Source organism: Synechococcus sp. MW101C3 (genome assembly GCF_002252635.1).
In the GTDB taxonomy this organism is placed as follows: Bacteria; Cyanobacteriota; Cyanobacteriia; order PCC-6307; family Cyanobiaceae; genus MW101C3.
Genome location: NZ_NQKX01000012.1, coordinates 1 through 48,987, shown reverse-complemented (window position 1 = coordinate 48,987; position 48,987 = coordinate 1). Strand labels below are relative to the sequence as shown.

Here is a 48,987-nt window from a genome sequence, read left to right as displayed (position 1 = left end):
TTCTTCTGAATGAAGGTCTGCGTGCCTGGATGGCACCGGCTGACCAGCCGCATGAAAACTTCGTCTTCCCTGAAGAGGTTCTGCCCCGTGGTAACGCTCTCTAGTCCTTCTCTTACGGCCGTCGGCGGCAAAGACCTGGACTCCACCGGTTATGCCTGGTGGGCCGGCAATGCACGCCTGATCAACCTGTCCGGTCGTCTGCTCGGGGCCCACGTGGCCCACGCTGGCCTGATGGTGTTCTGGGCCGGCGCAATGATGCTGTTTGAGGTGAGCCACTTCACCTTCGACAAACCGATGTACGAACAGGGTCTGATCCTGTTCCCGCACGTGGCCACCCTTGGCTATGGCGTCGGTCCCGGCGGTGAGGTCACCAGCCTCTACCCCTTCTTCGTTGTCGGTGTTCTGCACCTGATCAGCTCGGCCGTTCTCGGCCTGGGCGGTCTGTACCACGCCCTGCGCGGCCCTGAGATCCTGGAGAACTACTCCTCGTTTTTCTCCCAGGACTGGCGGGATAAGAACCAGATGACCAACATCATTGGCTACCACCTCATCCTGTTGGGTGTGGGGTGTCTGCTGCTGGTGTTCAAGGCGATGTTCTTCGGCGGTGTCTATGACACCTGGGCCCCCGGCGGCGGCGATGTGCGCATCATCACCAACCCCACCCTCAGCCCTGGTGTGATCTTCGGTTATCTGTTCCGCGCCCCCTTCGGTGGCGAGGGTTGGATCATCGGGGTGAACTCGATGGAAGACATCATCGGCGGCCACATCTGGCTCGGCCTCATCTGCATCTTCGGTGGCATCTGGCACGTCATCACCAAGCCGTTCGGCTGGGTGCGTCGCGCCTTCATCTGGAACGGTGAGGCCTACCTGAGCTACAGCCTTGGCGCCTTGAGCTTCATGAGCTTCATCGCCTCGGCCTTTATCTGGTTCAACAACACCGCTTACCCCTCTGAGTTCTACGGCCCCACCAACGCCGAGTCCTCGCAGGCCCAGAGCTTCACCTTCCTGGTGCGTGACCAACGCCTGGGTGCCAACATCGGTTCAGCCATGGGTCCTACCGGCCTTGGCAAATACTTGATGCGCTCCCCAACCGGCGAGATCATCTTCGGTGGAGAAACCATGCGCTTCTGGGACTTCCGCGGCCCTTGGCTGGAGCCCCTGCGTGGTCCCAACGGGCTCAGCCTCGACAAGCTCCAGAACGACATTCAGCCCTGGCAAGTGCGCCGGGCCGCTGAATACATGACCCATGCTCCGAATGCGTCCCTCAACTCCGTGGGCGGCATCATCACCGAACCCAACTCGGTGAACTTCGTGAACGTGCGTCAGTGGCTGTCTGCCACCCAGTTCGTGCTCGCCTTCTTCTTCCTGGTGGGTCACCTCTGGCATGCAGGCCGAGCCCGCGCCGCGGCGGCTGGCTTCGAGAAAGGCATCGACCGCAAGGCCGAGCCCACCCTGGCCATGCCCGACCTCGACTGAGCTCCACGGCTTGTCCGAGCACCACTGGTTGCTCTCTCCGCCCCCGGCTTCCACGGGGGCTTTTTCATGGGCTGCCTGACCAGAAAGACTTGGTGATGCTTTCCGGCCAGGCGGACACATTCGAGAGATGCCGGCTTATCCAGCTCTTCGTAGCTTTGGGGACCACCGGGAGTTTCCCTTGTCCATCCGCCTAGCCGCCGGCCGCATGGTTGCCGCAGCAGCCCTTCCCCTTGCGCTTCTGCCGTTCGTAGCTGTTCAGCCTGCAGCCGCCAAGAATGCCTCCATCGACTACCCCCGCCAGGGCGTGGTCTGCGACCGGGCCACAAAGATGTGCTTCGACAGCACCGGGGTGTCTGTGACCCTCACCAGGGAGTATTTCGGCCGCAGCGCCGAACGGGAGCTGATTCGCAAGCTGTCGGGCAGCAACCGCCCCACCCAGTTCCAGTTGAGCAACGGCGATGTCTGCGATGTGCGGCGGCAGACCTGCTGGGACGACGGCTGGGATGGCAAGAACATCAGCAGGGCTCTGAGCAAGCAGCTGTTTGGCAACAACGGCGCATGGCGCAACCCGGGATCAGGCAACACCAGCAACAGCTGGAACAACAACAGCGGCTGGAACAACAGCGGTGGCGGTGGCTGGAACAACAGCAGTGGCAACAACGGCAGCTGGAACAACGGCAATAACTGGAACAACAACAACTGGCAGCAAAGCCAGGGCAACACCGCCTGCGAGCTGCGTCAGGGAAACCGCCGCCTCTTCAACGGCAGCTGCGTCCTCAATCGGCGTGAATCGTCGAACGGCATGGCCTACAACGTGGAGCTTGGGGATGGGCGCCGCTACAGCTTCTTCAACCGGCAGGGCAACCTGGTGCTCCGAGACGCCACTGGTGTCTGGCCGGTGCAGGTGAGCAACCGCAACGGCAACGTGAGCTTCCGCTGGGCCGACCTGCGGCTGGAAGCCCAGGACAGCCGTTGGAACAACCAGGGGCAGCAAGGTGGTTTTGAGGACGTCAACCCCACAGGGGTATTCCTTCAGAACCTGTTCAACAACCTGTTCCGCTGACCCGCGGGGCTGTTTCATCCTTCAACCAGCGGCGCAATAGCGGCAGGCTGAGGCCGATCACATTGCTGACGCAGCCCTCGATCGTCTCCACCAGCAGGCCGCCGCGGCCTTCAAGAGCAAACCCACCCGCGCAACCGAGCGGCTCACCGCTGGCCACATAGGCCTCGATCTCAGCGGCCTCAAGCTGAGCAAAGCGCACGCGGGTGGTGACAGCCGCCAGGCGGGGGGCTCCGCTGCCCAGCAGGCAATGGCCCGTGTGCAGCTCGCCCCAGCCTCCGGACATGCGCTGCCAGCGCTCGATCGCCTGCAGGGCATCCCTGGGTTTGCCCTGGATCTCGCCCTCAAACACGAACAACGAATCGCAGCCCAGCACGAGCTCCGGGCAGGGGTCGGCCGGGGCGCTGTCGGCCAGGACGGTGGCCACGGCCTCAGCCTTGGCCCTGGCCAGGCAGACGGCCAGCTCGCAGGGATCCGTCGCCTTGATCGTGGCTTCATCGAAGCCACTCGCCAAGACGCGATGGGGGATCTGGGCCCGATCCAGTAGCAGGCGGCGGGCCGGAGAGGCGGAAGCAAGCACCAACGGAACGGTGGACACGGCGGCAGCGCAGGACAACAGGAGGGCGAACCAGGGGTACGGCGCCGGCCTTCGGCTGGAACCTCCGCAGGCTGGAGCAGGGATTGGAGAGAATCAACGCATGGACCCCATCCTGGACAACCCTCGCTCCCTGTCCCGCGCCGCCAGCGCCATGCGCTGCCTGCCATTTCGCCTCGGTCTGTACCGCTTGCTGGAGCAGGAGGCGATCAGCAGCGTGGCGCTGTGGGCCCGCACCGACGCGGAAACGCTCTGCAGCACCAGGCTGACACCCGACGACACTGAAACCCTGTTCATCTGGCTGATCCGGCTCGGCGTGCTGCGCCGCGAAGTGGATGGTCAGGGCCTCACCGAACGGGTAAGGCTCACGCCCATGGGTCGTCAGTTGCTGGCGGGCTGGAGCCAGGAGATTCCGCGCGCCGGCTGGAAGGAACAGCTGCGCCATGCGATCAGCCGCTACCGGCCGCGCCTGTGACAGCACCGGCTGCGGGTTCCGGCCCTGTGCCGCCGGCGCTGATGGTGCTGGGCACCAGCAGCGGCGCCGGCAAATCCCTCATGACGGCGGCGCTCTGCCGGGTGCTGCGGCGTCGCGGCGAAACACCGGTGCCCTTCAAGGGGCAGAACATGAGCCTCAACGCCTGGGTGGATGAGGACGGCGGCGAAATGGCCTACAGCCAGGCGCTGCAGGCCTGGGCCGCGGGCCTGGAGCCGCGGGTGGCGATGAATCCGGTGCTGCTCAAGCCGCAGGGCGACAGCACAAGCGAGGTGATCCACATGGGCCGCGCGGTGGGCACGGCCCGCGCCGAGCACTACTACCGCGACTGGTTCCGCCCCGGTTGGCAGGCGATTCGCCAGGGGCTGGAAGACCTGCGCTTCAGCCATCCCGGCGGGCGGTTGGTGCTGGAGGGGGCCGGCAGCCCGGTGGAGGTGAACCTGCAGGCGCGGGATCTCACCAATCTGCGCCTGGCGCAGTTCCTGCGCGCCCGCTGCCTGCTGGTGGCCGACATCGAGCGCGGCGGTGTGTTCGCCCAGATCGTCGGCACCCTGGCCCTGCTCAGACCGGTGGAGCGCCCGCTGATCCGGGGGATCCTGATCAATCGCTTCCGCGGGCGGCGGCAGCTGTTCGACGCGGGGCGCCAGTGGCTGGAACAGGAAACGGGGATTCCGGTGCTGGGCGTGATGCCCTGGCTCGATGAACTCTTCCCACCGGAAGATTCGCTCGATCTGCTGGAACGGCGGGCCCGCAAACCCGAGGCGGAGCTGGAGATCGCCGTGGTGCGGCTGCCGTCGATCAGCAACTTCTCCGACTTCGATCCGCTGGAGGCCGAGCCGAGTGTGCGCCTGCGCTGGGTGCGGCCGGGGGATCCACTCGGTCAGCCCGCTGCAGTGATCCTGCCCGGCAGCAAGCAGACCCTGCGGGATCTGGCCGTGCTCAAGGAGAGCCCACTGGCCGACGCGCTGCTGCGCTTCGTGGCTGGCGGCGGCCACCTGTTCGGGCTCTGCGGCGGCCTGCAGATGCTGGGAGAACGACTGGAGGATCCGCACAGGCTGGAGGGAAGCGCCAGCGCGGATGGCGAGGAGGGGCTCAGGGGGCTGGGGCTGCTGCCGCTGGCCACCTACTTCATGGCAGGGAAAACCCTGCGACAGCGTCGCGAGTTCGCCTGTTGGCCCGCAGCGGGCACACCGCTGGAAGGCTTCGAGCTGCATCAGGGCCGTACCCACTGCCTCGATCCGGCCAACTGTGAGCCGCTGGCGGCTGGTGAATCAGGTGCCGGGTTGGGCTGGTGGTCGGGCAGGGTCGCCGGCTCCTACCTGCACGGTCTGTTCGAGAACGGCCGCTGGCGGCGGCAATGGCTCAATCAGCTGCGCGAGGCGCGCGGCTTCTCCGCCCTGCCGCTGGATGTGCCGCACCACGGCCTGCAGCGCGAAGACTTGCTCGATCGCCTGGCGGAGGCTTTCGAAGCGGAGGTGAACCTGGCCCCGCTGCTGGTCTAGGGAAACTCTGGCCAACAGGGATTTGACGGGCAGCCGTGCCCAGAGATCCCCGGTAGTGGCCCCTCTCTGCGATGAGGGCGTGGTCGATACTCGTTGAAGCGGCTTGTCTCCTTCTGGTGGTCTGGAGATATCCCTGTGAGCGGCTCCTTTGGACGCCCGAATTCCCTTGTTCATGGTGTCGCGAGCAACTGGCGCCGTGCCAGGAACGGGTTCGTCAGTGCAGCCAGCACATTGATCTTGCAGCTGTTCTTGGTCATTCCCCGCAGCCAGGTCTTCTGAAAGCCAAACGGCTGCATCAGGTGAATCCGCAACACATCGCCAGCAGATATGGCGGGCGGCTTCCTTTCCTGCCGCTCTTGGGGTAGCGGGGCTCAACCAGATGGATCAGCGCCTGCCAGGGCACGACCGGCTCCATGTCGGCCAGAAACGTCTCGCGTTAGGCGCGCTTCTTTGCCGTGATCTGCTCGCAGTCTCCGAATCCAAGCGGCTTGCCGCCCGTGAACCCAGTGCTTACCTGCAATCACAGGGTCATCCTCCTGTGAATGGGGGCGGACTTTTCCGAGTCTCCTTAGGCGTAGGCGTTGATGCACAACAATGGACAGCGCTAACGATGAGCAAACAACGGCATTGACGAACGGGAATGACATTGGGTGATCTGCAGCGGAGCGCTGGATAGAACACACAGTTGTCCATAGCCGATCGCAGATCTACACAGCCATCAATGCCGATTGGCTCTAAATTCAAAGCCTCATCACAGTGCAGACATGACAGCCAAACCCAAGCAGGATTTCTTCCTGTTTCTAGTTGGCGGTGGCTTTTTCGCCGCCGGCATCTTTCTGTTCACCAATCAGGTGATGGTGGGATCGGCGTTGCGGTTCTCCGGCAGCGGTTTCGGAGGTCGCACCTTCGGCGGGGGATTCGGTGGCGGCTTCAGTGGGGTGGTGGCCCAGGGGGTGGGTGAGGGCTTCGGTCTGCTGGTGTTGCTGCTGGGCATCGGCGTCTGTCTGCTGTTCTCCGGCACCTACCGCCGGGCCGGCTGGTTTCTGGTCTGGGCGTCTTCAGCGGCCGTGGGGGTGGGGGTGCTGCACAGCCTGTTCATCAGCTTCCGCCCCACCACGCTCTGGAGCCTGGCCACGATGGTGGTGATGATCGCCGCCGGCGGTGGTCTGATGTTCCGCTCCCTCTCCAGCTATGCCGGCGAGGGGAGCAGCCGCAGCACCCACGCCGATGGGCTCGGTGCTTCTGGTGATTCCAGCTCCAGCGCCGACGACCTTGCCGCCGCCGAACGGGAACTGGAACGTCTGCGCCGGGAGCTGGAGCGTGCTGGCAAGCGCTGAATGCCAGCACGGCTATGGGTCAACCACCCCGACAGAAATCCTGCTGCCAAACCGCATCCACTGGAGGCCGGATCAACTGGTGGCACGATCAACTCGAAGCAGAGGTGTAGAAGCGCAGGGCATAGCGCCAGATGGCGCGGCTGATCATGAGGCAGGCGGCGGCCACCGCCACGCTGGCGACCATCCAGCTGCCGGACGCCCGCCCCAGCACCGCCTCGGCCGGCACCGTGGTGAGGAAGGCCACGGGCAGCACGAAGGTGAAGAAGGCCCTCAGGCCTGCCGGGTACACGCTCACCGGATAGCGGCCGGCCACGAGGGTGCTGCGCAGCACTTCGGTGGCGTTCCAGACCTTCACGAACCAGATGCTGGTGGCGGCGATCACGAACCAGAGGCTGTAGAGGATGGCGGCGCTGGCCAGCAGCAGCACCGCAGCGGCGGCGACCGTGTCCGGCCCCAGCACCGCACCGGCGCGCAGGGCGGCCACCAGGATCAGGCCGGCACCCATCACCATGCCCGGCAGCCCCCAGGGGGAGAAGGTGCGCAGGGATAACCAGAACTGGCTGTCGATCGGCTTGAGCAGCACGAAGTCAAGGGTGCCGTTCTGCACGTGGGTGACGATCGTGGACAGGTTGGGCTGGAACAGGGTGCTGGTGAGGCCTTCCAGCAGGGTGTAGAAGCCCAGCACCACCAGCGCCGCGTTCCAGCTCCAGCCGCCCAGGTTCTGGCCTGGCCCGTAGAGCAGCGAGAGCACGAACAGGCTGCCGGCCAGGTTGCCCACTTCGGCGAGCAGCTCCAACACGAAGTTGGCGGGGTATTCCATTTCCGCCGCCAGCGAGGCGCTCCAGAACTGGGCCAGGGTGCGCAGGTAGCGGTGCATCAGGCCCCCATGGCCGAATACCGCCGGATGCCGACGCGCCAGAGCAGTAGAAACAGCAGCAGGAACAGGCCGCTCCAGAGCGCCAGGCCCAGGAAGCCCGCCGCCAGGTTGACCTCCGCTCCCATCAGCACGCGGGCGGGAAAGGCGATCGTGTAGGGGAACGGGGTGGCCAGCGCGAAGGCGCGCACGCCCGGCGGAAAGGTTTCCAGCGGCGCCACCAGGCCCGAGAGGAACAGATAGGGAATCAGCAGCAGCCGCTCCAGCGCCAGCGCCCGCTCGCTCCAGAAGCAGGCCATGGCGATCACCCCCTGCAGCAGAAAGCGCAAGATGAACGCTGACACGGTGGCCAGCACCCCCCAGAACACGTCAGCGGGATGGGGCCACCACAACAGGCTCGGCTGCAGCAGGAACAGCAGCGCCAGCAGGGCCGCCACGAACGGCACACGGGTGACCTGCTCGGCCACGTGGGCGGCCAGGTAGCGCCAGAACGGATGCAGCGGTTGGAGCAGGTAGGGCGAGAGCCGTCCTTGCAGGTTGTCTTCCTCGAAGACATGAATCACCCACACCACCGTGAACTGGCGCACGACGAAGGCCGCCAGGAAATAGCGGGTGAGCATCGCCGGCGTGAAGCCTGCCGCCGCGCCGGCTCCGGATCCGCTCCAGACGCCGAGCATGATCAGCGGCAGCACCCCGGAAAGCGCCCACAAGGCGATTTCGGCGCGGTATTCGAGCATGTAGGCGTACTGGGTGCTGAGCAGCACCCGCGCCAGCGGCAGCACTGGCCTGGCGCGGGGTTCAGGCGGCACTGTCATCCACCGTCCCCCGCTCGAACAGCCCACCGATGATCTGCTCGATCGGCGGGTCGCTCACTTCCAGATCCACCACGGCGAACCGCTCCAGCAGCTGGGCCACGCTGCCGGTGAGCTGGGCCGCCGGCACCCGCAGGCAGACCTGATTCCCCTGCAGGGATTCCACGGTTCCATGGGCGGCGAAGGCGGAGGCGGGCTGGGGCACGTTCAGCTCCAGCCGCACCAGCCGGTAGGGCGCCAGCTGCTCGCTCAACCCCTCCAGGCGGCCGTCATAGAAGAGCCGGCCCTGATGAATCAGCAACACCCGCTCGCACAGAGCGGTGATGTCGCCCATGTAGTGGCTGGTGAGCAGCACGGTGGCGCCGGTGCGCCGGTTGTAGTCGGCGAGGAAATCCCGCACCCGAGCCTGGGCGTTCACATCGAGCCCGAGCGTGGGTTCATCGAGGAACAGCACGGCGGGACGGTGCAGCAGGGCCGCCAGCAGCTCGGCCTTCATGCGCTGGCCCAGTGACAGCTTGCGCACCGGGCGGGTCAGCTCCTCCCCCAGTTCGAGCATGTCGGCCAGTTCGGCGATGCGGCGGCGCGCTTCGGGCGGGGTGAGGCCGTAGACCGCTGCGTTGACCCGAAACGAGTCCAGCGGCGGCAGATCCCAGATCAGCTGCTGCTTCTGGCCCATCACCAGGGTGATCTGGTGCAGGAAGGCGGCCTGGCGCCGTTTCGGCTCGTGCCCCGCCACCCGCACCGTGCCGGCGGTGGGATGGATCAGGCCGGTGAGCATCTTCAAGGTGGTGGTCTTGCCGGCACCGTTCGGCCCCAGAAACCCGACCATCTCCCCGGGCGCGATCGCGAACGACACCCCGCTCACGGCGGGCACATCACGATGGCGGCGGCGCACGAAGTGGCGCAGGGTGCCGGCCATGCCGGGTTGCTTGTCGGCCACCCGGTAGGTCTTGCTGAGCTGCTGGACCTCGATGATCACCGGCAGGCTCCGATCACTGGCCGACTCCAGCGGCTGGCTGAGGGGCCGCGTGCCGCTGGGATCGGCACTGCAGAACAGATGGCCGCCAGCGTGGGAGTGGCAGGCGTTGACGCCACGGAGGTGAGAGCGGCAGCGGAGGTTTCACTGCAGGGTCAGGCGTCTTCGGGCAGCAGCACCGTGGTGTGCAGGCTGTCCTTGCCCAGATCACTGGTGATCACCCACACCTGCAGCCCACGGCCGAGGTTGAACACGCTGCGCAGCCCCCCCTGCTGGCGATAAGCGGCCAGGGTGTTGTCGCGGGCATCGCGGGCGTCCACATCGCCCCAGTCACCGCGGCGGTGGCGAGCCACCAGGCGCTGCAGGGTTTCGGCATCCACCCATTCGCGCACGACGGGGTCGACATCGACAGGACCGATGGCGAGACGGGCGGACAAGGGCGGATCCACAGGAGGGCGAAGGCTGTTCAGCGTAAGGGGGCTGGAGGGGCTACCAAGGGGGGAGTGCGGCAGATTGGGGCTGGGATGTGGCCTGGCGGACTGGCAGGATCCTTGCTTGCAGCTGGACTGTCGGCAACAGGAGAGGGCCACCAAGAGGTGGTGGACAGAGCATCGGGAGGCCAGCGGGGCACTCGGCTGAAGATGAAGGCATCTTTCGTTTGTTTACGGGATCAGAAGTTGGCCGTCTTTTTTTGTTCTGCTCTTAAAGTTGTGCGAGCCAACAGGTGCTGATTCAGGGATTCTGACACCAAAGATTCCGACCCAGAGCTTCTGCCTGAAGAAGTCTGAGCCAGGAGTTCTGATTGAAGAATTCTCATCAATGGCGTCGGGTCCAGGGATTCGGATCTGTTGCTTTCTCCCTTCGCTGACCGTTTCACCATGGCACTGCTTCAGGCGCCCTCGCTGGGAATCGAGAGGTTCGAGAACGACAGGAACAAACAGAGTTGGTCACAGGCCTCCGACGACGACAACACCACGATCATCCGGGCGGTGTATCAGCAGGTGCTTGGTCATCAGTATGTGATGGCCAATGAGCGGCTCACCGGGGCCGAATCCCTGTTTCGCAATGGTTTCCTGAGTGTTCGCGAGCTGGTGCGCACCGTGGCGAAGAGCGGGCTGTACCGCGAGCGCTTCTTCGAGAACTGCAACCCCTACCGCTTCATCGAGCTGAACCACAAGCACCTGCTCGGCCGCGCGCCGCAGAACCGCGCCGAGATGCTTCACCACTTCACAATCCTGCAGGAGGAGGGCTTCGATGCCGAAATCGACTCCTACATCGATGGCGATGAATACCAGCAACGCTTCGGGCAGGACACGGTTCCCTACCTGCACGGCTGGGATTATTCGGCAGGGCATGAAGGCCGGCAGTTCTCCTGGCTGATGCAGCTGGCCCGTGGCGCTGCGGCCTCAGTGAAGGGCGATCCCTCCGGCACCCAGTTCCGCCTCGGCAAGGCACTGCACCAGGACCGGGCCGTGCCTGTGCGCGGCTCCATGGGCCGGGTGGTGATCGTGTCCACCGAAGGACCTTTCAAGGCACAGGTGAGCTCCGCCACCAACCTGTTCAACGACGACGACTGGGGCAGCGCGCGCCGGGCACCGTCGCAGGAGCACCGGGCGGAAGCACTGCGGGTGTCAGCCGGGGACCGCTCCACCAGCGGCAGCGGTGCCCGGGTGGTGACCATCTCCGCCACCGGCATCGCCGACAACGGTTATGTGCGCACCAGCGCCTACGTGCTGCGGGTGCCCTACTCCCGCATGAACGAAGCCCTGCGACGGGTGCAGCGCCTCGGTGGCCGCGTCACCGATGTGACTGTGAGCTGAGGCCCCAGCCCCGGGCCGCTGCCGGGAGCGGGTGGGGCTGCGGCCCTGCCCGCTCCCGGCAGCTCATGGGGCACCCCGGCCAGGCATCGCCGGCGCAGCCGCCGGTGTTGGAGCTGGCACGGCTGCCGGTGATGGGGCTTCAGGTGATGCCGGTTCCGGAGACTCCTTCGAAGCACCGGCGGGCCGGCGGGGCTGGGGGCTGCCCACCCCGAGCGATTCCAGCAACTGGTTGATACGACGGGTCAGCAGACGCACTTCCTCAAGCGTGTCCACGAGCGGTGGGTGGGCTTCACGCATCAAGCCCAGGGCTTCCTCGGTGGCCTGGCGGGCCGCGCTGCCAGTGGTGTCAATGCGCCGGGCGGTGCTCTCGTACACCTGCAGGGTCTGGCGAGTGGTGGCAGCGGTACGGCCTGTCTCCAGCTCCAGCCGCCGGCTCAGGCGCTGGAGGTCGAGCAACGTGCTGCGGAAGCTGCCCACGGCCCCGGGCACATCACGCTCCGCCATCCGCGCCGTGCCTTCGAGGGCGCGATTGAGCTTGATCCGGGTGGTGCCGATCTCCTCCAGCAGCTGGGCCAGATCGGCCGACGGACGGAAAGGAATCAGCAGGTCGCGCCGCGGCGTTTCTTCTCCAGGGGAGAGGACGTCGGGGGTGAGGGCGATCTGGCTGGCACCGATCAAGCCCTCCTGGTAACGCTCGGCGTGGCTGCCAGGGCCGATCAACCGCCGGTAGCGGTCGGCGATGCGCAGGTCGACGGCCACCGTGCCATCGCCAGCCAGCGTGACCCGTTCCACCCGCCCCACCCGGTAGCCCGCCACCGTGACATTCACCCCCGGCCAGATGCCGCTGGCATCGGTGGTGCGGAAGCGCACCCCGAAGCTGCTGGTGAGCCAGCTCTGCTGCTGGACGGCGGCTCCCACCATCCACACGCCCAGCACCACCGCCCCCACGGGCACGGCCCAGCTCAGCGCTGTGGCCAGCCCCTCCAGCGGTCCATCGAACCGCCGGCGGGGTGGGGCGGTATCGCTCGCCGGCGGTTCGGCTGGCGGCTGAGCCTGTGGCTGCAGTGGCACCTGTGGCGGCAATGGGGTCTGGGGTGGCTCCTGTGATGCCGGCTGGGGGGTGGATGAACTCATGGCAAGCCCAGGGCCGCGGGGGGGAGGACGGTCAGCCAGAGGGCTTCCAGCGCCACCACGCCGAGCGCGCAGCACACGATCGCCAGACTGATCAGGTTGGGCAGGCGCTCCGGATGGCGGCGGCTCTGCTTGCCGATGGCATGGGCCAGGCAGGCGGAAGCGGCCGCGAACACGGCCGTGCGAACCATGGCGGACCCCAGTCGCTCCGGCGTGAGCGTGCCCAGGAAGAGCGGCAACTGTTCGCTCAGATCCGGCCGGGGAGAGAGCAACACACTGGCCAGCACCACCGCCAGCAGGAAGTAGGGCAGCAGCAGCAGAGAACCCAGCATCGCCGTGGCCACCCTGGCCCCGAGCAGGTGGCGGCCCACGGAGGGCTGGATCCGGCCGGCGAGCTGCACCCGCTGCGGCACGCAGCACCCGATCCAGATCAGGTTGACCACCAGCGGCGCCACGATCTGCACATTGGCCAGCGTGGTGGTTTCGAGCGCGAAGGGCGTGCTGAGGCGCAGCGGCTCCAGCAGCCACTGCGTCACGAAGGCGCCGATGGCGCCGCCCAGCACCACCGCCAGCGGCGCCGCCCCCACCACATCCCGCCGTAATTGCTGCAGCATCCAGGGGCGCAAGCGTCTGGGAGCCTAGGCACAGCTGGCGGATCGGCTCAGCCTCGCCCATGCTTTCGACACCGCCTCCCGGTTGATCTCATGCCCCCCTCGCTCAACCGCCGCCAGTTCCTGGCCCTGGGCGGCCTGGGGCTGGCTGGTCTGGCCTGCGGCGCCCTGCGCGGCGTGGCTGCGGAAACAGCCAGCCGCCTGCCGGCCGGGCTGAGCCTGCCGCCCCGCGGTGATCTGCGCGTGGTGCTGATCGGCGATCTGAACGCCAGCTACGGCTCCACCACCTACATCGAGCAGGTGCACCGGGGGGTGGCCCTGATCCCGGCGCTGCAGGCCGATCTGGTGCTCTGCGCCGGCGACATGGTGGCGGGCCAGAAGGCCAGCTTGAGCAGCGCGCAGCTGCAGGCGATGTGGGCCGGCTTCGATCGCTCCGTGCTGGTGCCGTTGCGCCGCGCCGGCCTGCCGTTTGCGCCGGCGATGGGCAACCACGATGCCTCCAGCCTGCGCCAGGGGGACGGCTACCTGTTCGCCCGCGATCGGGCCGAGGCAGAACGGTTCTGGACGCGTCAGAAACAGGCGCTCGGTCTGACGTTCGTGGACGGCAGTGGCTTTCCGTTCTTCTATTCGTTCCGTCAGCAGGATCTGTTCGTGCTGGTGTGGGACGCCTCTTCGGCGGTGGTGCCGGCGGAACAGGTGCGCTGGGCCGACCGCAGCCTCGGTTCCGCGGCGGCCCGTGCGGCGCGGCGGCGGCTGGTGGTGGGGCACCTGCCCCTGCAGGCGGTGGCCCAGGGGCGCGACAGCGCCGGCAACGTGCTGCGTGATGCCACCAGCCTGCGTCAACTGATGGAACGCCACGACGTGGAGGCCTACATCAGCGGCCATCACCACGCCTTCTTCCCCGGCCGGTTGGGGGAGCTGGATGTGATCGCCCTGGGGGCGCTGGGCAGCGGTCCACGCCGCCTGCTGCAGAGCAGCGCCGCTCCCTTTCAGACGCTCACCGTGCTCGATCTGCCGCGCCGCGGCGGCCGGCCGCTGAGCACCACGATCAACCTGCGCACGCTGCGGACGGTGGCGCCACAGACGCTGCCGCGTCAGCTGGTGGACCGCCAGGGGCGGGTGCTGCCTCGAGCAAGTTGATGCGGTAGAGCACGTCTTCGAGCGCATCGGCGGCGCTGATCGCGGCGTAGCGCTGGGGGGTGTCGGGTCCGCAGCAGCAGGGCAACGGCTGCAACACCGTGCTGGGGCGGGCATGGCAGAACTGCACCACGCTCAGGCGGCCTGCGGCAGCCACTGCTGGGGCTTCGGCGGCAGCGGCCGGCGGGGCGGGGGCGATCACCCGGTGCCAGCCAGCCGGGGTGTGGCCGTTGCTGAGCCGCTCCAGCATCAGGCCGCTGTTGATGATCACGCGGCCATCCGGCGGCAGGGCCTCGACCCACTCCCCCTCCACCAGCACCTGCAGCCCCGGGGCAGTGGCGCGCGGCAGGGCCGTGATCAGGTTGATGTCGGCGTGGGGGGCGGCCCAGAGGTGGGGGCCTGAAGGCGCTTCGGCCATCGGTGGGTAGCGGATGGCGCGGGTGAGGGTGGGGGCGTCTTCGACGACGGCATCGAAGAAACCTTCAGCGGCACCCAGACCCACAGCGATCACCCGCAGGAAGCGGCGTTGCAGCTCGGCGATTGCCGCATGGAACTCCTGCAGCACCACGCTCAGCCCGGGCACCACCGCTTCGGGCAGCAACGGCTCCGGATAATGCAGCGGGAAGCGGCGCCGCAACGGGTGCGCCAGCGGCAGCGGCGCCGCCCAGTTGAGCATCTCCTTCCAATCGGCATGGCTGTGGCCGGCGGCTGTTTCCACCAGCAGGCCCGTGTAGCCCGTCTGGCCGCTTGAACCGCTGGCCACGAAGCGTTGCTTGACCGCCGGCTCGAGCGCGAAGAAGCGGCCCAGCAGGCCGTAGGCGGCATCGAGCAGATCGGCGGAGAGATCGGCGCGGGCATAGACAAAGCCGGTGGCCAGGCTGCACCGCACTCCCTCCACCACCGCGGCTCGGGCGGCACGGCTGCCCTGTTCAAAGGCCAGCAGATCGACGTCGAGGATGGCGCTGCTCATCACACCGATTGTGATGGCCCTGGTGGTGTCATGCCGCCGCCGCTTCCTGGCCGGCGTCCGGTCCGCCGGCGAGCGGAGCACTGCCTGGTCCGCTCGCCAGTGCCAGGCCCTGGGCGCGGGCCAGCCCCACATCGACGCCGATGTGCTGATCGGGGCGGCCGGTGATCAGCAGCGCGCGCCGCTGGCGCGTGGCGATCTGCCACAGCCAGCGGCTCAACAGGGTGATGCGGTTTTCGGTGTCGGGGATGAAGGCCAGGTGGGCCAGCCCCCACAGCAGCCAGCCCGGAAAGCCCGTGACCCGCACGCCGCGCAGGTCCGCCACTGCATACATCGGCCCGATCACGGCCATGCTGCCCAGATCCATCCAGCGGAACGGGGCGCTGGCCTGGCCCGCCAGCTGGTTGAGGATGTCCTTCGCCACCCAGGCGCCCATCTGCACCGCCGGACCGGCCATGCCAGGCAGGGGGGCGCCGTCGCTGGTGTGGCTGTAATGGCAGAGATCACCGATCACCCGCACCTCCGGGTGGCCGGGCAGGCTGAAATCAGGCTCCACCTGCACCCGCCCGCCCCGGTCCACACTGCAGCCGCTCTTCTCGGCCAGCAGGGCACCGAGGCGGGAGGCGCGTACACCAGCGGTCCAGCAGATCGTGGCCGCCTCCAGCGGTTCGTTGCCCTCTTCTCCTTTGAGCCGCACCTTGCCCGGCTCGATCGCCGCCACCATCGTGTTCAGCCGCAGCTCCACGCCCTGGCGGCGCAGATAGCCGGCTGCCGCGGCTGACAGGCTCGGATGCATCACCGGCAGCACCCGGTCGACCGCATCCACCAGCAGCACGCGGCAGGCCTCGGGTCGCAACTGCTTGAAATCGCGACGGATGGCGGAATGCATCAGCTCGATCAAGGAGCCGGCCAGCTCACAGCCGGCCGGGCCGGCCCCCACCACCACGGCGGTCTGCAGGAAGCGGCGGCGCTGGGGATCGGGGGTCTGCTCCGCCTCCTCCAGGGCCATCAGCAGGCGCCGGCGGATCTCCTGGGCGTGCTCAAGGATCTTCATCGGCGGCGCCAGCGGCCGCCACTCCTCATGGCCGAAGTAGGCGGAACCTGAGCCGCAGGCCAGCACCAACTGGTCGTAGGCGTAGTGATGGCCGTTGAACAGCAGCGTGCGGGCGTCGAGGTCCACATCGGTGACCTCCCCCAGCAGCACCTGCACATTGGGCGCCTGGCCCACCATCTGGCGCAGCGGTGACGCCACATCCGCCGCCGACACCAGGCCCGAAGCCACCTGATACAGCAGCGGCTGGAACAGGTTGAAATTGCGCTTGTCGATCAGGGTGACCCGCACCGGCCGGTTGGCCAGCGCCTGGCACACCCTCAGACCGGCAAAGCCACCACCCACCACCACCACATGGGGGACCCCTGCGAGTCGGGCGGCAGGGGGATCGAGTTCGAGGAAGAAGCGTTCCGGCGCCATGGATCCGGCCGCTCCGAAGAGATGTCAAGTTTCTTGTAGCGGGGCTGCAGGCCCATGGCTGTGCCCGTTGCTGCATCGGACCCCTGCCGGTGGCGGCGGCGGGACAGCGGGGAGAAGTTGCGGCAGGGTGGAGGCATGATCCGCACACTGCTCAACATCCTCTGGTTCGTGCTGGGGGGCTTCCTGATGGGGGTCGGCTGGTGGCTGGCCGGCCTGGTGGCGGCGATCACGATCGTGGGGCTGCCCTGGGCGCGCGCCTGCTTCGTGATCGGCAACTTCTCCTTCTGGCCGTTCGGCCAGGAGGCCGTGAGCCGCCGCGAGCTCACCGGTCGCACGGATTTCGGCACCGGCCCGCTGGGCCTGGTGGGCAACATCGTGTGGTTCGTGCTGGCGGGCTGGTGGCTGGCCCTCGGCCACCTCAGCTCGGCCCTGGCCTGCTTCGTGACGATCATCGGCATTCCCTTCGGCATCCAGCACATCAAGCTGGCCTTGATCGCCCTGGCGCCGATCGGCATGCAGGTGGTGCCCAGCGGCTCCAGGCATTGAGGGAGCTGCGATCAGGCCGGCCAGGCGGATTGCGGCTGTGGCCGCGGCGCTGGCGTCCGAGTTGACTGCGCAGGCCATCTGAGACGTATCAGCGCAGGGCGTCCAGTTCGCCGCGCAGGTGCAGGTCGGCGAGGGCGTCGTAGCCGCCGATGCAGGCCCCATCGATGAACACGAGCGGCAGGGTGTTGATGCCGGTGTGCTCCAGCAGGGCCTGGCGCTGGTCGTCGCTGGTGACGGTGTGGACCCGGTGGGCGATGCCGAGCGTGCGCAGCATGCGCTGGGCGCGGGCGGAATAGGGGCAGCCGGGCAGAACGGCGATCTCCACCCGGGAGTCGCCCTGTAGGTGGGGATCTGATGCAGGCGGCGCGGCGGGCGCGGCGGCTGGGGGCGCCTCCGCTGCGTATGGGGCTGGCGCAGGGGCAGCCATGGCCGCTTGCGCCGGGGCGGCCGCTCGGGACATGGCCTCGGCCATGGCGGCGGCATGGGCGGCGGCGGCTGGCTCCGGCGCCGGCTCCGGCGCGCCGGCCAGGAAGCCCACCAGCAGATCAGCGCCTTTGAGCACCACGGTGCCGTGCTCCAGGTGGCCGCCCCACACCTGGCAATCGGAATCGGACAGGCTCAGGTGCAGGTGCACTCCCTGGGGCGAGAGCGTGCCCTGCAGGGTGATGATCTCCAGATCGCCTTCCAGCACCGACGGTTGCGAGCGGCCCGGGCACTGAAAGGCCACACGCGAGAGGTTGCCCACCACCCCCAGCACGAAGCCGGCGGCGTTCTGCTCCACGGCCAGCTGCTCGAGGCTGGCGCGCAGATCGCTGCCGGGTTCGAGGTGCAGCGGCAACGGATGCATGGGCAAAGACGACGGCTCAGGGGGTCAGGTTACGGGTGAGCCCGACAGCTCAGCTGCCAGGCAGCACCTGGCGGTAGCCGTTGGCGCTCACCACCCGCAGCGGCGTGTCGAACAGGGCGCTGAGCGGGGCATCCTGCAGCAGCGTGGCGGCTGGGCCATCGCCCACCACCGTCCCCTGGCGAAGCAGCACGCAGCGGCTGATCTCCGGAATGATCGCGTCGATCTGGTGGGTGACGAGCAGCAGGGTGGTGCCGGCCCGGGCCAGGCCACGCAGGATCTCCAGCAACTGGTGGCGGGCCTGGAGATCGAGGCCGTTGGTGGGCTCATCGAGCACCAGCACCTCCGGTTCATGCACCAGCGCGCGGGCCAGCAGCAGCCGGCGGCGCTGGCCATCGGAGAGCTGGGCGTAGGGACGCTCCTCCAGATCTGCCAGCCCCAGCTGCTCCATCAGCGTGCGCACGCGCTCGCGCTGGGCGGCGTTGGCCACCTGGCTGCGGCCGATGCCGACCGAACCGAAGAAACCGGAGAGCACCACATCAGCGGCAGGCACCCGGCCCACGTAGCCGGCCTGCAGGTCTTGCGACACCAGGCCGATGCGACGACGCAGCTGCCACAGGTTCACCGTTTCGCTGCCGAACAGCCGCAGCCGCGAGCCCGGCTTCACCACCGGATAGAGCTCACGGCTGAGCAACTTGATCAGGGAGCTCTTGCCGGAGCCGTTGGGCCCCATCACCACGGCATGCTCGCCGCGATGGAACCGCACGCTGAGGTTCTCGAACACCTTGCGCGGACCAAGCCAGGCCTCCACCGCCTGGACCTCGAAGTAAGGGTTGGGGGAGGCAGAACTGGCCATCGCTGCAAGGTAAGGCCAGGCAGAGGGGGCTTGGGCTGGGCCTGAACGCACTGTTTCGACTGGGGGCGAAGTGGCCATCAGGTGTGGAAGTCATGAACACCTTGTGATGGCTGCGCGGCCTTGCGCTCCGGCAGCCTCCAGAGTGGTGAGTGATGCATCACCCCACGCCTCACACCATTGCCGCCCTGATCTGGGCAGGAATGCTGGCCGTCAAGGCTGTGGGCATGGCGCGCCGCTGGCAGCGGCACAGGGCACAGGCGCTCAGCCGCGCATTTGGGCGGGAGTTGCGGCGGCGGGAGCTGGTGGCAGCAGCAGATCGGAGCCAGAACTCCCACGGCTGAGTGGCAAGGGGCGGCCAGTGGCGCTCAGCCGTGCTGGGCTGAGCCCGCTGCAGGCAGCTGCAGGGATTGCTGAGGGCCCCCTGGCGCTCCGAGCGTGCCCGATCACCTGGCCGATCAGACGGCGGCCGACCGGAATGTCGTGAGGCCCACAATGGTTGGAACGAGGGATCGGATGGTGGCTTCAGCAGTAGCCGCAGCACTTTCTGATGAATGCTGCACCGCATTGCGCGCGGTCCAGGCGATCACCTTTGATGTGCAGGGCACCTGCGTTGATTTCTACCGCCCGCTGCTTCGCCTGGGAGACAGCATCAACCAGGCGAAGTCACTCTCGATCGACTGGGCAGTGATGTCGTCGGGATGGCGCGCGCTCTACCGAGAGGTGCTCGATGCCGTGATCTGCGGGCATCGGCCCTGGCTTCCAGTCGTGGAGATCTACCGCGAAACACTCGATGTGCTGTTGGAGGATCGCGGCCTTGCCAGCCACTTTTCCGCTACGGAGCGCGATCAGCTCAATGGGATCTGGTCGAGATTGGAACCCTGGCCCGACACGGTTGAAGGATTACGCCGCCTTCGTCAGAGCTACGTCACCTCCACGTTGTCGAATGCGGGCATGGCCACGATGGTGTCGATCGTGAAGCGGGCAGGGCTTCCTTTCGATGCCGTGCTGACAGCCGAACTGGTGCAGGCCTACAAGCCCGCTGCCGCTGTTTATCAGCTGGCGGTGGATTCTCTCGGCTACAGGCCCTGTCAGATCCTCATGGTGGCTTGCCACAAATACGACCTCAAAGCAGCACGTGCCTTCGGCATGCGCACAGCCTTCATTGCCCGCCCGCTTGAATTCGGTCCCGGTGTTGACACCGACCTGACCCCCGAGAGCTGGATCGATGTGCCTGTCAGCAGCCTGACCGAGCTCGCAGACGTGCTGGAGATCGTGAACGCTGCCGGTGTTGAGGCCGCCTCCACTTGAGAACGGATCAGTCGTGAGGAGGTGGCTGAATCCGCCGCCGATTCGAGCTGCAATCCCTGCCTCAGGAGGCGGAAGCCGCCCACACGGATGGGGGGAAACCAGCATGGGTGTGGGCTGAGCCGGCCCGCCACGCACCTCTGTTGAGCCGGCCCCACGCACCGCCGCTCCGCCGGCTCCGCGCTCAGCCCAGCCCCGCTCAGCCCAGCTGCGCCAGCACTGCCGCCGCCGCTTCCTCGCCGCTGCGCACGGCTCCGTCGAAGAAGCCGGGCCAACGCTCGGCCACTTCGGTGCCGGCCCAGTACACCGCCCCGTGGGGCCGGCGCATGGCATCGCCGCAACGGCTCCAGAGCCCCGGTGGCATCCAGGCGGCGTAGGCACCGCCCACAAAGGGCACGGCAGGCCAGTCTTTTTCCACATAGGCCACAGGTTCGAGCGCCTGTGGGCCGAGATAGGTGGCCAGATCGCCCAGCACCGCCTGCCTTCGCGCCTCGGCATCCAGCGGTGCCCAGCGCGCATAGCGGTGACCCACCACGAAGGCCGCCAGCACGCCGGTGCCGCTTTCCGGGTCGGAGCTGTCGGCGCAGAGCTCCACCCAGGGGCGATCACCGATCGCGATGCCCGACAGCCCCTGCTGGCGCCACCACGGCGTGCGGTACACCACCAGCACCTTGGCGCAGGCGCCCATCTCCATGCGCTGCTGCAGCTCCAGCCGATCAGCGGGCAGCTCCGGGCTGAAGCGCAGCTGGGCGGCCTGGGCCGGTGGCATCGCCACGATCGCCGCACGGCAGGGATACACCGCCTTGTCGGTGTGGACCACGACGGGGTGGGCGGCCGTGGGGCCGCTGCCTGCCGGATCGGCTTGATCCGGGACTCCGCTCGCCGCCTGCAGAGGACCGCCTGGCTCCAGCTGGCTCACGGCCCGCACCGGTTCCCCCAGCCGCACGACGCCTTCCCCTAAGTCCGCCGCCAGCAGCGCTGGCAGCTGGCCGGCGCCGCCATGCAGCAGCTCTTCCTCCGGGTGCTCGCCCTGGGCGGCGGTGCGCTGGCCCCAGAGCACGTGCAGCAGCGACACCTGCTCCGGTTCCGCCGGACCAAGGAAGCCCACGGCCCGGCAGAAGTAGGCGAAATACCAGGCGGCGAAGGGGGTATGGGTATTGGCGTCGATCCACTCCTGGAAGCTGAGCTGATCGAGCTCGGCGGCGGCCGGATGGTGGTGCGGGTGGCCTTCGGGAAGCTCCTCCACCAGCGCCTGGAAGCGCTCCAGTGCCGCCATGGCGTCGTCCCAGTCGGCGCTGGGCACGGCTGGCGGCTGGCCTTCCGGGAACCCCTGGAAGAAGCCGGCGAAGGTGCAGCGCGTGCTGCCGAACACCAGCACCGTCTCACCGTCGTGGGGGGACTCGAAGCGGCGGATGCCGTGGCGCTCCAGCAGCGCGAGGAAGCGGGTCTGGGTGGGCCCGACCCACTGGCCGCCCAGATCGACCCAGGGGCTGGAGGCCGGCGCCGCCACTGCGGAACCCGGGCCGGAGAGGTCCACCCGTTGGCCGGTCATGCGGCCACCCAGTTCCGCTGCGGCCTCGATCAGATGAACGGAGCGGCCGGCCGCCTGCAATTCCCGAGCCGCCACCAGCCCCGACAGGCCACCGCCCACCACCACCACATCGACGGGATCGAACATGTTCAGGCTCATCTGTTCAACATCGCAACGGGGCGCAGGGGACGCCGGTGCGGCGGGTACCACCAGCGCTCTTGTAGCCGATAGTCTCCAGAGCCTGCGGTGCCGCTCGACGCGCCCATGGCCACCTTCCTCGTCACCGGTGCCAACCGCGGCATCGGCACCGAATACTGCCGCCAGCTGAAGGCCCGCGGTGACACGGTGATCGCCGCCTGCCGCACAACTTCGGCCGAGCTCGCGGCCCTGGGTGTGCGGATCGAGCAGGACGTGGACATCACCTCCGAGGCCGCCGTGGCCGGCTTGCTGCAACGGCTCGACGGGCTGGCGATCGATGGACTGATCCACAACGCCGGCATCCTGGAGCGCACGAGCCTGGAGGATCTCGATCCGATCAGCCTGCGCCGTCAGTTCGAGGTGAATGCGGTGGCACCGCTGCGTCTCACCCGCGCCCTGCTGGCCCAGCTGCCCACCGGCGCCAAGGTGATCCTGATGACCAGCCGCATGGGCTCGATCGCCGACAACAGCTCCGGCGGTTCCTACGGCTACCGGATGTCGAAGGTGGCGCTCTGCATGGCGGGCAAGTCGCTGGCGATTGACCTGGCGCCACGCGGCATCGCGGTGGCCATCCTTCATCCCGGCCTGGTGCGCACGCGCATGACGGGCTTCACGGCGCAGGGCATCAGCGTCGAGCAGTCGGTGCAGGGGCTGCTGGCCCGCATCGATGCGCTCAACCTCGCCACCTCCGGCAGCTTCTGGCACGCCAACGGCGAGCTGCTGCCCTGGTGAGCGGCTGTGGCGTAAGCGGCTTTGGGGTGAGCTGCTGGCGCTGCCGGCCTGTGGGACAGTGAAGGGCCCTTCGATCCAGTGCGTGCCGAACGACAGCGGCTCTTCCAAATCGGTGCTGGCCAGCCTGCTGGTGGTGCTCGCGGTGATCGGTGGCCTGGCCCTGCTGGGGTGGTTCGCGGTGGTGCTGCTGGATCTCAAGCACCTGAACACCTCGGGCTTCACCCTGCCCTGAGGCGGAGCCAGATCGCCGCAGGGACCACTTGCCCCGAGCGAGCGCTGGCGGATCCGCTCAGAACTTGCGCAGCTCTCTCCGCACCTTGAGCGGGTCGCCCGACTGCTGCACGTTGGTGAGCAGCAGCGGCAGGGTGAACAGCACCACGGCAATGGCGATCGCCACCCCCGGGGAGATCGTGGACGCGCGGACCGGCGGAACCTCGATGGACTGGGTCGGGCTGTGGCGATGCCGCCGCCGCAATGGCCTGGTGGACCTTCCCATCGCTGGAACCTGCCGGCCTGCTGGGGATTCAGTGTGACGGGGTGCCGCAAGGCGCCGGTGGACGGCGAGACGCTGGTGCCAGATTCAAGGGCTGCCTCGTTTGGCTGAGCAGGTGGCCGACCCTGAGGCCCTCTGATCGCGGTCTGCCCATGGTGGTCTCCATCACCCTGCAGGGATGAAAGGATGCCCGGCACACTGCTGAGCGCCTGTCATGGATCTTCCAGCCCTGTTGCTCTCCACCGGGGGGCATCAGATCGAAGCGGCCGAAACGCTCATCCAGGCGGGTCGCTTCATCGTGATCCTCTTCGCCGCCCGCGCCCTGGCCGAGCTGATGGTGCGGTTCGGCCTGCCGGCCATCCTCGGTGAGCTGGTGGCCGGGGTGCTGATCGGCGTGTCGGGGTTGCATCTGATCCTGGCGCCGGAGCTGGCCAGTGCGCTCAACGGCACCGCCCAGGGCGCGATCGCCTCGCTGGCCCACGTGGAGCCGGTCCAGGTGCAGGAGATCTACGACCACAGCTTCAGCAACCTGCAGTCGGTGGGCAAGATCGGCCTGTTCGCCCTGCTGTTCCTCACCGGCCTCGAAAGCGAGCTGGAGGAGCTGATGGCCGTGGGGGTGCAAGCCATCACCGTGGCGCTCACCGGGGTGGTGCTGCCTTTTGTTCTTGGCACCTTCGGGCTGCATGCCCTGTTCGGTGTGCCCCTGCTGCCGGCGATCTTTGCCGGCGCCGCCATGACCGCCACCAGCATCGGCATCACCGCCAGCGTGCTGGGCGAGCTCAAGTTTCTGCGCACCCGCGACGGCCAGACCGTGATCGGCGCGGCTGTGCTCGATGACATCCTCGGCATCGTGATCCTGGCGGTGGTGGTGGCGCTGGCCGGCGGCGAAGGCTTCGCCCTGGCGCCGGTGCTGAAGCTGGTGGCAGCAGCTGCGGTGTTCGTGGCGGTGGCCCTGCTGCTGAGCCGCACCGCCGCGCCCGCCTTCGACTGGCTGCTCGACCGCCTGCGCGCCCCGGGTGAAGTGGTGGTGGCGGCCTTCCTGGTGCTTTCGCTGGCCTGCTTCGCGGCCCAGGCCTTCGGGCTGGAGGCCGCCCTCGGCGCCTTCGCCGGCGGGCTGATCCTGAGTTCCTCCCGCCACCAGCATGCGATCGAGGTGGCGGTGAAGCCCCTAGTGGCGCTGTTCGCCACCGTGTTCTTCGTGCTGATCGGCAGCGGCCTCGATCTGGCCGTGCTCAACCCCTTCGATGCGGCCAACCATGAGGGGCTGGTGATGGCCGGCTTCCTGCTGGTGGCGGCGGTGGTGAGCAAGGTGGCGGCGGGCTGGAGCTACCTCAGCAAGGAGCCCACCAACCGGCTGGCGGTGGGGCTGGGCATGATGCCGCGCGGCGAAGTGGGCCTGATCTTCCTCGGCCTCGGCACCCAGACCGGAGTGCTGGGTCCGTCGCTGGAGGCGGCGATCCTGCTGATGGTGATGGGCACCACCTTCCTGGCGCCGGTGCTGCTGCGCCTGGTGCTGGCCACTCCCCCAGAGGCCGTGGAGCTCACCCCCTGAGGCCGGGGCCTGGCTGCACGCCTATGGCGGATGGGCGCGGCAGCGGGCGTGGGCGCGCACCAGGCTGGCCGTGAGCGGTTCGCTCTTGAGCGGCTTGCCGAGCACTTCGTTCATGCCGGCCTGCAGGGCCGCCGCCCGATCTTCCACGGTGGTGAAGGCGGTGACGGCAACGATCCAGGGCCGCTCCGCGCCACCGGTGGCGGAGCGGATGCGGCGGGTGGCCTCCAGGCCATCCAGCCGCGGCATCTGCACATCCATCAGGATCAGGTCCGGGTCGAACTGGCGCTGGCGTTCGAGCGCCTCCTGGCCATCGGCGGCGGACTCGGGTTCATAGCCCAGGCGCCGCAGCATCAGCTCACAGAGCCGCCGGTTCACGGCGCTGTCGTCGGCCAGCAGGATGCGCAGGGGATGGCAGGCCGCGAAGCTGCTGCCCTCCGGCTGGGCCGGCGGCGAAGACGAGGAACCTGACGGAGGTGTGGCGGCCGGGGGTTCCAGGGCAGTTGGAGAGGCCGCAGCTTCCAGAGCAGACCCTGTGGCAAGGGGGTCCAGCGCAGACACAGCGGCGTCCGCCTCCGGAGCGGGCGTTGAGGCCACCGTTTCCACCGGCAGGCTGAAGCTCACAGCGGTGCCTTGGCCGGGGTGGCTCTCCACCTGGATCGTGCCGCCGAGGGCTTCCACCAGCTGCCGGCTGATGGCCAGGCCCAGACCGGTGCCGGCGTGGGGCTTGTTGGTGGAGCTGGTGAGCTGGGAAAACGGCCGGAACAGGAGCTCGATCTGATCGGCGGCCATGCCGACCCCGGTGTCCACGATGGAGAAGGTCAAGGCAGTTGCCGGTTGCTCTCCTTTGGGGGCGGTGCCCTTTGCTGTGACCTCCCCAGTGACCTCAGATGCCTGAACGGAGACCACCACACGGCCGGCGTCGGTGAACTTGATGGCATTGCCGATCAGGTTGAGCAGGATCTGGCGCAAGCGCTGGCCGTCGGTGCGGATCAGCGGCGGCACTTCTGCGCCCACCACCAACGACAGGTCGATCGCCTTGGCTCTGGCCAGGCTCAGGCAGGTGGCGATCACCTCCTCCATCTGCGCAGGCAGTGAGCACAGCGCCTGCTCGACCACCAGGTCTCCCGCTTCGATCCGGGCGAAGTCGAGCGCCTGATTGAGCAGGGCGAGCAGGGATTCGCCCGAGCTGTTCACGATCTCCAGGCACTCCCGCTGCTGGCTGGACAGGTCCGTATCCAGCACAAGGCCAGTCATGCCGATGACGCCATTGAGTGGGGTGCGGATCTCGTGGCTGAGGGTGGCGAGAAAGGTGCTCTTGGCCCGATCGGCGGAAGCCATGGCTTCAAACGCTCGGGCACGGGCCTTGAGGGAACGGCGATGGAAGCCGGCCGCCAGCAGCGAAAAGCCGGCGCTGCCCAGCAGACCAAGCCCGAAGGTGAGCTGCAGCGGAAGTTCCTTGCGCTGCAGTTGCGCCAGCGAGAAATCGATGCCCACCAGGCCCACCTGCTCCCCATCGCTCCTGCGGATCGGGGCAAAGCCGCTCATGAAGGTGCCGAATTGATCCGTATAGGGCCTGGCGCTGATCTGGATCAAGCCGGTTCGGGCCGCCTGCAGCGCGTCCGCCGAGGGGTCGAGGTAGAGCTCACCAACGGTGAGAGGGCTGACGAAGTCCCTCGGATTCTTGATGTAATAGGTGCTGTCAAGCGTGAAGCGCAGGCCTTCCGGCGAGTTGACCAACACATAGGCGTAGAAGATCTCGGGCACCAGCTGGCGCAGCTTCAGCAGCGGAGCACTGGCGCGGCGGTAATCGGCGTTGCCCGTCTGCTCGGGACTGGTGATCGCAGCCACCAGGGCTGGATCCATCTCGCCCGCAGCGATGCTCACCAGATGGCGCAGGCTTTCGCGCACCTCCTGGCGCAGCAGCCTGGTGGCACTCCAGTAGTTGAAACTGAGTGCAACCGCGGCCACGCCAAAGATCGTGGCGGCCAGTAGAACGCTCTCGCGGCGAATGCGTTGGCGGCTCCAACCGGATGTGGCGAGCTCAGGCTGGCGTTGAGCCGACCGGGAAACACCGGACATGCGGGAGAACCAGCCAGCCAGATGCCCTCACGGCCCGTCGTCTCTCTGGTCTACAACGGTGGCCCCTCAGGCGCGCCTGCGCGAGGACCTGGCGTTGCGCCATGAGGAGATGTGAACCCTCCCAGGGCGCACGATCCCTGTTCCCTACGTTTGCAGTGGTGATCAGGCTTTCCATGCGCGCGAATGTGGCTCCACGCGAAGCAGCCCGCCTGGAGGCCTTGAAGAACTACCGCATCCTGGATACGGAGGCTGAATCGTCGTACGACGCGATCACCTATCTGGCCGCCCAGCTTTGCGACGTGCCGATCGCCTTGATCAGCCTGGTGGATGAGGAACGCCAGTGGTTCAAATCCAAGGTGGGCCTGGAGGTGAGCGAAACGAGCCGTGATGTGTCGTTCTGCGCGCACGCCATTCTCGGCGAGCAAACCCTCGTCGTGCGGGATGCCCGCGAAGATGAGCGCTTTCGCGATAACCCGCTCGTATGCAGCGAACCGAACATCGTGTTTTACATGGGGGTGCCGCTGAGCACACCGGAAGGCGCCAAGATCGGCACCCTCTGCGTGATCGACCGCCAACCCCGTGAACTCAGCGCCGCGCAGGTGCACGCGCTTGAAGTGCTGGCCCATCAGGTGGTGCTGCAGCTGGAGCTCAAGCGGGTGTCCGATCAGCTTGCGGCTGCCCTCGAGCGCATCAATGTGATGGAGGAGCTGATTCCGATCTGCTCCTACTGCAAGGGCATCCGCAACGACAGCGGCTACTGGCAGAGCGTGGAGGCCTTCATCAAGAGCCACGACAACGTGGAGTTCTCCCACGGTGTCTGCAACGCCTGCATGGCCCGCTTCTTCCCAGAAGTGGAGCCCATCCCGGGGGATCCTGCCGGGGATGCACCGGAAAGCTGAATGTGGGTGAGCCGAACCTGCGGCGCGGTCTAGACAACCTGTAGGGCGCCGGCGGCTGCGAGCTCCAGCTGGGCAAGGCCGCGCCTGTGAATCTCGCTGGCGTAGTCGGTCCAAGTGCCTTGGCCCCAGTAGCGGAAGCAGCTGGTTTCCAGCAACAACAGGTGCAGCAGGGCCTGCTGGTAAGGCTCGGTGGCGGTGACACCGGGATCCCTCGCCAGCTGAGGGGCAAACAGCTGGTGGAACTGAGCGCTCAGGCTGGTCATTGGTTCGAGCACATTGGCGTAGCCCTCCACCCAGCTGAGGTTGTTGGTCCAGGAGGCGCCGGCCATCGAAAAGGAGGAATCCTGGGCCTGGAGCTCGGCGATCGCAGCTTCAGTGGCAGCAGGGCTGGGCGGGCCGCTCAGCTGTTGCCAGAGCTTGTGCTGCTGCACCGCCTGAATCTGGGGGAACTGCTCGGAGGTCACCCCAGCCGCCTCCAGCAACTCCAGGTATTCCGTGCCGTTGATGGCCACCGTGTCCGCCTCGCTGCCCTTGGCACTGATGGTGCGGTGGGCCTGAAGGAAGGCGGGCGGGAACTCATTCATCATCACGCCACCGTTCTCGCCATCGGCGATCTGTGACACCAACGACGGCACCGTGCTGCCTCCCAGCACCTGCCGGCCCAGCCCCATCGCTTCATAGCAGGGCTGCATCTGACCCACCAGCTTCGTGTCGGAGCCCTGGGTTTTGATCAATGCCGTGATCGACAGTTCCTCCCCGCTGGAGTTGCGCGCCACCAGCAGATTGGGAAGCACCTTCTGCTCCTGGCTCAGGCCGCTGCCATCACGCCGTTCCACGCTGTGCTCCTGCACCAGCAGCCAGCGGTAGCCGCATTCCTTGAGCGCCTTCACCAGCTCATAGAGGGTGTCGGGATGGTTGGGCAGGTGCATCTCCGGTGGGGAGAATCCCTTCACCCGCTGCAGTGCCTCAGGGCCGAACAGGGCCTTGAACTGGTGCTGCCAGGCGAGGATCTGCAGCCTGAGATCGGGAATCGGGGTGGAGGGCGCCACTGCGTGGCTCCAGAAGGTGCCGAGCCACTCCACATGGGGCTGGAGGCTGGGGTCGCAGGCGAGCTTCTGCAGCGCCTCGATCACATCGACGCGGCCCATCTGACCCAGGCCCCAGAGCAGATTGCCGGAATAATCCAACATGATCCGTGGGTTGCAGCCCTCTGCAATCAGCTGGGGGAGGATGTCTGCCAGACGCCTGTAGCAGTGGGCAAAGGGTTCGGCGTTGTGGTTATCGCCTTCGCCCGGATGCTCCAGCATGTATTGAAGGTGGGAGATCAGCTCACCACCGGTACCCGCTGGAATCGTGGGTTGGTGCATGTGCAAGGCGCAGGCGAAGCCTGAGCGGATCTGCCCCAGGTTCAGGTTGCTGCGTGGCAGGAACACCGGGCCGGAATCCTGTACCAGGGCAAGGATCTCGGCTTCTGAGCCGGCGATCGGCGGCAGGGTTGGGTGGCTCATTGTGATGGCTGCCGGCAGGGTCATCATCGTCGCGGCGGCCCGGGCTGGCCCCGGATGGCTCACGGATTGGTCGGGCACTGTCCATCCGATGTCCATCCGCTGTCCTTCCGCTGTCCTTCCGCTGGTCTTGCGCTGTTCTTCCCCTGCTCACGCACTGGTCGGTCGCCAGCTGGTTCCTCGCCCCCCGCGCCAAGCTGGATCCGTCTGCGGCCGGCAATAGCGATGAGCGTGGAGGTGGCCCTGGCGATGGCGGAGCAGCAGGGCCGCTGGCTGCTGCAGCTGCGCGACGACATCGAGGGCATCGTGTACCCCGGCACCTGGGGATTGTTCGGCGGCCACCTGGATCCGGGTGAAACCCCGGAGCAGGCCCTGCGGCGCGAATTGCGCGAGGAGATCCGCTGGGAGGCGCAAGACCTCGCTTTCTGGTTTCTGCACCGCAACCCACAACGCGACGCCCACTTCTTCCGCACCACCATCACGCTGCCCCTGGATGCGCTCGATCTGCGTGAGGGGCAGGATCTGACGCTGGCCTCCCTGGAGGAGCTGCGCACCGGTTCGATCTGGAGCCCCCGCCGCACGGAAACGCGCCCGCTGGCCCCCTCGCTGCAGCGGGCGGTGGAGAAGCTGGTGGAGGAGGGCTGGGTGCCATGAAGCGACCTGGCCCTGAGCGGCTGCGTTGGGTGGGTCCTTCGTGGTCCAAAACTGCCAGGGCCAGAGCGGCATTGGCTGTGGCTCTGGTCACCGCTGTGGCGGGCTTGTGGCTGCATCGCTCGGATGAAGGCAGTGACAGAGGCACCTCCAGCTCCGCCGATCAGGAGCTGGCGGCCGAAGTGCAGCGCCGTTATAACGAGATGAAGCTGCAGCAGTTTCCCGGCCAGCCGGAGATCTCCGTGGGCGAATGGGTGACCCGCCCGAACGACCGGCCTGCGGTGCTGGTGGATGTGCGCGAACCGCACGAACGGCGCGTGTCGATGTTGCCGGGGGCGATCAGCAGCGAAGAGTTCGAGCGCAACAGCGCCCGCTATCGTTCCTGGCTCGTAGTGCCGTATTGCACCATCGGCGTGCGCAGCGGCCATTACACCAGAACGCTCAGAGAGCGAGGGTTCGAGGCCCGCAACCTGGCTGGCAGTGCGCTGGCCTGGGCCCATGCGGGCCTGCCGTTCGAGGCCGATGGCAAGGCCACCCGCAGGGTGCATGTGTATGACGCTGGCTGGAATTTGCTGCCGCGAGGATATGAGCCCGTCGTCTACGGATTCCTAGTACTGCCGGGCGATGTTAGGCGTCCTGGTCTACCTAAAGAGATGACTCGCTGATGCGCTCGTCTAGGGCAACCACAGCATCTGCCCTTTTGCCCAGGCGGAGAGGGAGCGGCAGGTGCCCCTGCCAAACACTGGGTATGTCGCTCAAGCCATGCATGGGCGCTGCTGTGTCCTAAAGCTGGGATCAAGAGCCTGACCCTTGCGTGCCGCTGGCGTGGTTTCTCCTCGCTTGCCCAAGGTGCCCACGGGATCATGATGCCTACGGGAGAGCACTGGTCGGAGCCGCAGTGCTGAAACTTGCTCGGAATTCTCGATCCAACTCAACGAGTGCTGGGGAGCGCCAGAGTCGAAGTCAAGCCTCGCGATCCCAATGAAACCATGCTCTTCGTGAACGATCACCGCCAACCGGATGGCATCTAAAAATGCATCGAATGAACGGAAGAAGTGTGAGAAAGTCCAGCACTGGCACTGGGCATTAGGATTGACAGACAGAACTGCAATTGAGAGCCTTTCTGATCATATTCGAGTCATATTCGAGTGCAACCGAGTTGAGATAAAGGCACTTGAAAGGAATTCAGATAGAATCGAAATGCCCCAAGGCTTCCAACAAGCCAACTGAAGCCACCATGGCATCAGTCATGAAAAAGACCGAGCTCAAATGCCCTGCCTAAGTTCCTGACCGCAGGTGATAGTTTTTGGAATTCTGCCGACAGCTCACTCGGAACAGCCATCACCTCCTCTTCAGGGGCGCCAATGTCCTGATTGTGTTGATACACGAGCTGGCAGTTTGCAAAAAAGCCGTCTACGAGTGAAAGACATGAAGGAAATTGCAGAGAGGATGCGCTTGAATGTGAACCATGTTTTCCTGAAGTCATGGTCTGCGGATGTAAACTATGGAACTTGATGCAAGCCCAATCTTAGGGCTTTCCGGGCTTGAAAGCCAGGTTGATACAGCTCTTCACGCAAGTAGCAATCGCCACAATTGCACCGCTGACTCAAATACTGCTCCTTCGCCTGTATCAAGAAGGAAGGAGCTATATCAGGGAAGTTGTGGTCAAAAAGTGGCAAGCGATACCTAAGTGCCCTTGGCAGGTTCGCGTTGGCCCTTCTCGGTTCAGATTCAGCAAGGTTCGGTCTAATTCCAGCTCTTTGGGGCCATTTACCCTGCTTGATTCGGTTCTCCATTGTCGTCCAGAGGAGCACACCCTTCGCTGGTCATGTCCTATCCAACAACTGATGATGGGCCAAGAACAGCATCGCTGAGCAGCGAACACGTTCACCTTGCAGCTGTTCTTGGTCATTCCCCGCAGCCGGGTCTTCTGAAGGCCAAACGGCGGCCTCCTTTCATGCCGCTCTTGGGGTAGCGGGGCTCAACCAGATGGATCAGCGCCTGCCAGGGCACGACCTGCTCCATGTCGGCCAGAAACGTCTCGCCTTAGGTGCGCTTCTTTGCCGTGATCTGCTCGTAGTCTCCGAATCCAAGCGGCTTGCCGCCCGTGAACCCAGTGCTTACCTGCAATCACAGGGTCATCCTCCTGTGAATGGGGCGGATGTTCCTGAGTCTCTCTGTAGCAATCCACGTCCCGATTGCTCCTCCTCCCCCTCGCCACGCCATGCCTGAGGCCCCGCCGAATTCAGAGCCCGTGGTAGCGATTCAGTGGCCAGATGGCAGCACTACCAGCGCACCGGTGGGCAGTGATTGGCTGCAGGCAGCCGCCGCGGCCGGGGTGGTGATTCCTACCGGCTGTCTGGGTGGTAGCTGCGGGGCCTGCGAAATCGATGTCAACGGCGAGGTGCTGAGGGCCTGCATCGCCACCGTTCACGCCTGCGGCAACGGCGTCCTGCAGGTGGAGCTGGCAGTCGATCCCTATTGGTGATCTTCTGCGGCAATCAAGCCGCCGCCCAGCAGCACCTCTCCGGCGTAGAACACCGCCGCCTGTCCGGGGGTGATCGAAAACTGCTCCTCGGCGAACTCCAGGCGGGCACGGCTGGGCCGGCCGGCGGCCGTGTCGGCGGCGATGGCAGCCAGGGGAGTGAGCCGGGCCGCCACCGGAGCACTGCGGTAGCGCACCTGCACCTCCAGATCCAGCGGCGCCTGGGGCGGATCGATTGACACCCAGTTGATCGCCCCGACCACACAGCCACCCCGGCCGGCCTCAGCCCGCGGCGCCACCACCACCCGGTTCATGGCGGCATCGAGGCGCACCACATGCAGCGGTTCGCTCCAGGCCACCCCCAGTCCTTTGCGCTGGCCGATGGTGAAGTGCTCGATGCCGTCATGCTGGCCCAGCACCCGCCCATCACTCAGCACAATCTCTCCTTGGCGCGGCGGCAGATAGGCATCCAGAAACGCCTTCATCGAGCCATGGTGATCGGCAAGGCAGAGGTCCTGGGATTCAGGCTTCCTGGCCGTGCGCAGCCCGTACCGCTCCGCCTCCAGCCGCGTGTCCGCCTTGGTGAGCTCCCCGAGCGGGAACACCAGCCGGCTGAGCACCTGCTGGGGCAGGTCGTAGAGAAAGTAGCTCTGATCCTTGCGCGCATCCAGGCCGCGCAGCAGCTGGGTACGGCCGCTCGGTTCGGGAGCGTGCCGCAGGCGGGCGTAGTGGCCGGTGGCGATCCGGGCAATGCCGCGTTCGCGCTCCGCCCACTCCAGCATCGGCGAGAACTTCACCTCGCGGTTGCAGCGGGAGCAGGGCAGGGGCGTGACCCCAGCGGCATAGCCCTCCACCAGAAACCCGACGATCTGCTCCTCAAAGCGGGCGCGCGAATCCACCACGTGATGCGGAATCGCCAGCTGTTCGCAGATCCCGGCCGCGTCCACCAGCCCTTCGGCACAGCAGGCTCCCTTGCCGCTCATCAACCAGAGGGTGAGCCCCTCCACCTGCCAGCCGGCCTCCACAAGCAGCGCCGCGGTGAGGGAGCTGTCGACACCACCGGAGAGCCCCACGGCCACCCGATGTTCCCCGGGCCAGCCGCGCAGGCGGCCGATCACAGCAGCGGCGGGGGCGGCAGGGGTGGCAGCAAGAGCGGCTGCGGTGGCAGAAGGCCCGTCAGGGGCGCCGGAGGTGGCGGGGGGAGGAAAGGCCAAGGGGAGCGGTGCCGCCGTCGCGAGTGCGCAGCGTCGGGGCCTCTCCATCATGAAGCGACGCGCCCAGCACGGTTGGGCCCCACCCTTCGAGTGCTGCCATGAGCTGTTGGCCCGCCCGTGACGCCGCCCACCTGCTGGTGGAATCCGCGCCGATGGCGGCGTTGGAGGAACGCCTGTTCGCCAGCGGGCTGCCGGTGGAGGCGTTGATGGAGAAAGCCGCCCTGGCGATCAGCCGGGCGCTGCTGGCGCGGCCCGAGCTGCTGCGGGATGGCGTGCTCGTGCTGGCAGGGCCGGGCCACAACGGCGGCGATGCGCTGGTGGTGGCACGGGAGCTGTACCTGGCCGGTGTCGCCGTGCGGATCTGGAGCCCGTTTGAGCGCCACAAACCCCTTACCGAAGCCCATCTGCGCCATGCGGCCTGGCTGGGCATCGAACGCCTCGCGGCGCCACCCGATCCGGCGGCGACCGAGCTGTGGGTCGACGGCCTGTTCGGCATCGGCCAGCACCGGCCGCCGGAGCCCCGCATCGCCACCTTGCTGGAGCAGCGCCAGCGGCTGATGGGCGGTCGGCTGGTGGCGATCGATGTGCCCACCGGCCTCTGCGCCGACAGCGGCCGGCCCCTGGGCCCGGTGGCCGCCTGCGCCGCCATCACGTACTGCCTGGGCTTGCTCAAGCAGGGGCTGGTGCAGGACACGGCCCTGGCCTGGGTGGGCCAGCTGGAGCGCCTCGATCTCGGCCTGCCGGCGGCACTGCTGGCGGACCTGCCCGCCGATCAACCACTGGCACTGCTCGGCAGCGACCGGGCCACCGCTCCCTGGCCCCAGCGGCCCCAGGCGGCCGGCAAGTACGCCCGAGGGCGCGTGCTGGTGGTGAGCGGCAGCGCCGCCTACCCCGGAGCAGGCCAGCTCAGCCTGCTGGGGGCCAGTGCCAGCGGCTGCGGCAGCCTGCGGGCAGCCCTGCCCCGCGCCCTGGCGGAGCAGATCTGGCTGGTGCAGCCCCACGTCGTGATCAGCGCCGCACTTGAGGAGCGGGTCGGCGGCGGGCTGGCATTGGCGGGTCTGGCGAATCCCGGGCTGCTGGAGCGGCTGGACACTGTGCTGGTGGGGCCCGGCATCGGAGGCGATCACTGGGGCGACAGCGGGGCTGGTGGCGAAGCGTGCCTGAGGATGGAGCACGGCTCTGCTGCAACGGCGGGCGGCGAGGAGAAGGGCTGGGAGGCGCTGGGTCGCTTTCCCGGGCTGGTGGTGCTCGACGCCGACGGGCTCAACCGCCTGGCGGCCGGCGCCGCCGGTGCGCCAGAGGAGTGGCTGCGGGGCCGGGCCGGAACCACCTGGCTCACGCCCCACCAGGGCGAGTTCGCCCGGCTGTTCCCCGACCTGGCCGGTGAAACGCCGCTGCGGGCCGCCGCCACCGCCGCACAGCGGTGCGGTGTGAGCCTGGCCCTCAAGGGGGCCCGCACCGTGGTGGCCGCTGCCGATGGGCGGCGCTGGCAAGTGCTCCAGGCGGCCACCGCCGCCGCCCGGGCCGGCCTGGGGGATGTGCTGGCGGGGTACGCCGCCGGGCGAGGCGCATGCGCCGCCGCCGGGGACGGGGTGCTGTTGGCAGCGGCGGTGCTGGAGCATGCCGAGGCGGGCCTGACCTGTGCCCGGCAGCGAGGGGCAGGGCAGACCACGCCCCAGGAAGTGGCCGCCACCTTGGGATCTGCCGCTTGAATCAGGCGACAAATGAACGAATCGATCAATCAAACCGGCCAATGTTTCCTTTTGCACGCAGAAAGTTGAAAGGTTGCTGAAATCACAGCCCCTTTCAAAAAACAGAGCGGATAGTGACGCCAATCAGCGGGCACAGGCTCCTCCATGACAGCCTCCAGCCTCCAGGGCGAAAAAAGCAGTCGGAGCCGCGGTGGGGATCCGATCAGCTGGTATCTCACCTCCATTGGCCGAGAACCTCTGCTCACCCCTGCCGAAGAGATCGAACTGGGCAATCAGGTGCAGGCGATGATGCAGCTCACCCAATCCGGTGAGCCCGACCATCCCACCGACCAGGAACGTCAGCTGATCCGGATCGGTCGCCGCTCCAAGCAGCGGATGATGAAAGCCAACCTGAGGCTCGTGGTCAGCGTGGCCAAGAAATATCAGGGCAAAGGGCTGGAGCTGCTCGATCTGATCCAGGAAGGCTCGCTCGGTCTGGAGCGGGCGGTGGAGAAGTTCGATCCCACCCGCGGCTACAAGTTCTCCACCTATGCCTTCTGGTGGATCCGCCAGAGCATGACCCGCGCGATCGCCTGCCAGTCGCGCACGATCCGCCTGCCAGTGCATCTCAGCGAACGGCTCACCGCCATCCGCCGCGTGAGCCTAGATCTGGCCCACAAGCTTGGCGCCATGCCCAGCCGCCGCGAAATCGCCGAGGCCATGGCGATGCCGCTCGAAGAGCTTGATGCCCTGCTGGGCCAGGCCCTCACCACCTCCAGCCTGGATGCGCCCGTGAACGGCGAAGAGGGCCGCAGTTTCCTCGGGGATCTGATCGCCGATCCCGCCAACGAGCAACCGCTCGATGTGGTGGAGCGTGGCATGCACCACGAACAGCTCAACCGCTGGCTTAGCCATCTCTCCGAACAGGAGCGCCAGGTGCTCGAACTCCGGTTCGGACTGCATGGCGACGAGCGCCACACCCTCGCCGAGATCGGCCGTCAGCTCGACGTTTCCCGTGAACGGGTGCGGCAGGTGGAACTGAAGGCGCTGCGCAAGCTGCGCAGCCTCACCCACCGGCTGCCCAGCCGCCTCTGAGGGCCAGCCCCTGCGGCCTCCCCTCGTTTACCACCCGGCCTACTCCGCGCCGCTGCCGAGCAGCCATCGTTTTCCGATGGCCAAATTCCGGCTGCTGCACGACCTGCTGCGCGCACGGGATCTGGCCCGGGACAGCCAGCTGCACCAGCCGCTGCCAGCGCCGCGTCGCTGGATCGAACAGGTGCATCCCCGCACGTATCACCAGGCGTTTGCCCGCAATCAGCTGAGTGCGGCCCAGCAGCGGCGCATCGGCCTGCCGGCCACGGCACCACTGGTGCGCCGCACCTGGTTGGCGGTAGGAGGCACCGTGCTCACCGCCCGGCTAGCCCTGCGCCATGGCGTGGCCTGCCATCTGGCCGGCGGCACCCACCACGCCTTCGCCACCCAGGGCAGCGGCTTCTGCATCTTCAACGACTACGCCGTCGCTGCCCGGGTGCTGCTGGCGGAAGGGGCGGTGCGTCAGCTGCTGGTGGTGGATCTGGACGTGCATCAAGGCGATGCCACGGCGGCGCTGTTCGCCGAAGAGCCACGCGTGTTTACCTTCTCGGTGCACTGCGCCAGCAACTTTCCCCTGCACAAGCAAGCCAGCGACCTGGATCTGCCACTCGCTGACGGCCTCGAGGATCAGGCCTACCTGGAGACGGTGGGGGAGCACCTGCCCGTCCTGCTCGAGCGGCTCCGGCCGGATCTCGTGCTCTACAACGCCGGTGTGGACCCGCACCGCGACGATCGGCTGGGCAGGCTTTGTCTCAGCAGCGAGGGCTTGCTGCAGCGCGACCGCCTGGTGTTCGACGCCTGCCTCAGGCGAGGGGTCCCCGTGGCCAGCGTGATCGGCGGCGGCTACGACAGCCTGCCGGAGCTGGTGGAGCGCCATGGGCTGGTGTTCCGCGCCGCTGCTGAGCAGGCCCGCCTGCACGGGCTGTGAGCCCAGCAGGCCGCCACTGCACCTCTGTGTTGGGGCTGGCGAGCCCTCAGCGCCTCAGTCTTCAGCCCAGATGTAGCGGGTGAGTTCGGCGGGATCGGGCTCGGGCGCCGCGAGGGCGAAGCTGACCGCATCGGCCACCTCCGCGTCGATCTCCTTCTCGATCTCCTTCAGCTCATCGGCGCTGGCGAGGCCGTGGGACGTGAGGTGAGCGGCGAGGGCCTTGATCGGATCGCGCTGCGCCCAGAAGTCCTTCTCCGCCTCGCTGCGGAGCTCGTCGGGGTCGGCCAGGGAGTGGCCGCGGAAGCGATAGGTGAGGCACTCCAGCAGGGTGGGGCCTTCACCCGCCCTGGCCCGCTCCACCGCCCGCTGAGCCGCAGCGCGAACCGCCAGCACATCCATGCCGTCGACTTCCTCGCCAGCCATGCCGAAGGCGGCAGCTTTGCGCCAGATCTCCGGATCGCTGGTGGCACGGTCGTGGGCCATGCCGATCGCCCACTTGTTGTTCTCCACCACGAACAGGATCGGCAGCTTCCAGAGCGCCGCCATGTTCAGGCACTCGAAGAACTGGCCGTTGTTGCAGGTGCCATCGCCGAAGAAGGCGGCGGTGACCGCATCGCTGCTGGCATCACCAAGCGCGTCGCGCTTGTAGCGGCTGGTGAACGCCGCCCCCAGGGCCACCGGGATGCCTTCGCCGATGAAGGCATAGCCGCCCAGCAGGTGATGCTCCCTGGAGAACAGGTGCATGGAGCCACCCCGGCCCTTGCTGCAGCCGGTGGCCTTGCCGAACAGTTCACTCATCACCTCACGGGCCGGCACGCCGCAGCTGAGCGCATGAACGTGATCCCGATAGGTGCTGCAGAACCAGTCGTGCTGGGCACGCATCGCCTTGATCACGCCCGTGCTCACGGCCTCCTGGCCGTTGTAGAGGTGCACGAAGCCGAACATCTTGCCGCGGTAGTACATCTCCGCGCACTTGTCTTCGAACCGTCGACCCAGGGTCATGTCCCGGTAGAGGACCAGACCGTCGGCACGGCTCACCGATGTGGGGCCAGCCGTGTAAAGGGATGCGAGCCTTTCCGAATGGCTGCTGACAGGCTCGGCCGCCGGCGGGGCCGGGACAGCGATCTCCTGGGTCATGGCAGGGACAGCGGAACTTCTGACCGCTGACTGTACGGGGTCTGTTCCGCCTGCAGAGTCAAATTGGTTGCCTCTGCCTACACTCCCTGCCAAGCCCGTGCCGCGGGATTGCGAGTCGCCAGGGTTGGAACTGCCGATCGACCATTTCCAACTTCTGGGGGTGAGACCGGCCACTGATGCCCAGACGGTCTTGCACACCTTGCAGCAGCGGCTCGACCGGCCGCCGGAGCAGGGTTTCACCGCCGCAGCCCTGGAGGCCCGTGCCGTGCTGCTGCGCGAAAGCGCTGATGTGCTCAGCGATCCGGAGCGACGCCAGGCCTACGAAGCCGAGCTCATGGCGCTCGACACCGAGGACGGCGCCCTGACACCGGGCCTGGACGTGCCGCCTTCCCGCGAGATGGGGGCCTTGCTGCTGCTCTGGGAAGCGGGGCTGGCCATCGATGCTTTCGATGCAGCCCGTCGCTGCCTGCAACCGCCGCAGGCGCCGGCACTGGGCAGCCACCGCGAGGCCGATCTCACCCTGCTGGCGGGGGAAGCCTGCCGCATGGGTGCCAGAGAGCTGCAGGGGCGCCGTCAGTTCGAGCGGGCGGCCCAGCTGCTTCAGGAGGGCATCACCTTGATGCGGCGCACGGGCCGCCAACCGGAGCAGCAACGGCAGATGGAACACGACCTGGCCGATCTGCTGCCGTTTCGGGTGCTCGATCTGCTGCGGCGTGATCTGAGCGCCACCGACGAGCGCGCCGAAGGTCTGAACCTGCTGGAGATGCTGGTGGAGCGGCGCGGCGGACTGGAGGGCGACGGAGATCCAGCCCTACCCAGGAAAGACTTCCAGGACTTCTTCAAGCAGATCCGCCACTACCTGACGGTCCAGGAGCAGGTCGACCTGTTCAGCCGCTGGGCCAGCGGCAACGCCACCACCCCCGGCTCCGCCACCGCCGAATTCCTGGCCTGCCTGGCGCTCACCGCCTCCGGCTTCGCCCAGCGCAAGCCAGAACGCATCGCCGCCGCCCAGCTGCGGCTGGAGGCCAGCGGTCAACCGGGCCTGCAGCCCTTCCTGGCCTGCCAGCATCTGCTGCTGGGGCGGGTGGCTACGGCGGAGGCCTGCTTCAGCCAGGGCGCTGATCCCGCCCTGCGCGCCTGGGCGGCCGAGCATGGGAGCGAACCGCTGGCTCAGCTCTGCGCCTACTGCTGCGACTGGCTGCGGCGCGATGTTCTCGCCGGATACCGCGACATCGAAATCGACCCTGATCTGGAGGCTTACTTCGCCGATCGCGACGTGCAGGCCTATGTGGAGCAGCTCGACCGGCGCCAGAACCGGGAGCTGCAGGGCAGGAGCCATGCCGGTGCGGAAGCCATGTCTGCTGCTCCGCTCACCACAGCTCCGGTCCTCGACTCTCTGGCGTCCCGTGGCACGGCAGCTTCTTCTGAAGACCCGATGCGCTGGCCGGATCCACTGGAGCCCGCCGCTGACCCGGCCAGCCTGCCGCTCGAGAGCTCAGACCCCTTCCGCACAGCGACAACCACCCCGGCGCGGTCCAGTGCCGCCCCCCGCCCCAGGCGCGCTCCCCTTGGCGCCGCCGGCTGGAAAGCTCTGCCCGGCTGGGGCCGCATGGCCGCGGCCGCCGTTCTGGTCAGCGCCTTCGTCGCCGCTGGCCTGGCAGGAATGATGGCCCTGCGGCCCTTGTCGCCCGCCAGCCCCGACAAGCAGCCCAAACCAGGAGTGGGCGCCACCAGCACCTCCCCCCCGCCAGCAGACACCCCCGCCAAGAGCCCCCCCGCGGCCAAGCCCCAGCCAGCCCGGGCGGCTGGCCCAGTGCCGCTCACCAGCGCCGAGCCGGATGAAAGCCAGCTGCGCGCCCTGCTGGAAGCCTGGCTGCAGACCAAAGCCGCAGCCCTCGATGGCCGAACCCCCGCCATCCCGCCCGCAGACCTGGCCCGGGAAAGGCTGGTGCGCGAACTGGCCGCCGAGCTACGCCGCAACCGTGCCCGGGGCGTGAGCCGTGAGCAGGTGACGACCGAGATCCAGGGCCTCCGCATCGACACCCGCACCCCCCGCCGGATCGCCGCCGCCGTGGACATCCGCTACAGCGACACGGCGCTCGACGCCCAGGGCAAGGTGGTCGATCGCACCCCTGCCACCAACTTTCGCAACCTCTACATCTTCGGCCGCGAGGGCGAGGTGTGGAAGGTGGTGGGCTTCCGCCCGCTCTCCTGAGCCGCAGCTGAGCCCTTGAGCCTGAGCTGAGGCTGGGGGCGTGCAAGCGGCGCCGCCGAAGCAGCGGCGGAAGGCCGGCCGGCATGTTTTTACGATCGGGTCACGATCCGCCGGTGCTTCGCCCCATGTTCGACGAACTTTCCCAGCGTTTCGAAGACGCGGTCAAGAGCCTGCGAGGCCAGGACAAGATCACCGAGAGCAACGTGGATGGGGCGCTGCAGCAGGTGCGCCGGGCCCTGCTGGAGGCCGATGTCAGCCTCGATGTGGTCAAGGGCTTCATCGCCGATGTGCGCGAGCGCGCCATCGGTGCCGAGGTGGTGCGGGGGGTGAGCCCGGATCAGCAGTTCATCCAGCTGGTGCATCAGGCACTGGTGGAGGTGATGGGCGGGGAGAACGCACCGCTGGCCCGTGCCGATCAGGCCCCCACGGTGGTGCTGATGGCCGGTCTGCAGGGGGCGGGCAAGACCACCGCCACCGCCAAGCTGGGCCTCCACCTCAAGGAACAGGGCCGGCGCGCGCTGCTGGTGGCCGCCGACGTCTACCGGCCCGCCGCCATCGATCAGCTGCAGACCCTCGGCAAGCAGATCGGCGTGGAGGTGTTCAGCCTGGGGGCCGACGCCCGGCCGGAGGACATCGCTGCCGCGGGTGTGGCCAAGGCGCGTGCCGAAGGCTTCGACACCGTGCTGGTGGACACCGCCGGCCGGCTGCAGATCGACACCGCGATGATGGAGGAGATGGTGCGGATCCGCACCGTGGCAGCGCCCGATGAGGTGCTGCTGGTGGTGGATTCGATGATCGGCCAGGAGGCCGCCGACCTCACCCGCGCCTTTCACGAGCAGGTGGGCATCACCGGAGCCGTGCTCACCAAACTCGACGGCGACTCCCGCGGGGGTGCGGCGCTCTCGATCCGCAAGGTGAGCGGCGCGCCGATCAAGTTCATCGGCACCGGCGAAAAGGTGGAAGCCCTGCAGCCGTTCCACCCGGAGCGGATGGCCAGCCGCATCCTCGGTATGGGCGATGTGCTCACCCTGGTGGAGAAAGCCCAGAAGGAGGTGGAGATCGCCGATGTGGAGCGTATGCAGAAGAAGCTGCAGGAAGCCTCCTTCGACTTCAGCGACTTCGTTCAGCAGATGCGCATGATCAAGCGCATGGGATCTCTGGGCGGCCTGATGAAGCTGATCCCGGGAATGAACAAGATCGACGACGGCATGCTCAAGCAGGGCGAGGCCCAGCTCAAGCGGATCGAGGCGATGATCGGCTCAATGACCGAGGACGAACGCAAGCAACCCCAATTGCTGGCGGCCCAACCCTCACGGCGGCGGCGCATCGCCGCAGGCAGCGGTCACACCCCGGCGGATGTCGACAAGGTGCTGGCTGATTTCCAGAAGATGCGCGGCTTCATGCAGCAGATGACCCGCGGCGGAGGCATGCCGGGCATGCCAGGGATGGGCGGCGGCATGCCTGGATTCCCCGGAATGGGGGGCGGCATGCCAGGCATGGGCGGCTTCCCCGGCATGGGCGGAGGGATGCCGGCCGCTGCCGGTGGGGGCACTGCTGGGGGGGCGCGCAAAGCCAACCGGCCGCCGAAAAAGCGCAAAGGCTTCGGCCAGCTGTGAGCAGCAGCCGGCCGCGCCTGTGGGCTGTGAGGGCTGTTGTACCGTTATGGACTGCCATCTTCACGACTGCGCCACGATGATCAAGCTCCGCCTGAAGCGGTTCGGCAAGAAGCGGGAAGCGAGCTTCCGCTTGGTTGCCACCAACAGCACATCACGTCGTGATGGGCGGCCGCTGGAGGAACTGGGCTTCTACAACCCCCGCACGAAAGAAACACGCCTCGACACCGAGGCGATCCGTGTGCGTCTGGGCCAGGGCGCCCAACCCACCGACACGGTGCGCTCGCTGCTGGAAAAAGGCGGCCTGATCGAGAAAACGATCCGTCCGGGCGAAACCGTCGGCAAGGCCAACCAGGCCGCTGCCCGCGAAGCTGCAGCCAAGCAGGCTGAGAAGGAAGCGGCAGAAGCCAAGGCCGCCGCTGCAGAAGCTGCCGCCAAGGAAGCCGCTGAAGCTGCTGCCAAAGCGGCAGAGGCTGCTGAAGCCGCTGCTGCCGCCGCCGCCGAACCTGAACCGACTGCTGCTTCTGCGGCCGCTTGAGGGCGCGCCCCATGACCGGGGCCGACACCTCCTCTTCGCGCACGCTCATCGCGCTGCCGAATCCATCGTCAGCCCTGGCTCTGGCTGGCGAAGCAGAAGCCACCCTGCACCACATCGAGGCGCTCACCGGCGTCTCCATGGTGCTGCGGGGTCTTGATTTGTCGATTCAGGGGCGCAGCAGCCAGCGCGAGCGGGCCGCCGCCCTCGTTGATTTGCTGAGGCCCCTCTGGCAAGAGGGCCAGGCCGTCGGGGCCGTGGATGTGCAAACCGCACTGGTGGCGCTCGACACCGGCCGCAGCGCCGAACATCGCGACCTGGGCAATGTGGTGCTGGCCCGCAGCCAGGCCGGCAAGCTGCTGCGTCCGCGCACCCTGCGCCAGCGCAGCTATGTCGAGGCGATGGAGCGCCACGACCTCACCTTGGCGCTCGGTCCAGCGGGCACCGGCAAAACGTTCCTGGCCACCGTCCAGGCGGTGCGGATGCTGACTGAGCGGCGGGTGGAACGGCTGATCCTCACCCGGCCTGCCGTGGAAGCAGGCGAACGGCTGGGCTTCCTCCCCGGCGATCTGCAGCAGAAGGTGGACCCCTACCTCCGTCCCCTCTACGACGCGCTGCACAGCCTGCTGGGGGCGGAACGAACCAGCGCGCTGCTGGAAAAAGGGGTGATCGAGGTGGCTCCGCTGGCCTACATGCGAGGCCGCACGCTGGCCGACGCCTTCGTGATCCTCGATGAAGCCCAGAACACCACAACAGCCCAGATGCGCATGGTGCTGACGCGGCTGGGGGAGAACTCCCGCATGGTGGTCACGGGTGATCCCACCCAGATGGATCTGCCGGCGGGCCAGCTCAGCGGCCTGATCGAGGCGGCCCAGGTGCTTCAGGGGGTCGAAGGCGTGGCGATCTGCGAGCTCACGGCGGCCGATGTGGTGCGCCACCCCCTGGTGCAGCGGCTGGTGACCGCCTACGCCAACCGCGATGCCAACGGGCCGGCACCCACAGCGCAACAGCGATTCGACGGCCAGCAACGCCGCCGGGGACCATGAACAGCAGAGAACGGCTCCGCATTCCCGCCGAAATCGCATTGGCGGCCCTTGTGGCCTATGTGCTCGGCTTCTGGTTCACCAGCCTGTTCCCTGGCTATCTGCCCAAGATCGGCGGCCTCTGGTCGGCCATCTCGGCGATCGTGGTCACCCAGTCCACCCGCAGGGAAACGACCTCCTCCGCCTCCCTGCGCATTCTTGGATCGGCAATCGGCGCGATCACCAGCGCCATCTACCTGACGCTGCTGCCCTTTCACCCGCTCGGCATGGCCCTGGCGATCTTCGCCACGGTTCTGCTCTGCGCCGTCGTCAACATTCCCAGCCACGGCCGCCTGGCTGCGATCACGGTGATCGTGGTGATGGTCACCGGCAGCCTGGATCCGAAGCTGAGCCCGGGCCTGAACGCCTTGCTTCGCTTCGTTGAATCCTGCATCGGCACGGGCGTGGCGATGCTGGGCGTCCGGCTCTGGCCAGGTCCCGTCGACAAAGACTGAAGCGACCGTTCAGACGGCATGGGGAGATCCGCACCCCTCAGCAGGCGTGGACGCTCCCAATGACCGAAACCCGCTGGCAGGATGGATGGAGTTTCGTTCCACTGGAGCGCAATGCCGGCCAGCAGCAATTTTCAGCAAGCCATTCGTGAGGCCCAGTCGAGCGCCTTGGTTGGCCCCAATGTGGTCAACAAGGCTCTCCCCTATGTGGGCGGCGGCATGGTGCTCACCGCCGGGGGTGTGGTGGGTGGCCTGTCGATGATCGGCACCCCGCTGTTCATGCCCCTGTTCTGGGTGGCCCTGATCGGCAACTTCATCCTGTTCTTCGTCGCCCAGAACGTGGCGATGAAGGGCAACAACAGCACGGCGCTGCCGATCCTGGCGATCTACAGCCTGATCACGGGGTTCACGCTCAGCGGCATCGTGGCCATGGCCATCGGCACCGCCGGGATCGGCGCCATCGGCACGGCCGCCCTGGCCACCGGCATCACCTTCGTGGTGGCCTCAATGGTGGGCCGCCGCATGAGCGACAACCTGGGCCAGGCCCTGGGCGGTGTGGTGGGCCTGGGCATCCTCGGCCTGATCATCGCCATGGTGGTGCAGATCGTGGGCGGGATCTTCATTCCGGGCTTCGGTGGCAACGGCTTCGAGCTGCTGATCGCCGGCTTCGGCACCGTGCTGTTCGTGGGAGCCGCCTTCCTCGACTTCTACACGATGCCCCGCACCTACAACGACGACCAGTACCTGGCCGGCGCTCTGGGAATGTACCTCACCTATATCAACCTGTTCATCTTCATTCTGCGCCTGATCATTGCCCTCAACGGCGGCGGCCGGCGCGACTGAACACTGCACAGTGTTGTGATTTGCCAGGGGGTTACCCCTGGCTTTTTCATGCTGACTTGCTCCGGATGAACCAACAAGGCGAGCCAAGACCTCCTCTAGGTGTGCGATTTTCTGCGCGAGAACGAGTATGCATTGCATCAAGCGAATCCAATAGCATGGGCACCAATCCCATGAACTAGCTGCACAGAATCCACACCGTTTGCTGATCTGATGAATTCTCACCCTGCTAGAAATCCGATTCTCGTCATTCAGCAGGGGAAACCTGATGCGATGCATCCGCCAATCAGAGATACCTTTGCCCAGAAGCTAGGCACACATCGACAGAAAACCAGCCCGCAGTGTCTTGTCGTGGTCAAGAAGAGGCGCCCTCGCATCAGCAGAATGCAAAAGGCGATCAAGCAGCAGCTCGCCCATCTGGAGCGTAACCTTGCCAGCATTGATTCCCTGATCGCATGTTGTGGCAACCTTCAGGTATGAGGGACAGTGTAGGTTGCTTCCCGGATCAAACAGTGAGCCATCTGCTAACCATGCATATCGGCCTCCGAATAGCAACCATTCTCAGGCCAGCGATTTGTCAGCACCATGCCTTCCCGTAAGCCAGGTTCCTTACCACATCGTTTTCTGATGGTGGCCGCTGCCTCTGTGCTGTTGGCTCCAGCAGCCTTGCCTGCAGGATCAGCGACACAGGCCATGCAGATTCAAACGGAGCTCCTGCAACACTGCGGCGAGCCCATACAGGTGGAAGGCTACATCCTCGCCCCTGGGGATGTACTGGAACTGAGAATGCTCCATTCCTCGGCACAGCCCCTAGGTGGCAGCCTGGAAATACTCAGCGATGGCACTGCCTCGCTGGCCCTCATTGGTTCAGCCAAGCTCAGCGGCCTCACTCTGAGTCAAGCAGAGAGGTGGTTAACCCAACTCTATAAACAGGTGCTATTGCGGCCCGAGCTCACGCTGCGAATTGTTCGGATAAGCCCGTGCTTGCGTCGGGGTTAGGAGAGATTCCGAATCCAAGCAGGGTCATTGGCGCCAAGCGGGAGATGGTGCGAAAGACAATGACTCACTATGAACTAACCGAGCCTTTCCTTCGTGATATCAACGATTGAGAAGCCCGGCAGCATCACCCCATGAAGCGCGGATCTGCGCCAGGTGGCTTTTCACCTCAGCCTCAGAACGCCGAGCATAGGCGCAGAGGTCAAGCCTATCAAGCTCAACTTCGTTGAATTTCCACGCATCAACAGCCAGTATCAGGACAATCTCTGTTCTACCGGAACACCTTCCTGACCGCTCGAATCTTCACGCCATCAGCGGATGATGAGCCGAAGATTGACGATGGCAACCCTTTCGCCGAGACAATCACCATGACTGTGAGCTTGGCGGTCCGAGCTCTGGGGTACGTCCCTCTGCGGGAAAGCAACCACCCTCTGATGGACATCACTCGAATCGCAAAGGGGCCTAAGCACTGGTGCACCGAGGAGCGACGCTCAGATCATTCTCATCCGCCTCAATAGCACTATGTAGCGCCAAACCCCCGCCATCGCCTACAACCAATGGGTGTGGTGTCCACTACCTTCAACTCAATTTTGCGTGAGGGTGACACCATGGTAAAGAATCGAAACCCCTCAGACAACGCGGTGGACACCCGGAACTAGGCAAGCCTGCCCAGAGGGCAGTTCATGGTGATCCATTCTTCTAATGACAACATCAACCCACGGTTCTGACAAGCGCTCATCTAGCGTCTCCTACCTAGGGTTGTCTGTAACGCAGAGGTCATGATGCAAAGCAATGCGATGGCCACTTTGCGGGTCATCTGTGTCACTACGCTCTTCCCGTTGGTCTGGATCACCCTGGCCATGATCAATGGCAGTGAGCGCCATGGGGTGAGCCAATTGGTTGACGTTCCCGCTAGGCCATTACCCGCAAAGCGCAAGCTCGTTGCAGATCATGCTGCGGCTATTCACGATTCGGTGCTGTCAGCACTGCTGCTGAATTCGTCCAGCTCCTCTCTCCCCAAGGAGCCAGCGTCGAATCGAAAGGAGGGCCCTTTCCTTCAGTCATCAAGCCCGAAAGAAGGCCTTGGACATAATCCATCCTCAAGCCCAGCGGCCGTGCCATCTGAACGAAGCGACAACGTCCTGGTTGCGTCTTCAAGAGCAAGGGAAGAAGGGCTCCGTGAACAGATTGGAGTTCCCCGGCCGGGCGTATCGATCGGATTCAGCAAGGCTGATCTGCTGGGCGGTCCGCTCACCCTCGCCTCCTCACGCGAAGTCGTGATGCCGGTTCTTGCTAGGGCTCAACGTGCACACTGGGCAAGCAGCGGTGATCCACTAGCGCCGCTGCCCGCCGAGTGGCGCACTCCCATGCGCCAGGCGGTAAACCAGCTCGTTTCTACCAGCAAACAGAAACTCACCGAACTCACTGCACAAGTTGTTCATCTTCCCTCAACCAGAGTTACCCTGATAGAACAGGTGCCTGTGGTAATCCACCACGACGGTACTGCCACTTTGCTGCGTGCGCCCCACAGTCGTGCAGCAATCAAAGACATTGAAGACTGGGCTGCACAACAGCCTGTACCGAATCAAGGCGCTCTATCCATCGCATTGGTAACCATCCACCCGTTGCTGCAATCGCTGCCATCCCCACCAAAGGCAGTGAATTCCCGGATTGATTCAAGGCTGCCACCTCCAGTCTCAGCGACCCAGGCCAGCTCTGTCAGGCCGCTCCAAGGGACTAGCTTTCCCATACCACCGCCCCTCCCAACAGAGGGCCAACGGCTGGCAAAATGAATTGGGGCACGCCACGTGGCCATGGGAAGCCGCTGCCTACAAGCTCCCAGCAGCGCCTTTTCACTCCATCACGCAGTTTCCAACCCCACGCCAGAACTCGACCCATTCGCCACGTCATCAACGGGGAAAAGGTTGGCAGCCTGCTTGTGCTTTCTTAGCGGTGATCCCTCACGAGGTTGTTCATTCCTGCGGCCAAACAACACGCTGTTGGGGGATGGATTCACCTGGATGTGGTCTGCTCGAAATCACCAAACCCGAGCTAACTGTTGCCCATGAGCCCCACCCATCCATCCCTGCTATCCCAGGACCCTTGCTTCGCAGTCGGACTGGCTTTCCAGAGTTTCAACCAATCAATGATCCACAGGACATCATTTTCCGCAGATGTCCACAAGGGCGGAACGAGCGCCGTCCGCAGATTCAGAAACCACTGCAGTTCCCGGTGCCAGGCGAATGGCTCCTCAACCGCCTGTTCCGCGGTAATGAAACGCCCAAGCAAGGCCGAGGCGAAGCGAGGCCGTGGGGCAAGACTTGATCAAGGCAGTGGAACAGCCAGGGGAACGGCCAATGTGGCGCCGCCCTGCCCCCGGGATCGCCTGTCGCAGGGCGATGCAGAGGTCGTCCTCGGGGCCAGATGACGCTGCTGCGCGGCGTCGACGGCTGCCGGGCCGGCTGGTTGTGCGTGGAGCTGGGGCAGCAAGAACGGCTGGTGCGGGTGCGGCTCTGCCGCAGCGCCGTCGAGCTGTTCAAGGGGGCTGAACCAGCCATCACCGCCATCGATATGCCGATCGGACTGGGCGACAACGGGCCACGTCCCTGCGACCGGGCGGCACGGCGCTTCCTGCGCCAGCGGGGTAGCAGTGTGTTTCCTGCACCGGTGCGGGCCGTGCTCGCGGCCACCACCTACGTACAGGCCTGTGAACTCTCGCTGGCCGCGCAGGGGCGCAAGCTCAGCAAGCAGAGCTTTTTCCTGCTGCCGAAGATCCGCGAGCTCGATGGGGTGTTGCGGGCGAATGCGCAGCTGGCCGCTGCCACGGTGGAGGCGCACCCTGAGGTGTGCTTCGCTCGCTGGAACGGCGACACGCCGATGCTCCATGCCAAGAAGACGGCTGCCGGCCGCGCCGAGCGGCTCGCCCTGGTGGAGGGTTGCTTCCCTGGCACCGTCAGCCGCGTGCGGAGCCGATTTCTGAAGCGGGAGGTGGCCGACGACGACATCCTTGATGCCCTAGCCACTCTGCACACCGCCAGCCGTCTCGCCGACGGGTCAGCCGTGGCCTTTGGTGACGCTGACGTCAGAGACAGTGCCGGCCTGCCGATGCGGATCTGGGGATGAGCCAGGCCCAGAGCCACATACCCACCCCGCAGACCTGCGCCTAACCCCATCCACCTCTCCCTGCTTCCTGCCAAAAAAAAGCCCCCGCAATCTGCGGGGGCTGCTGATCGATCGGTGTTCTTCAACCTGTC

General features: G+C 66.5%; 47 protein-coding genes and 2 pseudogenes. 30 read left to right on the top strand and 19 right to left on the bottom strand.

Going from position 1 to position 48,987, the window contains the following annotated elements; genetic code table 11:
• The 3 genes and pseudogenes from CJZ80_RS15980 to CJZ80_RS14280 all read left to right on the top strand — a co-directional run.
• Nucleotides 1–104 (top strand): annotated as a pseudogene (locus CJZ80_RS15980) (photosystem II protein D2); the annotation flags it as partial.
• Nucleotides 88–1,476, top strand: a complete 1,389-nt coding sequence (gene psbC, locus CJZ80_RS14285; RefSeq protein WP_094514715.1) for a photosystem II reaction center protein CP43 — start codon at nucleotides 88–90, stop codon at nucleotides 1,474–1,476. The pseudogene CJZ80_RS15980 and the gene psbC, both read left to right, overlap by 17 nt.
• Before the next feature lie 178 nt (nucleotides 1,477–1,654).
• Nucleotides 1,655–2,539 (top strand): YcgJ family protein, encoded by an 885-nt coding sequence (locus CJZ80_RS14280; protein ID WP_158217494.1) that lies wholly within the window; start codon nucleotides 1,655–1,657, stop codon nucleotides 2,537–2,539.
• Here CJZ80_RS14280 and CJZ80_RS14275 read toward each other — a convergent pair.
• Entirely contained in the window at nucleotides 2,520–3,134 is a 615-nt protein-coding gene (locus CJZ80_RS14275; protein WP_094514737.1) for a nucleoside triphosphate pyrophosphatase, read from the bottom strand. The genes CJZ80_RS14280 and CJZ80_RS14275 overlap by 20 nt on opposite strands.
• Nucleotides 3,135–3,234: 100 nt before the next feature.
• Here CJZ80_RS14275 and CJZ80_RS14270 point away from each other — a divergent pair, with 100 nt between their 5' ends.
• Nucleotides 3,235–3,606: an Npun_F0494 family protein gene (locus CJZ80_RS14270; RefSeq protein WP_094514711.1), complete on the top strand. Its 372-nt coding sequence runs from the start codon at nucleotides 3,235–3,237 to the stop codon at nucleotides 3,604–3,606.
• 41 nt (nucleotides 3,607–3,647) lie between these two features.
• Complete coding sequence (locus CJZ80_RS14265; protein WP_094514734.1) at nucleotides 3,648–5,126, top strand: cobyric acid synthase; 1,479 nt, start codon at nucleotides 3,648–3,650, stop codon at nucleotides 5,124–5,126.
• Nucleotides 5,127–5,296: 170 nt separating this feature from the next.
• Here CJZ80_RS14265 and CJZ80_RS15495 read toward each other — a convergent pair whose 3' ends face one another.
• Complete coding sequence (locus CJZ80_RS15495; protein WP_198948330.1) at nucleotides 5,297–5,437, bottom strand: hypothetical protein; 141 nt, start codon at nucleotides 5,435–5,437, stop codon at nucleotides 5,297–5,299.
• A gap of 453 nt (nucleotides 5,438–5,890) precedes the next feature.
• Between CJZ80_RS15495 and CJZ80_RS14255 the strand changes: the two genes are divergently transcribed.
• Nucleotides 5,891–6,463, top strand: coding sequence for a hypothetical protein (locus CJZ80_RS14255; protein WP_198948329.1), 573 nt, complete (start codon nucleotides 5,891–5,893; stop codon nucleotides 6,461–6,463).
• Between the two features lie 88 nt (nucleotides 6,464–6,551).
• On the opposite strand, the gene CJZ80_RS14250 is transcribed toward CJZ80_RS14255, so the two are convergent.
• From CJZ80_RS14250 to CJZ80_RS14235, 4 genes are all read right to left on the bottom strand, one after another.
• A complete protein-coding gene (locus CJZ80_RS14250; protein ID WP_094514709.1) occupies nucleotides 6,552–7,340 on the bottom strand; it encodes an ABC transporter permease in 789 nt (262 codons plus the stop codon).
• Nucleotides 7,340–8,152: an ABC-2 family transporter protein gene (locus CJZ80_RS14245; protein ID WP_233133136.1), complete on the bottom strand. Its 813-nt coding sequence runs from the start codon at nucleotides 8,150–8,152 to the stop codon at nucleotides 7,340–7,342. The genes CJZ80_RS14250 and CJZ80_RS14245 overlap by 1 nt, the downstream gene beginning before the upstream one ends.
• Nucleotides 8,136–9,125, bottom strand: coding sequence for an ATP-binding cassette domain-containing protein (locus CJZ80_RS14240; RefSeq protein WP_094514727.1), 990 nt, complete (start codon nucleotides 9,123–9,125; stop codon nucleotides 8,136–8,138). Before CJZ80_RS14240 ends, CJZ80_RS14245 begins: the two co-directional genes overlap by 17 nt.
• Nucleotides 9,126–9,280: 155 nt before the next feature.
• Nucleotides 9,281–9,562, bottom strand: a complete 282-nt coding sequence (locus tag CJZ80_RS14235; protein ID WP_094514707.1) for a hypothetical protein — start codon at nucleotides 9,560–9,562, stop codon at nucleotides 9,281–9,283.
• A gap of 441 nt (nucleotides 9,563–10,003) precedes the next feature.
• Between CJZ80_RS14235 and CJZ80_RS14230 the strand changes: the two genes are divergently transcribed.
• Nucleotides 10,004–10,945 (top strand): phycobilisome rod-core linker polypeptide, encoded by a 942-nt coding sequence (locus tag CJZ80_RS14230; protein WP_094514706.1) that lies wholly within the window; start codon nucleotides 10,004–10,006, stop codon nucleotides 10,943–10,945.
• Between the two features lie 63 nt (nucleotides 10,946–11,008).
• Here CJZ80_RS14230 and CJZ80_RS15835 read toward each other — a convergent pair whose 3' ends face one another.
• Both CJZ80_RS15835 and CJZ80_RS15385 read right to left on the bottom strand, forming a co-directional pair.
• Entirely contained in the window at nucleotides 11,009–12,079 is a 1,071-nt protein-coding gene (locus tag CJZ80_RS15835) for an MlaD family protein (RefSeq protein ID WP_158217493.1), read from the bottom strand.
• Nucleotides 12,076–12,690, bottom strand: coding sequence for a hypothetical protein (locus CJZ80_RS15385; protein ID WP_158217492.1), 615 nt, complete (start codon nucleotides 12,688–12,690; stop codon nucleotides 12,076–12,078). Before CJZ80_RS15385 ends, CJZ80_RS15835 begins: the two co-directional genes overlap by 4 nt.
• 90 nt (nucleotides 12,691–12,780) lie before the next feature.
• On the opposite strand from CJZ80_RS15385, the gene CJZ80_RS14220 reads away from it, so the two are divergent.
• Entirely contained in the window at nucleotides 12,781–13,827 is a 1,047-nt protein-coding gene (locus CJZ80_RS14220) for a metallophosphoesterase (protein WP_094514702.1), read from the top strand.
• Here CJZ80_RS14220 and CJZ80_RS14215 read toward each other — a convergent pair.
• Nucleotides 13,736–14,794 carry an isopenicillin N synthase family oxygenase gene (locus CJZ80_RS14215; RefSeq protein ID WP_094514725.1) on the bottom strand — a complete coding sequence of 353 codons (1,059 nt, stop codon included), beginning with the start codon at nucleotides 14,792–14,794 and terminating at the stop codon, nucleotides 13,736–13,738. The two genes, CJZ80_RS14220 and CJZ80_RS14215, sit on opposite strands and share 92 nt — an antisense overlap.
• Nucleotides 14,795–14,822: 28 nt before the next feature.
• Nucleotides 14,823–16,262 (bottom strand): NAD(P)/FAD-dependent oxidoreductase, encoded by a 1,440-nt coding sequence (locus CJZ80_RS14210; RefSeq protein WP_094514700.1) that lies wholly within the window; start codon nucleotides 16,260–16,262, stop codon nucleotides 14,823–14,825.
• 135 nt (nucleotides 16,263–16,397) lie between these two features.
• Between CJZ80_RS14210 and CJZ80_RS14205 the strand changes: the two genes are divergently transcribed.
• Nucleotides 16,398–16,808, top strand: a complete 411-nt coding sequence (locus CJZ80_RS14205) for a YccF domain-containing protein (protein WP_094514698.1) — start codon at nucleotides 16,398–16,400, stop codon at nucleotides 16,806–16,808.
• A gap of 88 nt (nucleotides 16,809–16,896) precedes the next feature.
• Here CJZ80_RS14205 and CJZ80_RS14200 read toward each other — a convergent pair whose 3' ends face one another.
• Together CJZ80_RS14200 and CJZ80_RS14195 are read right to left on the bottom strand one after the other, a co-directional pair.
• Nucleotides 16,897–17,655: a PCC domain-containing protein gene (locus tag CJZ80_RS14200; protein ID WP_094514696.1), complete on the bottom strand. Its 759-nt coding sequence runs from the start codon at nucleotides 17,653–17,655 to the stop codon at nucleotides 16,897–16,899.
• Nucleotides 17,656–17,704: 49 nt separating this feature from the next.
• On the bottom strand, nucleotides 17,705–18,508 hold the full coding sequence (locus CJZ80_RS14195; RefSeq protein WP_094514694.1) for an ABC transporter ATP-binding protein: 804 nt from the start codon (nucleotides 18,506–18,508) through the stop codon (nucleotides 17,705–17,707).
• Nucleotides 18,509–18,660: 152 nt separating this feature from the next.
• Here CJZ80_RS14195 and CJZ80_RS14190 point away from each other — a divergent pair, with 152 nt between their 5' ends.
• Both CJZ80_RS14190 and CJZ80_RS14185 read left to right on the top strand, forming a co-directional pair.
• Nucleotides 18,661–18,849 carry a hypothetical protein gene (locus tag CJZ80_RS14190; RefSeq protein ID WP_094514692.1) on the top strand — a complete coding sequence of 63 codons (189 nt, stop codon included), beginning with the start codon at nucleotides 18,661–18,663 and terminating at the stop codon, nucleotides 18,847–18,849.
• Between the two features lie 94 nt (nucleotides 18,850–18,943).
• A complete protein-coding gene (locus CJZ80_RS14185) occupies nucleotides 18,944–19,816 on the top strand; it encodes a haloacid dehalogenase type II (protein WP_198948328.1) in 873 nt (290 codons plus the stop codon).
• Nucleotides 19,817–20,012: 196 nt separating this feature from the next.
• On the opposite strand, the gene CJZ80_RS14180 is transcribed toward CJZ80_RS14185, so the two are convergent.
• Entirely contained in the window at nucleotides 20,013–21,503 is a 1,491-nt protein-coding gene (locus CJZ80_RS14180) for an FAD-dependent oxidoreductase (RefSeq protein WP_094514688.1), read from the bottom strand.
• A 105-nt stretch (nucleotides 21,504–21,608) separates the two neighbouring features.
• On the opposite strand from CJZ80_RS14180, the gene CJZ80_RS14175 reads away from it, so the two are divergent.
• Nucleotides 21,609–22,274, top strand: coding sequence for an SDR family oxidoreductase (locus CJZ80_RS14175; protein ID WP_094514686.1), 666 nt, complete (start codon nucleotides 21,609–21,611; stop codon nucleotides 22,272–22,274).
• A gap of 58 nt (nucleotides 22,275–22,332) precedes the next feature.
• Nucleotides 22,333–22,506: a hypothetical protein gene (locus CJZ80_RS15380; RefSeq protein ID WP_233133135.1), complete on the top strand. Its 174-nt coding sequence runs from the start codon at nucleotides 22,333–22,335 to the stop codon at nucleotides 22,504–22,506.
• A 57-nt stretch (nucleotides 22,507–22,563) separates the two neighbouring features.
• Here CJZ80_RS15380 and CJZ80_RS14170 read toward each other — a convergent pair whose 3' ends face one another.
• Nucleotides 22,564–22,770, bottom strand: a complete 207-nt coding sequence (locus tag CJZ80_RS14170) for a hypothetical protein (RefSeq protein WP_144037045.1) — start codon at nucleotides 22,768–22,770, stop codon at nucleotides 22,564–22,566.
• Between the two features lie 211 nt (nucleotides 22,771–22,981).
• Between CJZ80_RS14170 and CJZ80_RS14165 the strand changes: the two genes are divergently transcribed.
• Nucleotides 22,982–24,319, top strand: coding sequence for a cation:proton antiporter (locus tag CJZ80_RS14165; RefSeq protein WP_094514680.1), 1,338 nt, complete (start codon nucleotides 22,982–22,984; stop codon nucleotides 24,317–24,319).
• A 21-nt stretch (nucleotides 24,320–24,340) separates the two neighbouring features.
• Here the strand turns inward: CJZ80_RS14165 and CJZ80_RS14160 are convergent, their stop codons facing one another.
• Complete coding sequence (locus CJZ80_RS14160) at nucleotides 24,341–26,398, bottom strand: ATP-binding protein (RefSeq protein WP_094514679.1); 2,058 nt, start codon at nucleotides 26,396–26,398, stop codon at nucleotides 24,341–24,343.
• A 173-nt stretch (nucleotides 26,399–26,571) separates the two neighbouring features.
• Between CJZ80_RS14160 and CJZ80_RS14155 the strand changes: the two genes are divergently transcribed.
• A complete protein-coding gene (locus tag CJZ80_RS14155; RefSeq protein WP_094514723.1) occupies nucleotides 26,572–27,297 on the top strand; it encodes a GAF domain-containing protein in 726 nt (241 codons plus the stop codon).
• A gap of 29 nt (nucleotides 27,298–27,326) precedes the next feature.
• On the opposite strand, the gene CJZ80_RS14150 is transcribed toward CJZ80_RS14155, so the two are convergent.
• Nucleotides 27,327–28,805 (bottom strand): glycosyl hydrolase family 57, encoded by a 1,479-nt coding sequence (locus CJZ80_RS14150; protein WP_094514721.1) that lies wholly within the window; start codon nucleotides 28,803–28,805, stop codon nucleotides 27,327–27,329.
• 222 nt (nucleotides 28,806–29,027) lie between these two features.
• Here CJZ80_RS14150 and CJZ80_RS14145 point away from each other — a divergent pair, with 222 nt between their 5' ends.
• Nucleotides 29,028–29,456 (top strand): NUDIX hydrolase, encoded by a 429-nt coding sequence (locus tag CJZ80_RS14145; RefSeq protein ID WP_094514675.1) that lies wholly within the window; start codon nucleotides 29,028–29,030, stop codon nucleotides 29,454–29,456.
• A gap of 77 nt (nucleotides 29,457–29,533) precedes the next feature.
• Nucleotides 29,534–30,118, top strand: a complete 585-nt coding sequence (locus CJZ80_RS14140) for a rhodanese-like domain-containing protein (protein WP_198948327.1) — start codon at nucleotides 29,534–29,536, stop codon at nucleotides 30,116–30,118.
• Nucleotides 30,119–31,403: 1,285 nt separating this feature from the next.
• Here the strand turns inward: CJZ80_RS14140 and CJZ80_RS15975 are convergent.
• Nucleotides 31,404–31,583 (bottom strand): annotated as a pseudogene (locus CJZ80_RS15975) (hypothetical protein); the annotation flags it as partial.
• Nucleotides 31,584–31,677: 94 nt separating this feature from the next.
• On the opposite strand from CJZ80_RS15975, the gene CJZ80_RS14130 reads away from it, so the two are divergent.
• The gene (locus CJZ80_RS14130) at nucleotides 31,678–31,941 is read left to right on the top strand and encodes a 2Fe-2S iron-sulfur cluster-binding protein (protein ID WP_094514672.1); all 264 of its coding nucleotides are present in this window, start codon (nucleotides 31,678–31,680) and stop codon (nucleotides 31,939–31,941) included.
• Here the strand turns inward: CJZ80_RS14130 and mnmA are convergent.
• Complete coding sequence (mnmA, locus tag CJZ80_RS14125; protein WP_369803110.1) at nucleotides 31,932–33,044, bottom strand: tRNA 2-thiouridine(34) synthase MnmA; 1,113 nt, start codon at nucleotides 33,042–33,044, stop codon at nucleotides 31,932–31,934. The two genes, CJZ80_RS14130 and mnmA, sit on opposite strands and share 10 nt — an antisense overlap.
• A 206-nt stretch (nucleotides 33,045–33,250) precedes the next feature.
• Between mnmA and CJZ80_RS14120 the strand changes: the two genes are divergently transcribed.
• The 3 genes from CJZ80_RS14120 to CJZ80_RS14110 all read left to right on the top strand — a co-directional run bounded on the left by CJZ80_RS14120 (nucleotide 33,251) and on the right by CJZ80_RS14110 (nucleotide 36,863).
• Nucleotides 33,251–34,864 carry an NAD(P)H-hydrate epimerase gene (locus CJZ80_RS14120; RefSeq protein WP_094514668.1) on the top strand — a complete coding sequence of 538 codons (1,614 nt, stop codon included), beginning with the start codon at nucleotides 33,251–33,253 and terminating at the stop codon, nucleotides 34,862–34,864.
• A gap of 144 nt (nucleotides 34,865–35,008) precedes the next feature.
• Nucleotides 35,009–35,938 (top strand): sigma-70 family RNA polymerase sigma factor, encoded by a 930-nt coding sequence (locus CJZ80_RS14115; RefSeq protein WP_094514664.1) that lies wholly within the window; start codon nucleotides 35,009–35,011, stop codon nucleotides 35,936–35,938.
• 10 nt (nucleotides 35,939–35,948) lie between these two features.
• Nucleotides 35,949–36,863: a histone deacetylase gene (locus tag CJZ80_RS14110; RefSeq protein WP_094514660.1), complete on the top strand. Its 915-nt coding sequence runs from the start codon at nucleotides 35,949–35,951 to the stop codon at nucleotides 36,861–36,863.
• Nucleotides 36,864–36,917: 54 nt separating this feature from the next.
• Here the strand turns inward: CJZ80_RS14110 and pdhA are convergent, their stop codons facing one another.
• A complete protein-coding gene (gene pdhA / locus CJZ80_RS14105; protein ID WP_094514657.1) occupies nucleotides 36,918–38,000 on the bottom strand; it encodes a pyruvate dehydrogenase (acetyl-transferring) E1 component subunit alpha in 1,083 nt (360 codons plus the stop codon).
• A 160-nt stretch (nucleotides 38,001–38,160) separates the two neighbouring features.
• Between pdhA and CJZ80_RS14100 the strand changes: the two genes are divergently transcribed.
• The 9 genes from CJZ80_RS14100 to CJZ80_RS14065 all read left to right on the top strand — a co-directional run bounded on the left by CJZ80_RS14100 (nucleotide 38,161) and on the right by CJZ80_RS14065 (nucleotide 48,856).
• Complete coding sequence (locus CJZ80_RS14100; RefSeq protein WP_233133134.1) at nucleotides 38,161–40,215, top strand: IMS domain-containing protein; 2,055 nt, start codon at nucleotides 38,161–38,163, stop codon at nucleotides 40,213–40,215.
• A 125-nt stretch (nucleotides 40,216–40,340) separates the two neighbouring features.
• The gene (ffh, locus tag CJZ80_RS14095) at nucleotides 40,341–41,831 is read left to right on the top strand and encodes a signal recognition particle protein (RefSeq protein ID WP_094514652.1); all 1,491 of its coding nucleotides are present in this window, start codon (nucleotides 40,341–40,343) and stop codon (nucleotides 41,829–41,831) included.
• Between the two features lie 76 nt (nucleotides 41,832–41,907).
• A complete protein-coding gene (rpsP, locus tag CJZ80_RS14090) occupies nucleotides 41,908–42,366 on the top strand; it encodes a 30S ribosomal protein S16 (protein ID WP_094514717.1) in 459 nt (152 codons plus the stop codon).
• 11 nt (nucleotides 42,367–42,377) lie between these two features.
• On the top strand, nucleotides 42,378–43,409 hold the full coding sequence (locus tag CJZ80_RS14085) for a PhoH family protein (RefSeq protein ID WP_094514650.1): 1,032 nt from the start codon (nucleotides 42,378–42,380) through the stop codon (nucleotides 43,407–43,409).
• Complete coding sequence (locus tag CJZ80_RS14080; protein WP_094514648.1) at nucleotides 43,406–43,900, top strand: aromatic acid exporter family protein; 495 nt, start codon at nucleotides 43,406–43,408, stop codon at nucleotides 43,898–43,900. The genes CJZ80_RS14085 and CJZ80_RS14080 overlap by 4 nt, the downstream gene beginning before the upstream one ends.
• A 111-nt stretch (nucleotides 43,901–44,011) precedes the next feature.
• Nucleotides 44,012–44,740 (top strand): Bax inhibitor-1 family protein, encoded by a 729-nt coding sequence (locus CJZ80_RS14075; protein ID WP_094514645.1) that lies wholly within the window; start codon nucleotides 44,012–44,014, stop codon nucleotides 44,738–44,740.
• A 210-nt stretch (nucleotides 44,741–44,950) separates the two neighbouring features.
• Nucleotides 44,951–45,217 (top strand): hypothetical protein, encoded by a 267-nt coding sequence (locus CJZ80_RS15220; RefSeq protein WP_144037044.1) that lies wholly within the window; start codon nucleotides 44,951–44,953, stop codon nucleotides 45,215–45,217.
• Nucleotides 45,218–45,322: 105 nt separating this feature from the next.
• Nucleotides 45,323–45,736, top strand: a complete 414-nt coding sequence (locus CJZ80_RS15970) for a polysaccharide biosynthesis/export family protein (protein WP_094514642.1) — start codon at nucleotides 45,323–45,325, stop codon at nucleotides 45,734–45,736.
• A gap of 2,421 nt (nucleotides 45,737–48,157) precedes the next feature.
• Nucleotides 48,158–48,856 (top strand): DUF429 domain-containing protein, encoded by a 699-nt coding sequence (locus CJZ80_RS14065; protein ID WP_094514639.1) that lies wholly within the window; start codon nucleotides 48,158–48,160, stop codon nucleotides 48,854–48,856.
• Nucleotides 48,857–48,987: the final 131 nt, after the last annotated feature.

Coding starts and splice junctions, on each gene's coding strand:
- CJZ80_RS14270 (WP_094514711.1), top strand. CDS start 3,235: ATGGACCCCATCCTGGACAACCCTCGCTCCCTGTCCCGCGCCGCCAGC.
- CJZ80_RS14265 (WP_094514734.1), top strand. CDS start 3,648: ATGGTGCTGGGCACCAGCAGCGGCGCCGGCAAATCCCTCATGACGGCG.
- CJZ80_RS14255 (WP_198948329.1), top strand. CDS start 5,891: ATGACAGCCAAACCCAAGCAGGATTTCTTCCTGTTTCTAGTTGGCGGT.
- CJZ80_RS14250 (WP_094514709.1), bottom strand. CDS start 7,340: ATGCACCGCTACCTGCGCACCCTGGCCCAGTTCTGGAGCGCCTCGCTG.
- CJZ80_RS14245 (WP_233133136.1), bottom strand. CDS start 8,152: ATGACAGTGCCGCCTGAACCCCGCGCCAGGCCAGTGCTGCCGCTGGCG.
- CJZ80_RS14230 (WP_094514706.1), top strand. CDS start 10,004: ATGGCACTGCTTCAGGCGCCCTCGCTGGGAATCGAGAGGTTCGAGAAC.
- CJZ80_RS15835 (WP_158217493.1), bottom strand. CDS start 12,079: ATGAGTTCATCCACCCCCCAGCCGGCATCACAGGAGCCACCCCAGACC.
- CJZ80_RS15385 (WP_158217492.1), bottom strand. CDS start 12,690: ATGCTGCAGCAATTACGGCGGGATGTGGTGGGGGCGGCGCCGCTGGCG.
- CJZ80_RS14220 (WP_094514702.1), top strand. CDS start 12,781: ATGCCCCCCTCGCTCAACCGCCGCCAGTTCCTGGCCCTGGGCGGCCTG.
- CJZ80_RS14215 (WP_094514725.1), bottom strand. CDS start 14,794: ATGAGCAGCGCCATCCTCGACGTCGATCTGCTGGCCTTTGAACAGGGC.
- CJZ80_RS14210 (WP_094514700.1), bottom strand. CDS start 16,262: ATGGCGCCGGAACGCTTCTTCCTCGAACTCGATCCCCCTGCCGCCCGA.
- CJZ80_RS14205 (WP_094514698.1), top strand. CDS start 16,398: ATGATCCGCACACTGCTCAACATCCTCTGGTTCGTGCTGGGGGGCTTC.
- CJZ80_RS14200 (WP_094514696.1), bottom strand. CDS start 17,655: ATGCATCCGTTGCCGCTGCACCTCGAACCCGGCAGCGATCTGCGCGCC.
- CJZ80_RS14195 (WP_094514694.1), bottom strand. CDS start 18,508: ATGGCCAGTTCTGCCTCCCCCAACCCTTACTTCGAGGTCCAGGCGGTG.
- CJZ80_RS14190 (WP_094514692.1), top strand. CDS start 18,661: ATGCATCACCCCACGCCTCACACCATTGCCGCCCTGATCTGGGCAGGA.
- CJZ80_RS14180 (WP_094514688.1), bottom strand. CDS start 21,503: ATGAGCCTGAACATGTTCGATCCCGTCGATGTGGTGGTGGTGGGCGGT.
- CJZ80_RS14175 (WP_094514686.1), top strand. CDS start 21,609: ATGGCCACCTTCCTCGTCACCGGTGCCAACCGCGGCATCGGCACCGAA.
- CJZ80_RS14170 (WP_144037045.1), bottom strand. CDS start 22,770: ATGGGAAGGTCCACCAGGCCATTGCGGCGGCGGCATCGCCACAGCCCG.
- CJZ80_RS14165 (WP_094514680.1), top strand. CDS start 22,982: ATGGATCTTCCAGCCCTGTTGCTCTCCACCGGGGGGCATCAGATCGAA.
- CJZ80_RS14160 (WP_094514679.1), bottom strand. CDS start 26,398: ATGTCCGGTGTTTCCCGGTCGGCTCAACGCCAGCCTGAGCTCGCCACA.
- CJZ80_RS14155 (WP_094514723.1), top strand. CDS start 26,572: ATGCGCGCGAATGTGGCTCCACGCGAAGCAGCCCGCCTGGAGGCCTTG.
- CJZ80_RS14150 (WP_094514721.1), bottom strand. CDS start 28,805: ATGAGCCACCCAACCCTGCCGCCGATCGCCGGCTCAGAAGCCGAGATC.
- CJZ80_RS14145 (WP_094514675.1), top strand. CDS start 29,028: ATGAGCGTGGAGGTGGCCCTGGCGATGGCGGAGCAGCAGGGCCGCTGG.
- CJZ80_RS14130 (WP_094514672.1), top strand. CDS start 31,678: ATGCCTGAGGCCCCGCCGAATTCAGAGCCCGTGGTAGCGATTCAGTGG.
- CJZ80_RS14120 (WP_094514668.1), top strand. CDS start 33,251: ATGAGCTGTTGGCCCGCCCGTGACGCCGCCCACCTGCTGGTGGAATCC.
- CJZ80_RS14115 (WP_094514664.1), top strand. CDS start 35,009: ATGACAGCCTCCAGCCTCCAGGGCGAAAAAAGCAGTCGGAGCCGCGGT.
- pdhA (WP_094514657.1), bottom strand. CDS start 38,000: ATGACCCAGGAGATCGCTGTCCCGGCCCCGCCGGCGGCCGAGCCTGTC.
- ffh (WP_094514652.1), top strand. CDS start 40,341: ATGTTCGACGAACTTTCCCAGCGTTTCGAAGACGCGGTCAAGAGCCTG.
- rpsP (WP_094514717.1), top strand. CDS start 41,908: ATGATCAAGCTCCGCCTGAAGCGGTTCGGCAAGAAGCGGGAAGCGAGC.
- CJZ80_RS14085 (WP_094514650.1), top strand. CDS start 42,378: ATGACCGGGGCCGACACCTCCTCTTCGCGCACGCTCATCGCGCTGCCG.
- CJZ80_RS14080 (WP_094514648.1), top strand. CDS start 43,406: ATGAACAGCAGAGAACGGCTCCGCATTCCCGCCGAAATCGCATTGGCG.
- CJZ80_RS14075 (WP_094514645.1), top strand. CDS start 44,012: ATGCCGGCCAGCAGCAATTTTCAGCAAGCCATTCGTGAGGCCCAGTCG.
- CJZ80_RS15220 (WP_144037044.1), top strand. CDS start 44,951: ATGAATTCTCACCCTGCTAGAAATCCGATTCTCGTCATTCAGCAGGGG.
- CJZ80_RS15970 (WP_094514642.1), top strand. CDS start 45,323: ATGCCTTCCCGTAAGCCAGGTTCCTTACCACATCGTTTTCTGATGGTG.
- CJZ80_RS14065 (WP_094514639.1), top strand. CDS start 48,158: ATGACGCTGCTGCGCGGCGTCGACGGCTGCCGGGCCGGCTGGTTGTGC.